Raw genomic sequence first — 57671 nt, 5'->3', positions numbered from 1 at the left:
GCGAGCCGTTTGTGCAGTGGGTGCTGGAAGACAAGTTCGTCAACGGCCGTCCGGCGTGGGAAAAAGTCGGCGTGCAGTTCACCGACGACGTTACGCCGTACGAAGAAATGAAGATCAAGCTGCTTAACGGTAGCCATTTGGCCCTGACTTACCTCGGTGCGCTGAAAGGCTACCGCTTCGTTCACGAAACCATGAACGATCCGCTGTTCGTCGATTACATCCGCACCTACATGGACCTGGACGTCACGCCGCAACTGGCGCCCGTGCCTGGCATCGATCTGACTGATTACAAACAGACGCTGATCGACCGCTTTTCCAATCAGGCCATCGCTGACCAACTGGAGCGTGTGTGCTCGGATGGCTCGTCGAAATTCCCGAAATTCACGGTGCCAACCATCAACCGCCTGATCGTCGACAACGGCAACATGGACCGCGCCTCTCTCGTGGTCGCGGCGTGGGCCTTGTACCTGCAAGGCAACAGAACCGGCGATTTCAAGGGTGAAAACGGCGTCGAGTACAAAGTCGTCGATCCACGTGCCGACTTCTGCAAAGCGCTGGTGGCCGATGACGTGCTGGTGACACAACGCCTGCTGGAAGTCGAGGAAATCTTCGGCGCAGCGATTCCGAAATCCGCTGAATTCGTGGCCTCGTTCGAGAAAAACCTGAACAGCCTCAAGCAGCTCGGCGTCAGCAAAACCCTGGAAAACCTGTTGGCGAAAACCCTCTGAGCGTCAGAGGTAAAGAGGTGAACATGTTTCTCGGCATCGATTGCGGCACCCAAGGCACCAAGGCCATCGTGCTTGATGCGGCCAGCGGCAAGGTTCTGGGCGAAGGCTCAGGCGCGCACCACATGATCAGCGGCGCCAACGGGCGTCGGGAACAGGACGTGCAGGAATGGCTGACCGCCTTCGAAGAGGCAACGGCTGCGGCACTGGCGCAAGCGGGGATCAGCGGTGCCGAGATTCAAGGCATCGGCGTGTCCGGTCAGCAGCACGGGCTGGTGATGATCGACGAACTGGGCCACGTGTTGCGCCCGGCCAAGCTCTGGTGCGATACCGAATCGGCGCCCGAGAACGATCGTCTGCTGGAGTATCTGGGGGGCGAATCCGGCTCACTGGAACGCCTGGGTATCGCCATCGCGCCGGGCTACACCGTTTCCAAGCTGCTCTGGACCAAAGAGCAGTTCCCGGAGCTGTTCGCCCGGATCGACAAGATCCTGCTGCCCCACGACTTCCTCAATTACTGGCTGACCGGGCGCTGCTGCAGCGAATTCGGCGATGCGTCCGGCACCGGCTATTTCAACGTGCGCACCCGGGAATGGGACGTCGACATCCTCAACCACATCGACCCGACGGGCCGGTTGGTCAAGGCGCTGCCGACCCTGCTCGACGCCCATGACCCCGTGGGCAAGATCCTGCCCGCCATCGCTGAACGTCTGGGCGTCAACCCTGAAGCCATCGTTTCCAGCGGTGGCGGTGACAACATGATGGGCGCCATCGGCACCGGCAACATCACGCCGGGTTCGATCACGATGAGCCTCGGTTCGTCGGGCACCGTGTACGCCTTCGCCGAGGCGGGCAACGTCAGCGCACAGCCTTCGGTCGCAACGTTCTGCTCGTCTTCCGGCGGCTGGCTGCCGTTGATCTGCACCATGAACCTGACCAACGCCACCAGCGCCATTCGCGAGCTGTTCGCGTTGGACATCGGTGCGTTCAACGCCGCCATCGCCTCGTCGCCTATCGGTGCCCAAGGCGTGCTGATGCTGCCGTTCCTCAACGGCGAACGCGTTCCCGCCCTGCCCCACGCCACCGGCAGCATCCTCGGTCTTGACAGCACCAACCTGACCCAGGCCAACCTGTGCCGCGCCGTGGTCGAGGGCACCACCTTCGGCCTGCGTTACGGGCTGGACCTGTTGCGTGAGAGCGGGATCAAAAGCGCCAACATCCGGCTGATCGGCGGCGGCGCGAAAAGCGCGGTCTGGCGGCAGATCGTCGCCGATATCATGGACACCCCGGTCGTCTGCACCACCGGGACCGAAGCGGCCGCCCTGGGCGCGGCGATTCAGGCGGCCTGGTGCCATTCACATGCCAGTGGCGGCAGCGAGTCATTGCAGGCGCTGTGCGAACGTTGCGTCAGCCTCGACGCCAGCAGCGAAACGAAACCGCTGCCTGAACATGTGGCCGCGTACCATACGGTTTATCAGCACTACCGCAATCAATTGCAGGGCATCTGACGACTGCCCTTAACGGAGCACCTATGTATCTGGTCTGTGGCGAAGCACTGTTCGACTTTTTCAGTCAGCCGGACAGCGCCCAACTCAACAAAATCGGCTACCAGGCCATCGCCGGCGGCTCGCCGTTCAACGTCGCTGTCGGCTTGCGTCGATTGGGCGTGGACGCCGGTTTCTTCGCCGGCATTTCCACCGACTATCTGGGCAAACGCCTGGCGGCGGTACTGGAAGAAGAAGGCGTGCGGGATGATTTTCTGATTCATTTCGACGCCCCGACCACCCTGTCGATGGTCGCAGTGGGCGCCGATGGCTCGCCGCAATACAGCTTCCGGGGTGAAGGCTGCGCGGACCGCTTGCTGACGACCGCTCAACTCCCGGTGCTGGACACCAGCGTTCGCGGCCTGCACGTGGGATCGTTCTCGTTGGTCGTCCAGCCCGTAGCCGATGCGCTGCTGGCATTGGTGCGACGCGAAAGCGGCCAGCGCCTGATCACCTTCGACCCCAACGTGCGCTTGAACCCGGCACCGAGCATCGAGCTGTGGCGCAGCCAAGTGGCGAAATTTGCCGAACACGCGCACATCATCAAAGTCAGCGACGAAGACCTGCACCTGCTCTACCCCGACACTGACGCGGAAACCGTGGCCAAGGGCTGGCTGCAACACAACTGCCAACTGGTGATCATGACCCGTGGCCGTCAAGGCGCCACCGTCTTCACCCGCGAACTCGGCCACTGGTCCGTCCCGGCACGCGACGTCAAAACCGCTGACACCGTTGGCGCCGGTGACACCTTCCAGGCCGCGCTCATTACGTTTCTGACCGAACGCCACCTCGACACCCCGGCGAGCCTGCCAGGATTGAGCCGCGAGACACTGACCGACATGCTGAATTTCGCCGTGGCTGCGGCGGCGGTGACGTGCACGCGGGTGGGGCCGGATTTGCCGTATCGGGATCAGGTGGTTTGACGAACCATCCTTTTCTAATAACCGAAAAAAACCGGCGTAATGCCGGTTTTTACGTCTTGAACTCACGCCCGCCAAAATACCGGGTCCGAAACGTCCAGCAGGTCCGCAAAGGTCTTAGGCATGCCGCCGTTGCGCAACAACGCTTTGAATGTGGCGTAGACATCTGTTCTCGCGCCATCCTTACGTAACGTTGTTTCGTCGTTCAGCCATGCATAAACGATTCGACGTGAGGCGTCGTTCCTGAATTGAAAGAACAGTCGGTAGCGATGAGGAAGCCCTGATTTGACCCTGCGCCAATGACGGCAGTCTTTTCCCAAGGTATTCCCTAGTACGTACCCCGGCGCAGCCGGGTTCTCGGGAACACGCTCTCGAACGGAAGTGTCGACCTTCTCGAAAAATTTGTAGTGGGGATGATGGTGAAATCCGCTGGGGTCGCGGTCGACAAGCGACTCAACCTCTTCAATCAGGGATTTGAGGCGGTTCAGAAAAAGAGGATGGCCGAAGAGCCCCCAACCATTGATTACTGTCGTCCCTGCCTGCATGGATCACCCCTCCAACAGGTGACCGTTCTCGCGGTTGGCGTTCGCCTTCGCTCTCAGACGCTCCATTCGGGAGACCAAAGACGCTGGAATCGGCTTGATGTCATCGGGCCTGTCCGTCAGATCTGCTTGCACGAGTTGCAGGAAAGCTTTCTTGACGCGCTGAGCTTCACGCTCGGCAGCGATGGACACTATCTGTGCATTGAATCGAGACATGACTCACTCCTTGAGTAGAGGCGGTTGACTGAACATAGGCAGGACTATACCGCAACCCTTCGCATTCGATGGACTACGCGATTCAACTTATCGGAGACGGGAGATGTAGGAAGACACCACTGAATTCACCGCGAATTGGCTGAGGTTCAACCAAAAAAAGGGGCAGCCGGTGATCACCGCTGCCCCTTCCTCATTCATCCCCCACTCCGCCAACACCCAAGACTCAGGCCATTTCCGCCTTCGCCATGGCGATCTTGGCCTTGACCTCTTGCTCAGCGGTTTGCAGCTCGGTTTTCTGTTTCTGCAGGTCAGCCACTTTCTTGTCCACGGCCGCTTGCTGCTCCGGCGTCATGGCGTCGTACTGTTCCTTGCTCACGCCGGTCAGCTGCTGACGCACCTTCTCGGCATCGGTCTGGTTCATGTACGCCAGGAAATCGGCCTTCGCCGAAGAACTGCTACGGGTGCTGGTGTCGCTGTTATCGACCGCCGCCATTTCGGTATCGACGGTTTTGCTCACGCTGTCTGTCGACGCGATCTGTTTGTCACCGGCGGCCGCGAAAGCAGCTGCCGCAGCCGCTTTGTCTTCATCCGACACCTTGGACGTGGCGTTGGCCAGGGAGGCTTTGAGGTTCACCATCATTTTGGCGAAAGACTCGTTGTAGCCCTGATCCGCGCTGCTTTGGGTGGAGCTGTCGGTACTGCCCGCGAGTGCGGCAACCGGCGCGGAAGCGCTGGCCGTCGCGGCGGTGTACGCATCCTTGTCTGTCGTGTCGTAGTGCGTGTGAGCCACGGCCTTCGACACGAAGTGCTGGATCGTACTGTTATCAATGATCATCTTTCACCTCCTTATCAGGTTATCGATGCACCTCCGATAGCAGCAAAAGCAGTGCCACATGCTGGTACATACGCTGAAAGGCCCGCCCCACGCGGGGTGCAAGGCATAGAGGGTTTCGAAGGAAGCGGCAATGTCGGCGTTGCCTTGCCGGGAACGGCAGGCCTTCGCCGCTCTGGCCGCTCAGCGCGGTGGCTGTTGATCCTGCAAACGCAGGCCCCAGTCACGCAGCGAAGCCACCACGGGCCCGACTTCACGTCCCTTGGCGGTCAGCAGGTATTCGAGCCGCGGCGGATGCTGCTCGTAAAGACGACGCTCGATCAGACCGTTGGCTTCCAGGGCCTTGAGCCGGGTGGACAGCGTGCTTGGGGCGCACCCCTTGAGCGAGTCCTGCAAATCCTGAAAGCGTCGCGAGGGGTTACGCAGCAGGTCGCGCAGAATGAGGATCACCCAGCGCTCGCCGATCACCTCAAGCGCGGTGATCACCGGGCAGAAGGCGTAGTCGGGAAGGGCTGGGCGAGTATCGGGATCGGATTCGGACATGGGCGCGAGTCTAGCAAGGGCGTATTGGGCTGGAAAGCCTGGGTTGACTGTGTGCCATCGTCGTATCTGCATGGCTTGCCAACGGTGGCGATATTACAGAGCCAGCGCCGGCAAGCCGGACTGCTGCAGGTGACTCACCCAATCCAATCAGCCCCGGTGAGCGGCCGCAGAGGTCATGAACCGATGGGTCAGAGCAGCTCACTCAAATCCAGTTTCTCCTGTGGCACTGGCATCGAGAAGTAATACCCCTGTGCCTGCCCTGCCCCCATTTCACGCAGCAATTGCAACGTATCGGCGTCTTCTACACCCTCGGCGACCACCGTCAGCCCCAGCGATTCGGCCATGCGCACGATGGCGCGGACGATGGCGCGGCTGCGGGAGCTGGTGGTCAGTTCGAGGGTGAAGGATTTGTCGATCTTCAGGCCGCTGAAATGGTACTGGTGCACGTAACTGAGCGACGAGAACCCGGCGCCGAAGTCGTCGAGCACCGTAGAGACGCCGTTGTCCGCCAAGTGCTTCATGGCCTGACGCGCCAGTTCCGGTTCGGCCACCAGCGCACCTTCGGTCAATTCCAGACAGATGCGCGACGGCGCCACGCCATGTTGCGCGAGCAGTCCCAGGACTTCGCCAGCGAATTCCGGTCGGCTGATGCTGTAGCTCGAACAGTTGACGTGCACGGTCGGCCAATGGGCATGACTGGGCTGGGCCAACATCGCCACCACCTGTTGCAGCATGTAATAGTCCAGCCGTCCAATCAGACGCAGGCCTTCCAGCGCGGGCAGGAACAGCCCCGGCGCGATCACTCGGCCATCGGCCTGACGCCAGCGGATGAGCGCTTCCAGTGCCAGAATTTTGCCCGTGGCAACGTCGATGATCGGCTGAAAATACGGCAGCAATTCGTCAGTGCGCTTGAGGGCGTTACGCAACGCACCCTCTTGCTCCATCTGGTCGGACACCTCGCGCCGCACTTCCTGGTTGAACACGGCGTAACTGTCGCGCCCGGCGTTCTTGACCCGGTACATCGCCGTGTCGGCATCTCGCAACAGGTCGGCGGGCTCTTTGTGGAATTGCAGATCAGCGCCGACCACCCCAATGCTGCACGACGAAAACACGGCATGTCCGTCGATGTAGAACGGCACATCGAACGCCAGGAGGATGCGCTCGGCAATGGCGACCGTGACATCAGGGGGCGCTGCATACGCCAGTACCGCGAACTCGTCGCCACCCAGCCGCGCCAGCAGGTCGCTGTCACGCATGCAACTGCGCAAGCGATCAGCCGCCTGAATCAGCAGGAGGTCGCCCGAATGATGCCCAAGGCTGTCGTTGACCATCTTGAAGCGGTCGAGGTCGATGAACATGACGGCCAGGTCCTGACCATGGGCGCAAAACGCCTGCCAGGCGCCCTGCAAGCGCTGTTGCAAGTGGCTGCGATTGGGCAACCCGGTCAGGGAATCGTGGGCGTTTTCGTGCTGTAACTTGGCGTTGGCGTAGTCCAGCTCTCGGGTGCGGTCCTGCACTCGGGCTTCCAGCCGTACGTTGGCCGTATGAATGGCTTCGGCGGCGCTGCGACGGGACAGCGCCGTGTCGATGTGCCGCGAGACGAACGTCAGCAAATCCTGATCACGCAGCGAATAACTGACATGGGGCGAATAACTCTGCACCGCCAGCACACCGCGCACGGTGTCGCCGTCAAACAGCGGAATGCCCAGCCAGGAACAGGATCGATTGATCTCGTTCTGAATCGTGATTTCGCCATTGCCCTCCAGACGTCGCGCCTCGGCACTGTCGATCAGGCAAGGGCGACGCTGGCGAATCACGTACTCAGTGAAACCGCGCTCGCCGCGACGGGGGTCCGGGCGGCGGGTCAGGCGTTCGTCGACGTAGTACGGAAAGGTCACCTCGTCCGTGGCGTCGTCGTACAGCGCAATGTAGAAGTTCAGGGCAAACAGCAGTTCGCCGACAATCCCGTGCAGGCTCTTGAACAGGTCGGTCATGTCCCCCGGCTGGCTGGACAGTTCGGTGATCTGGAACAGCGCGCTCTGCAAATGCTCGGCCCGCTCGCGGTCGGCTACTTCGTTACGCAGGGCGTCGTTGAGCCGCGACAGCTCCAGCGTGCGGCGCACCACGGTTTCTTCCAGGTGCGCGCGGTGCAGGATGCGGTCCAGCGCCATCGCCACGTGACGCGCGACCACCAGAAACAGCTCCTGATCCTCGACGCTGTAAACCCGTGACACGTCGTAAACCTGCATCGCCAGCATGCCGAACACGTCGTCGGAAGCGTTCTTCAGCGGCGCCCCCATCCAGAATTCGGGCCGATGCCCCACGCAATAGAACCGTTCCTGAGACTGGGCGCGTTCGATTCCGGCCGCGTCGACGAACAACGGCTGCTCGGTGGTCAGCACATAACCGGTCATGGACAGCCGTTCCGGATCGAGAAACTCTTGGGTCTCGGCTTCCAGCGCGTCGACATCGGTGATGTCGATGTAATAGGGATAGGTGATCTTGCCGCTGTGCCCTTCGTACAGCGCCAGGTAGAAGTTCTCGGCGTCGATCAGAGTCGACAGTTGCCGGTGCACGCCTTGCAGAAACGCCGGGCGGTCACGGGTCGAACTGGCCAGATAGGTGATTTCGTACAGCACCCGTTGAGTGGCTTGGGCGCGGGTCAGGGCATCGGTCTGTAACCGCAGTCCCAGTTTGCTTGCCAACACCAGTAAAAACGGATTGCTCGACTCGCGTTCGGGGGTCAGCAACCAGCCCAACGGGCTTTCGCCATGCCCGGTCACCCAGCGGTGTAATCCATGATCGCGACAGAAAGCGTCGAAGCCTTCTCGGGGAATGAGTGACGGCCACTCGGTCGCGGCATCGCCCTGCCCCAACAAATGCATGTGCCGGTTGGCACGGTAGGCGGCCCAGCTCAATCCGGGGGTCGCGCTGGTCGCAGCTTTCAGCACTGCTTCGAGAGAATTTTCGTCGATCATCGATGTCGCATTTTCCGAACCATCATCTGCCTGACACGCTGTTTCCTCGGTCGCCGGCGAGCGCTGAACAGGATTCGTGACGTGGGAATTCATAGGCGCTCCATTGCCAGCGTGGGACTGAGCTATCTTCATGGGGTCTGACTGAGGGATGCAAGCGCCATATTCGTTCCAGCTGCCTATAAACGACGAAAAAAACGCGATTTCACGACATTTCACGTGACAGTTGCCTGAGTCTCAGTTCTATATCGGCAGCTAACCGTTGAAATGAAAGATTTTCCGCGCACGCTGGTCAGATCGACCCACATTAAATGATGCTGTCTCGATCCCGGACCTTCCCTTGTTGTTACCTGTCTCTGATTACTGCGTCTCCAACCTACCTCGTCCTCAGGAGTTGATTGAAAAATGATCAAGACTTACAGCTATGCCGCAAAATCAGCCTCGGAAAAACTGGCCCCGCTGCACATCGAGCGACGTGAGCCGGGGGCTGATGACGTGCAGATCGACATCCTGTTCTGCGGGGTCTGCCACTCCGACCTGCACACGGCCCGCAACGAATGGCACAACACGCTCTACCCGTCGGTGCCGGGCCATGAAATCGTCGGCAAGGTCACGGCGGTGGGCGCCAACGTGAAGAACTTCAAGGTCGGTGACCTCGCCGGCGTCGGCTGCATGGTCGACAGCTGTCAGCATTGCGCGTCCTGCGCGGAAGGTGAAGAGCAATATTGTGAAAGCGGTTTCACCGGCACTTACAACGGCCCGGTGTTCGGCGGTGAAAACACCTTCGGTGGCTACTCCGACAAGATCGTGGTAAAAGAGAAATTCGTCCTGAAAATCTCCCACAGCGACAACCTCGCCGCCGTCGCACCGCTGCTGTGCGCGGGTATCACCACCTACTCGCCGCTGCACCACTGGAAAGTCGGCCCGGGTAAAAAAGTCGGTGTGGTGGGTCTGGGCGGCCTGGGCCACATGGCCGTGAAGATCGCCCATGCCATGGGCGCTCACGTGGTGCTGTTCACCACCTCGCCAAACAAGCGCGAAGACGGCAAGCGACTGGGTGCCGACGAAGTCGTGGTGTCGAAGAACGCCGATGAAATGGCCAAGCAAGCCAATTCCCTGGACTTCATCCTCAACACCGTAGCGGCACCTCACGATCTGGACGCCTTCCTCAACCTGCTCAAGCGCGACGGCACCATGACCCTCGTGGGCGCACCTGACAGCCCGCACCCGTCGCCGTCGGTGTTCAACCTGATCTTCAAACGTCGTAGCCTCGCCGGCTCGCTGATCGGCGGCATTCAGGAAACCCAGGAAATGCTGGATTTCTGCGCCAGGCACGGCATTGTCTCCGACATCGAGATGATTCACATGAAGGACATCAACGAAGCCTACGAGCGCATGGTCAAGGGTGACGTGAAGTACCGTTTCGTGATCGACATGGCCACGCTGAAAGAAGAAGCGTCGGCGGCCTGACGCGTTTCGACCACCGGGCTGTCACGGGAACCTGCCTCGTCGGCCCGGGGCTTTCGTAACATTCTGTGTTTCGACCTCCGTAAATTATCCGCAACCAACCCCATTGCCTCAGGTCATTAACTCTGGGGTGATGCTGCTCCCCCCCTTGACAACGCTTTCTCCGCAAGACGTCGATGCCGAACGCAACGAGTACGTCGGGGGATTGGCGAGAAATCTTCAACAGTGCATGCAGTTATTCGAATGAATGCTTGGTTCGCTCATTGTTTATCGTGGGTGACTTGACGCTTTCACTGCCGCAGATGCCCGTTCGCTGCTCACCGTCAGCGCCGGGCCTGACTCAATGCTGACGAGGAACCTGTCCATGACCGATCAGCCTGATCACAAAGAACCTGTGTCCGACCTCACGGCCTTCACCGTGCCGTCGCGACGAAATTTCCTGAAATCCATTGGCGTGTCCGGCCTCGCGGCAGCCACGGCTCCGATGTGGACCCAAGCCCTCGAAGCCCAGGCCGCGGTGGCCGACGACGTCGATCCGCCCGCCAAAGACGAACGGCGTATGACCCTCAAGGTCAACGGCCAGACCCACACGCTCAACCTCCCGGCCAACGCCGCACTGCTGGATGTGCTGCGTGATCGCCTGCAACTGACCGGCACCAAGAAAGGCTGCGACCACGGCCAGTGCGGTGCGTGCACCGTTCACGTCAACGGCACGGCCATCAATTCGTGCCTGTCGCTGGCGGCCATGCACGAAGGCGACGAGATCACCACCGTCGAAGGTCTGGCGAAGGACGGCAAACTGCACCCGGTGCAAGAAGCGTTCTGGGAACACGACGCTTACCAGTGCGGCTACTGCACCAGCGGCCAGATCATGAGCGCCGTGGCGGTGTTGCAAGACAAAAACATTGGCAGCGACGACCACAGCGTACGCGAAGCCATGAGCGGCAATATCTGCCGATGCGGCGCCTACAAGAACATCCTGGCCGCCATTCAAAGTGCGCGGATCAAATTGCAGGAGGTGACCTGATGAGAGCCCTCGATTATGTGCGCGCCAGCAGCGTTGAGCAGGCCGTGACGACCCACTCGAAAAGCCAGACCGCCTTCTTTCTCGCGGGCGGCACCACCCTGCTGGACCTGGTGAAACTGGACGTGATGCCCGCCGACCAGGTCATCGACGTCAATCACCTGTCCCTCAAGCAGGTCGAGGTGCAGAAAGACGGCAGCGTGCGCGTCGGCGCGTTGGTGACCAACACCACCCTGGCCCACCACCCTTACATCGTCGAGCACTACCCGGTGCTGTCCCAGGCGTTGCTGTCCGGCGCCACCACGCAGTTGCGCAACAAGGCCACCACCGCAGGCAACGTCATGCAGCGGGTGCGCTGCAATTACTTCCGCGACGGCCATTCGGCCTGCAATAAACGCGAGCCCGGTTCAGGCTGTGCCGCCATCGATGGTCATAACCGTAGCGTGCATGCAGTGCTGGGCACCAGCGATCAATGCATCGCGACCCACCCGTCGGACATGTGCGTGGCGATGGCGGCGATTGGCGCGAAGGTCGAGGTGCAAGGGGCGAAGGGTTCACGCAGCGTCGATTTCCTAGACTTCCATCTGTTGCCCGGCTCGACTCCGTGGAAAGAACACGCCTTGCAGGATGACGAGTTGATCACCCACGTGGTGCTGGACGCGTCGCTGGCCAACAGCAAGTCCGGTTACCTGAAATTGCGTGACCGCGCCTCGTACCAGTTCGCCCTCGCTTCGAGCGCGGTGATTCTGGTGATGGACGGCAACACCGTGCGTGAAGCGCGCATCGCGATGGGCGGCGTCGGCACCAAGCCGTGGCGTGCCCTGGAAGCGGAGCGCGCCTTGAAAGGCGCGACGTTGACCCCGCAAAACATGGAAAAAGCCGCCGCCCTTGCGTTGCAGGGCGCCAAACCATACCGCCACAACGCCTACAAGATTGCCCTCGGGCAGCAGGCGATCATGCGCAACCTCAGCACGCTGACGGCCTGATCGGGAGGATCGAGACATGACGGATTCAAACATGATCGGCGCGGCGCCCCGGCGCATCGACGGCCGACGCAAGGTCACCGGCACCGCGATGTATGCCTCTGACCATCACCTGAAAAACATGGCCTACGGCTATGGCGTATTCAGTACCATTGCCAGTGGCAAGGTGACCGGGCTAGACCTGGACGCCGCGCGCAAATCCCCCGGCGTGCTGGACATCTTTCACCACGGCAATTTTCCTGAGCTGTACCACAACTCGACATTGCCGATGTCGTTCGCACAGATCCTCAAGGCCGCCAAGTCCGACGAAAGCCGTCTGCCGTTCGAAGACGACACGGTTTACTACGCCGGGCAGTTCGTCGCGCTGGTGGTGGCCGACACCTTCGAACACGCACGAGCCGCGGCCTATAAGGTCAAGGTCAGCTACAGCAAGACCGATGCGGTGGCCAACCTCGAACAGGGCATGAAGGCGGGCAAGCTGCAGGACGGCAGCCCCGGCCACAGTCGTGGCGACGCGGGTGCGGCATTCGACAGCGCCGCCCACAGCATTGATGCGACCTACACCACTCCCGTCGAAACCCACAACCCGATGGAAATGCACGCGACCGTCGCCAGTTGGGAAGACGGTCGGTTGATCGTCTACGAGGCGAGTCAGGGCGTCGTTGCACATCGCAATTCGCTGGCGAAAATTTTCGGTCTGATCCCGGAAAAGGTCGAAGTCCGGGCGCCGTTCATTGGCTCGGGCTTCGGCAGCAAGCTGTGGATCTGGCCCCACTCCGTCGCCGCCAGTGGCGCGGCGAAAGTGCTCAATCGCCCGGTGCAATTTGTCGTGCCTCGCGAACAGATGTTCACCACCACGGGGCACCGGCCGGAAACCCGTCAACGCTTGCGCCTCGCCACGGATGACAAGGGCAAGCTGGTGTCGGTGCGTCACGAATCGATCAACACCACGTCGTTTACCGACCCGTACAAGGAAAACTGCGGGACCTCGACCAAAAGCCTCTACAGCTGCGCCAACGTGCTGACCAGCCACAAGATCATTGAGGTCAATCGCGGCACGCCGACGTCGATGCGTGCACCGGGGGCCGCGCCGGGTCTGTTCGCGCTGGAGTCGGCGATGGACGAGATGGCCGATAAAGTCGGCATGGACCCGCTGGCCTTCCGCAAGCTGAATGTCTCCGAGCGCGACGAAAGCCAGAACTTGCCGTGGTCGAGCAACCATTTGCAGGCGTGCATTGATCAGGCCGGCGAGCGCTTTGGCTGGAGCAAGCGCGATCCGAAGCCGGGCTCGATGAAAGACGGTCACGAGATCATCGGCTACGGCATGGCGGCTTGTAACTGGGACGCCTACCGCACGCCTGCGGAGGCGCAAGTGTCGTTGCGCGCCGACGGCACGGCCTATGCGATCTGCGGCGTGCAGGACATCGGCACCGGCACCTACACCATCGTCGCCCAAGTGGTGAGCAGCATCACGGGCATCCCGCTGGACAAGATCGAGGTCGAACTGGGCAACTCGTCGTTTCCACCCGCGCCGGTGTCCGGTGGCTCCTGGGCGACGGCCAGCGTGCTCCCCGCGATTGCTGAAGCGACGCGTCAGGCGGTCGAGCAATTGAAGGCGCTCTCCACGGCGCCCAAAGGCGTGTTTGCCGGGGCCAAGGCCGATCAGGTCAGCTTCGAGCAGGGTCAGTTGAAGAGCGGTGACAAGACCTTCGCGATTGCTGACGTGCTCAAGGCACAGAAACAATCCAGCGCCTTTGGCGAGGCCAAGACCGGCATGAATGACACCAGCAAGCATTCGTTTCGGTCATTCGGGGTGCATTTCGTCGAGGTGCGTTGGGACCCGGGCATTTCCCGGCTGCGGGTGGCGCGGGTGGTCAGCGCTATCGACGTCGGCAAGGTGATCAACCACAAGACTGCGCTCAATCAGGTCGAAGGGGCAATTGTGATGGGCGTCGGCATGGCGCTGTTCGAAGGCACGGACTTCGATGAGCGCAACGGCATGCCGGTGAACAACAACTACGCCGAGTACGTGGTGCCGGTGCATGCGGACCAGCCGGAGATCGACGTGATTCTGCTCGACTACCCGGACTATGAACTGAACGAGTTCGGGGCGCGGGGGATTGGCGAGATCGGCATCACGGGCCTGGCCGCTGCGGTGGCGAATGCCGTGGCCCATGCCACCGGCAAGCGGATTCGTGATTTGCCGATCACACTGGACAAGCTGATGGAGTTACCACCGACGCTGAGTGCGTAAAGCAAGGTTGTGCCATCCGCAATAACCTGGGATGCCACTGTTCCTGTGGGAGCGAATTCATTCGCGAAAAATCGTACATTCGGCACACATGCGTCGGATGTATGAATGCCCCGCGAAAGAACTCGCCCCCACAGGGTTCGGCGGTGTCACAAAGCGCCTTGGGCCAGCCTGCGAACAGAATCAAAAGCAACGGGTGTCACCCCAATTCCGGCTGTATCCGGTCGCGGCCCGTCATCTTCGCGGCATACACCCCGGAATCCGCCCTCAACAGCAGCGCGTCGGCGCCCTCGCCTTCGCGCCAGCTGGCAATGCCGAAACTCGCGGTGACCCGTCCCACGCCGTCGACTGGCTGAGTGCGCAGGGCGGACCACAGCTCCACCGCCAATCCGTAGGCCTGATCGCTATCGGTGTCGGGGCACAGGACCATGAACTCTTCCCCACCGAGCCGGCAAAAGACGTCACTGCGCCGCAGCCGATGACACAGCCGCTCGCAGATGGCTTGCAGCACATGGTCGCCGACAGCATGGCCCAGTTGATCGTTGATGGCCTTGAAGTGGTCGATGTCCAGCATGACCACGGAGAACAGGCCACCGTACTGTTCGACACGGAACACCTCGGCCTGTAGACGCTCCTGAAAATAACGCCGGTTGTAGACGCCCGTCAGCGCATCCGTCACGGACATGGTGCGCAGTTCTTCCTCTACCCGTTTGCGCTCGGTGATGTCCAGGCACACGGCCAGGTAGCCGATCCATTGATCGTGCTCGTCGAGGACCGGGCTGACCTGCATGTTGACCTGCAAATGGCTGCCGTCATGGCGCACCAGCGTCCAGTCATTGGCCTGATGGGCGTGCTCTTGCACCGCTTCGATCAGCATGACTTCCACGGTGTCGACCACCCGGTCATAGCGCTGGCTCAATTCATTGACATGTGCCGCCAGCTCGGAAGGCAGGTGCAGCTCACACAAGGTCCGGACGCCGCAGATGTCCGAGCTGTCGTAACCGAGCATTTTTTCGGCGCCGATGTTGAAGGTGGTGATCAGGCCGTTCATGTCCGTGGCAATGATTGCCACCTGGGTGGCCGCGTCCAGCACATTGCGCAACTGACTGTGGGCGGTGCGCAGTTGCTGTTCGCGCTGGCGCAGCCGCGTCGTGCTTTGCTCCACCATCCGCAAGGCGCGCTGACGCTGGCTGATCAACACGTACAGCAACGCACTCAGCATGAAACTGAGCAGCGCGCCGAGGATCACCAGGCTGTCGTTGGACGAAGGGTTGGCACCGATGAAGACGGAGGTCGGTCGCACTTTCAACTGATAGATGCGGCCCGCAAAATTCAGGGTTTTGGTGATGGAGAGGTCGCTGGCCGCTGCGTTGGCGGCTGACTGATACAGCACGTCGGATTCCGGCGCTCCCGTGATGTCTTCGAGCCTGAGGTTCAGGTTGTCTTCGGCACTCAACGGCAAGCCTTCGGTCATCATTTTATGAAGGCTGATGACCGCTACCAAAAATCCCTGCAATGCCCCCAGTGAAGAGGTTTCGGGGTGCGGGCGGGACTGAACGGGGGCCACCAGCAAAATACCCTTGCTGTTTTCCGTTTCGAGACCTACCAGGTTCATGTGCGGTGAAGCGGCCATTTCGCCGGTCCAGATCGCCCGCTCAAGGGTCTCCTGCCGCACACGCTCGGAGTTCACGTCAAAACCCAATGGCAATTCGAGGGTGCTTCGGCTTTGAGAGAAACGCACCGGGTAATAAACCGGGCGCCTGTTCGCGACCGCCAAGCTGCTGCCCCCATCCAACTCTCGAATGGAATAGTTGCGCACCCCGGCATCCCGAGCGCTCTTCTCAAACGCCTCGCGATCACTGTCCAGGACTTTTGGCGCCCATGAATACGCTTGGGTGAAGGTCAACAGAGGGCGGGCGAAGCCGTTGTACTCCTGTTCGGAAACGTCATCGGAGTACACGAAGAACCGGCGCAGGCTGTCCAGTCGTCGCAGTTGCCCCTCTAAACGGTCCTGAATGCGGCTCACTCGCTCGGCGGCCAGCAAGTCGAAGCGTTGACGCAACTGACGCTGATACACCTCGACGTTGGCCAACGCCAAGAGCGCGGTCAGTACGGCACCGGCAGAGAAAACAAGCGCGGCAACCGCCCACGACGACGTGTCTTCATTGATGAAGCCAAGGATCTTCGCGCTGGACCGGTTAGACGACATAGGCTGAACTCATGGCGCCACGTGCTGCCGTGGCACGTGGCCAGAGTTAACTTATAGCTATTCGCCATTAGTTTGCCTAGTGCTGCGTGTCCGTCAGCATCTGCCGACCCCGGAGGCCCGCCGTTGCAGCGGGTGCCGGAGCCGGCGCGGTATCGATTCAGCGCGCGGTGATCTTCCAGGCGCGGTGGATCTTGCCGTTTCGCGTGAAGTCCGGATCGATGGTCTGCTGAGTGATTTCCTCGACCGCGTACCGTTCGGCGAGGTTTTCTTCCAGCTGGAACTTGCGGAAGTTGTTGGAGAAATACAGCACGCCGCCGCTGGCCAGACGCGCCATCGCCAGGTCGATCAGCTGCACCTGATCGCGCTGCACGTCGAACACCCCTTCCATGCGCTTGGAGTTGGAGAAAGTCGGCGGGTCGATGAAGATCAGGTCGTATTCGTCGCGACTCGCTTCCAGCCAGGCCATCACGTCGCCCTGTTCCAGACGGTTCTTGTCGGAAAAGCCGTTGAGCGACAGGTTGCGGCGCGCCCAGTCCAGATAGGTTTTTGACAGGTCGACGCTGGTGGTACTGCGCGCGCCGCCTTTGGCCGCGTGCACGCTGGCGGTCGCGGTGTAGCAGAACAGGTTCAAGAAACGCTTGCCCGCGGCTTCGCGCTGGATGCGCATGCGCATCGGGCGGTGATCGAGGAACAGACCGGTGTCGAGGTAGTCGGTCAGGTTGACCAGCAGCTTGACCCCGCCTTCGTTGACCTCGTTGAACTTGCCCTGGGCGCTCTGACGCTCGTACTGCCTGGTCCCGCTCTGACGCTCACGGCGTTTGACGATGACGCGGCTCTTGTCGATGTTCAATGCCTGGGGAATGGCCGCCAAGGCATCGAACATGCGGATCGACGCCTTTTCCGGGTCGATGGACTTCGGCGCGGCGTATTCCTGAACGTGCACCCAGTCGTGGTACAGGTCGATGGCCATCGCGTACTCGGGCATATCGGCGTCGTACACGCGGTAGCAGTCGATACCTTCGCGCTTGACCCACTTGCCCATGGCCTTGAGGTTCTTTTGCAGGCGATTGGCGAACATCTGCCCGCCTTCGCTGAGGCGTGGCTGCTCGATCACCGGCGCCGGGGCGGGCGCGGGCTTGATCGGGTTGCCGTTCTTGTTGAACTTGCGCTCCTGCGGCTCATCCGGGGTCTGGTCGTAGGCCGCCTGTTCGCGCTCGGCCTGACGCTGCTCGGGGGTGCGACGCTCGCCGGTGACGAACTGATCCGGCAACACCTTGATCAGCAGCAGCTTGCACGGCAAGGCGCCGTTCCAGAACGCGTATTGCTTGTGGCTGCGGATGCCCATGCGCTTGCCCAGGTCCGGCGCACCGGTGAACACGGCCGCTTCCCAGTTCAGACAGGCCTGACGCAGACGCTCGCCCAGATTCTGGTAGAGGTACAGCAGGCTCGCTTCGTCACCCAGACGTTCGCCATACGGTGGGTTGCAGATCACGAGGCCCTTCTGGTTCTGGTCCGGACGCGGCTCAAAGGTCGCGACTTCGCCTTGATAAATCTTGATCCAGTCCGACAGTCCGGCTCGCTCGACGTTGTTGCGACCCGGCTGGATCAGTCGTGGATCGGCTTCGTAGCCGCGAATCCACAGCGGCGGCTTGGCCAAACCGGCCTCGGCGCGGGCCTGGGCTTCGTCATGCAGCTTGCGCCACAACGCCGGGACATGGCCCAGCCACGCGGAAAACCCCCAACGCTCACGCTTGAGGTTCGGTGCAATATCGGCAGCGATCATTGCCGCTTCGACCAGGAAGGTGCCCACGCCGCACATGGGGTCGGCTAACGCGCCGCCGTCCGCCGCGATACGCGGCCAGCCGGAACGAATCAGAATGGCCGCCGCGAGGTTTTCCTTCAGCGGCGCCGCGCCCTGCTGCAAGCGATAGCCGCGCTGGTGCAGGCTGTGGCCGGACAGGTCCAGCGAAAGAATTGCTTCGCCACGGTCCAGCCGCAGGTGGACGCGCAGGTCAGGGTTGAGTTTGTCGATCGACGGACGCAGCCCATCCGGGGTGCGCAGGCGGTCGACGATGGCGTCCTTGACCTTCAACGCGCCGAAGTGGGTATTGTCGATGCCCGAACCATGCCCACTGAATTCCACGGCCAGGGTGCCGTCCGGTTCCAGATGGTCGGCCCATTCGATGTCATGCACGCCGTGGTACAGGTCTTCGGCATCTTTCATCGGGAAGCGTTTGAGGACCAGCAGCACGCGGTTGGCCAGACGCGACCACAGGCACAGCCGGTAGGCGGTTTCCATGTCGGCGCTGCCCCGAATCGTCGAGGTGTGTTCGCGGGTTTCCTGGAGGCCAAGTGCGGTGGCTTCCTCGGCGAGCAGGCCCTCAAGGCCTTTGGGACAGGTGAGGAAGAGTTCGTATTGGTCCGACATGAGATTTCCAGAGCCTTCGGCTATGTGGCGGGACAACGCATCGTCCGGCCCGATTCAACAGACGTCTTTCGTGGAGACGTCCGGGTGGCACACGGTTGTGCCGCTCCGCCGCGTCGAATGATTTCGAGTACGGCAGTTATGCCCGTCAGAACGTCCAACAGGCATGTTTGTTCTTAAAAAACCGCTATTCAGCCCGACGACGGCAGTAATAAAAAGTCACATCCCTGACCCTTCGTCGTTTTAAATCTGACGTCAAACGGCCATCAGCCGTCCATGAGAATGACTCGCAAATTTCATCAAGACCCTCGGATCAGGGGGCTTGGCAAAAAAAATCCACTCGAAACGATTCAGCGCTTATGGTCTTAATGCCTCAACGGTTACGTTCTTATGACAAAACGGTCATTCACAGCATCCGAACCATTGGTTAGAACTCACCTCAGGCCTTCGTCGCAACGACGAGGGCACCATCGCCCGCGACGCCGGCAGCGGGCATGCAAAGGCAGAAGATTCTGCCCGACCTCGACATGAGGTCTCCAGGGACATAACAGTCAACAAACGAGGGCAACACCCTATGAGAAGACTTAAGCGTGATCCGTTGGAAAGAGCTTTTTCGCGCGGATATCAATACGGCGTAACTGGTAAATCCCGTGAGCTTTGCCCATTTACTCTACCGTCGGTGCGCCAAGCCTGGATCAATGGCTGGCGGGAAGGACGCGGCGACAACTGGGACGGTATGACCGGCACTGCGGGTATACACAGACTCAACGAACTTCACGCGGTCGGCTGACACTCAAATTACCAAAGGTACACTTCGACTCATCAGAATTTCTTCGAAAGAATCGACAATCTGCGTCGTAAACACCTAACCATGCACGCCCCATCCGGGCGGCGGGCTCAGGCCCAAGAGGGGCTCCATTACGGAGCCCCTCTTTATTTGAAGTCGCATTTTGTACCGAATGCTTAGCGAGGCATCGCCGCGATGGCGTCCACCGATTCGCGAATCAGCGTCGGGCCTTTATAAATGAAACCTGAATAGACCTGCACCAGACTCGCCCCGGCTGCGATTTTCTCGGCAGCGTGCTTGCCTTCCGTGATGCCGCCTGCCGCGATGATCGGCAGTTTCCCACCGAGCTCGCCCGCCAGCACCTTGACGATGTGAGTGCTCTTCTCGCGCACCGGGGCGCCGGACAGCCCGCCCGCCTCGTCGCCATGTGGCAGCCCCTCGACACCCTGACGGCTCAGCGTGGTGTTGGTCGCGATCACCGCGTCCATGCCCGACTCCAGCAGCGCACTGGCCACCAGCACCGTTTCATCATCGCTCATGTCCGGCGCGATCTTGATCGCCAACGGCACACGCTTGCCGTGAATCTGGGTCAGTGCGTCCTGGCGAACGCGCAACGCTTCGAGGAGTTGCTTGAGGGAATCGCCGAATTGCAGGCTGCGCAGGCCCGGCGTGTTCGGCGAACTGACGTTGACGGTGATGTAACTGGCGTGGGCGTAAACCTTGTCCAGACAGATCAGGTAATCGTCCACAGCGCGCTCGACCGGCGTATCGAAGTTCTTGCCGATGTTGATGCCTAGAACGCCGGTGTATTTGGCGGCCTGCACGCGGCTGACGAGGTTGTCGACGCCCAGGTTGTTGAAGCCCATGCGGTTGATGATGGCTTCAGCGTGGGGCAGGCGGAAAATCCTTGGCTTCGGGTTGCCGGGCTGCGGACGCGGGGTCACGGTACCGATTTCGACGAAACCGAAACCCAGCTGGGCGAAGCCGTCGATGGCCGCACCGTTCTTGTCCAGACCGGCCGCCAGGCCTACCGGGTTAGGGAACTGCAAGCCCATGACCGTCACGGGCAACCGCGCGGGCGCCTTGTTGAACAGGCCATTGAGCCCCAGACGCCCTCCCGCGCCGATCAGGTCGATGGACAGATCGTGGGAAGCTTCCGGGGAGAGTTTGAACAGTAACTGGCGGGCCAGGTTATACATGGGTGGGCGCGGCTCGTTTGAGGCTGAAGTCAGCCGCGGATTATAAACGTCCACGGGGGGCCAGCGCGAGGCATGTCGCGAACTTTGCGCGGGGCGGCGTAAAAGCCTGCGCAATGATCACACCTGGAGCACGGCATCCTCATCTCTGCACCAAAAGCGGGACTAAAGTGTTCGCCACCCGCTGTGATTCTCGCGAGACATCAACCGCAGCGGCGATGGCCCGGCTTTTGCTAGCTCAATCTCACAGGTAGCCAACGGCGGTTGCCCACACACTCGACAAAGACGTCGCTCACCCCTTCGCACAACGCGGACAGGGTGGCGGCGTTTTTTCGTTTGGGCCCGAAAAAGTCGGTGAAGCGCCAGACACGCTTCTCCCGCAACCAACCCGCAACGGTGCAGACAACAGGCGCACCGAAGACGATTTCCGCAAATGAGGTGTGAGATGACGACAAGCTTCTGGAAAGCCGGCCACAAACCTACGCTGTTTGCAGCGTTTCTTTATTTCGACCTGAGCTTCATGGTCTGGTATCTGCTGGGGCCGTTGGCGGTGCAGATCGCCGCTGACCTGCACCTGACCACCCAACAGCGCGGACTCATGGTCGCCACGCCGATTCTCGCCGGGGCGATTCTGCGCTTCCTGATGGGCATGCTGGCGGATCAACTGTCGCCCAAGACCGCAGGCATCATCGGCCAGGTCATCGTCATCGTTGCCCTGCTCTGTGCCTGGCAACTGGGCATCCATAGCTATGAACAGGCGCTGCTCCTCGGCATTGCGCTGGGCATGGCGGGCGCGTCGTTCGCCGTCGCCCTGCCGCTGGCATCGCAGTGGTATCCGCCACAACACCAAGGCAAGGCGATGGGCATCGCCGGCGCTGGCAACTCCGGGACTGTTTTCGCGGCGCTGATCGCCCCGGTGTTGGCTGCGAGCTTCGGCTGGAGCAACGTGTTCGGCTTTGCGGCCATCCCGCTGGTGCTGACGCTGGTGGCCTTCTCCCTCATGGCCCGCAACGCGCCAGAGCGTCCACCGCGCAAGGCCATGGCGGACTACTTCAAGGCGCTGGGCGACCGCGACAGCTGGTGGTTCATGTTTTTCTACAGCGTCACTTTCGGCGGGTTCATTGGCCTGGCCAGCGCCCTGCCCGGCTACTTCAACGACCAGTACGGCCTGAGCCCGGTCACCGCCGGTTACTACACCGCCGCCTGCGTGTTTGGTGGCAGCCTGATGCGTCCGCTGGGTGGCGCGCTGGCGGACCGTTTCGGCGGCATCCGCACGTTGTCCGGCATGTACGCCGTGGCAGCCATCTGCATCGCTGCAGTGGGCTTCAACCTGCCAAGTTCGTGGGCAGCACTCGGGCTGTTCGTTGCCGCGATGCTGGGCCTGGGCGCAGGCAACGGCGCGGTCTTCCAACTGGTGCCGCAACGTTTCCGCAAAGAGATCGGCGTGATGACCGGCTTGATCGGTATGGCGGGTGGCATCGGTGGTTTTCTGTTGGCAGCGGGCCTGGGTGCGATCAAACAGAACACGGGGGATTACCAATTGGGCCTGTGGCTGTTCGCACTGTTGGGCGTGCTCGCCTGGTTCGGCCTGATGAATGTCAAACGCCGCTGGAGAACCACCTGGGGGTCGGCAGCTGTCACGGCGGCGCGCGTTTGACGGGCTAAAAGGAACGGACCATGAATCAGCCCGCGATGCCGCCACCCGCCGCGCCCACCGGCCTGCAACTGCGCTTTGCCGAATTCAGCGCTTGCGGCCCTCGTGCGGAGAATCAGGACGCCACGCGAATGGTGACCCCGGTTCCGTCACTGGCCGCCAGCAAGGGCTATCTCTTTGCAGTGGCCGATGGCGTCAGTCAGTGCACCGATGGCGGGCTGGCCTCGCGCTCCACGCTTCAGGCCCTGGCGCTGGATTACTACGCCACGCCGGAAACATGGGGCGTGGCGCAAGCCCTGGATCGCTTACTGTCGGCGCAGAATCGCTGGTTGCAAGCCAACGGGCTGCTGACCACTCTCAGCGCACTGGTCCTGCGCGGACGTCGTTTCACCCTCGCCCACATCGGCGATTGCCGGGTGTATCGATGGCTCGACGGCACGCTGCAACGGATCAGCGAGGACCACGTCTGGGAACAACCGGACATGCGGCATGTGCTGAAACGGGCGTTGGGGCTGGACCAGTACGTGGTCATGGATTATCTCGACGGCGAACTGCGGCAGGGAGAGCGGCTGCTGCTGATCAGCGACGGCGTGTGGGGGGTGTTGAGCGACAGCACTGTCCGCTCGATACTCAGCGAGCAGAATGACCTGGAGGCCGCAGTCAACGCGTTGGTCACGGCGGCGCATTTGACCGGCAGTCAGGACAACGCCACCGCGCTGTTGATTCAGGTGGACCAGTTGGGGCCTGACTCCCTGGGCGATGCGCTGATTCAGCTGCAACAATGGCCTTTGCCACCCAGTCTGCGTGCCGGGCAATCATTCGAGGGCTGGCGCGTCGAAGCGGCATTGGGTGACTCGCGTCAGTCGCTCTTGTATCGGCTGAGGGACGCGCACGATCACCCCTGGCTGTTGAAAACGTTACCCACCTCCCGCCACGACGAACACGGTGCCGCACAGGCGCTGTTGCTTGAGGAGTGGTTTCTACGGCGCGTCGCCGGGCGCTTCTTTCCCGACGTGCATCCGTTGCCCGAACGCCAGCACCTGTATTACGTGATGCGCGAATACTCAGGCCAGACGCTCGCTCACGCCTTTGCCCAACACGGCCCAATGGACTGGGCGCAGTGGCACACGCTCACCCGGGACTTGATAAGCGCCCTGGGCCTGCTGCATCGGCGCAATATCTTCCATCGCGACATCAAACCGGAAAACCTGCTGATCGATGAGAACGGGGAGCTGCGGGTGCTGGATTTCGGCCTCGCGTTCTGTCCCGGCCTGTCCATCGATGCCGCAGGCGATGTGCCCGGCACGCCGAGTTTCATTGCGCCGGAAGCTTTTAGCGGTGCGCCCCCGGCCCCGTCTCTGGACCTGTACGCCGCCAGCGTCGCGCTGTATTTCCTGCTGACCGGACATTACCCCCACGGCGAGATCGAAGCCTTTCAACGCCATCGTTTCGGACAGCCCGTCCCGGCAAGCCGTTATCGTCCTGACACCCCCGAGTGGCTCGAACGTCACCTGGATAAGGCCCTGCAAGCCGATCCAGCCAAACGTTTCGAAACCGCCGAACAGTGGCTGTTGGAACTTGAACGGGGAGAACTGAGCCTGCTGGACGCTCGCCCCAAACCCCTGCTGGAACGCGAGCCATTGAAAGTCTGGCGCGGGGTCGCGCTCGTCTCGCTGCTCCTGAACCTGCTGCTGTGGATCTGGGTGATCAAGCATTGAGGGCGATCCAATGTCGCTCAACGGACAGCAATCAACCCGATGCCAAGACGCCGTGGTGGCGTCGATCATCAGGGCCAGAAGATCATCTTCAGCCTGATGCTCGCCGACGTGCTGGCTCAGGAGTATGGGGGCTTGGCGTGTTTCGTGTTATCGGCCACTTCTGCCTTTGCAGGCGTGCCTCGAACACTGGAAGAAGCGGCGCGCAGTCTGGGCTGCACAGGGTGGGAAACGTTCTGCCGCCGACCTTACCGACGGCGCGTTGAGCCTTGGCAACGGGGCTTGCTATCACTTGGGGCCGGGTGATTGGCGAGTTTGGCATTGTGATGGTGTTCGCCTATTTCCCGCAGGGTATCCCGGTGAAGCTCTTTGTCAATTTGCAGAATGATGGCGTTGACGCGGTGTATGCATGGGTGCGGTTGTCATTGCTGGTGACACTGCCGTTTCCACTGTGGGGTCTTTCGAAGTTTGCCAACAATACCCGCTATTAAATTGCCACTAACCAGGCAGTTCATTGGCCTCAATACCGATACATGGGTGCGACAATTCGCCACATATCAAACCGTTCAGACCCCCAGAAAAGAAAAACCCGGCCGAGGCCGGGTTCTTCTGCAAAGCGGGGCTAATTACTTAGCTTGAGCTTCGACTTGTGCTTCTACGCGACGGTTAACAGCGCGGCCAGCCTCGGTTGCGTTGTCAGCAACTGGACGGGATTCGCCGTAGCCAACCGAGTTCACGCGGTTAGCGCCAACACCGTACTGGTTAACCAGAACTTGCTTAACGGCGTTTGCACGACGCTCGGACAGTTTCTGGTTGTAAGCGTCAGGACCGACGGAGTCAGTGTGACCTTCAACAGTGGTGGTGGTTTGTGGGTACTGCTTCATGAAGTCAGCCAGGTTTTTGATGTCACCGTAGCTGTTTGGCTTGACGACCGACTTGTCGAAGTCGAATTTCACGTCCAGCTCAACACGTACGACTTCAGCAACTGCCGGGCAACCGTTGGCGTCAACGGTAACGTTGGCCGGGGTGTCTGGGCACTTGTCGACGTTGTCGCACACGCCGTCGTTGTCGCTGTCGGAGCACACTTCAGCTACTGGAGCCGGTGCTGCTTCAACTTTCTTCGAGCCGCCGCCGAAGTTCACACCGATACCGACGCTTGGCGCCCACTCGGTGTCACCCTGGTCGATGTTGTACTGAGCTTCAACGCCAGCACGGGCGTAGAAGTTGTCAGTGAAGTACAGCTTGGCACCGCCGCCGATGTTGGCGAAGGTGGAACGGTTACGACCGCCGCTGCCGTTCTGACCGATGCTCTGATCGGAGAAACCAGCCGAGACGTATGGGCGCAGCATGTCGCCCGGGTTGTTGAAGTGGTACAGAGCGTCCAGAGCGGTATTCGCGCCCTTGATGTTCTTGCTATCGTCGCTGCGCACGTTGTGCACTTCGTCGTAGCCCAGACGCAATTCAACGTCGTCAGTCAGGAAGTAGCCAACCGAACCGCCGAACAGGTTGCCGTTATTTTTGAAATTACGAGCGCTGTCGAACTGTTCTTTCTTGGCGAAGCCTTCGATTTCGACTGCGCCTTGGCCTTGTGCCAGCGCGCCGAACGAAGTTGCGGCAACAATAGTACCAATGGCCAAGCCCAAGGTGTTTTTCAGTTTCATCCGTTAAATCCCCATCTGGTGATTGTAAAGCGGTCTCCCTTATCAGGAGACAACTCATCGGCAAGTCTATCAGAACTTGCCTGCTCGTTAGAGATATTTGCTCCGAGTTAAGTTTCGGTCACGCCTGCAAATTTCTCGCGTAATTTATCAAGTGCTCGTTTGTAGCGCATTTTCGTCGCACTCAGGCCCATGTGCATTATGTCTGCGATCTCCTGAAATTCCAGCTCTGCGACGAATCGCAGCACCAGGATTTCCCGGTCAATCGGGTTCACGTGCACCAGCCATCGATCGAGTCCGCCCTTTTCTTCTGGTTTTGGCGTCTTGTCTTCAGACGCTTCCTCGAGCGGGTCGAGACTCAAAGCGTCCATCAACCGACGCTTCCGACGCTCCTTTCTGTACTGCGTAATGCATTCGTTATACGTGATGCTGTAGAGCCAGGTTTTGAATTTCGATTTTCCCTCGAAATTTTTCAATCCATACAACACCTTAAGCATCACCTCCTGACAGACATCGTCAGCATCGCGATCGTTCCCCAAATATCGCGCACAGACGTTAAAAAGTGTCCGTTGGTAGCGCCGCATCAGCTCCTCGTAGGCCCGAGTCACGTGAAACAACTCGGCGTGCGAGCGCGCCACCAGCTCCTCATCGGAGAGCTCGCGGGGGTCGTATCGCTGGGAGAGCGGTTGGGGTTTATTCAAAACAGGCCGTGCCGACAGTCAGGTAAATGTCCACCGCGTCTCGGTTCTCCGGGAATTTGCGGCGGCATACATTAGCAGATTTGCCGGTTCAGCGGCTGCTCACCCGCTGTTCGAGTAGGATTCGGTTCGACAACGATACCAGTTCACCTTCCTCGGTCAGCAGCGTGGTTTTCACCGTGCCAATCTCTTCGATCTGCCCTTCGACCTCTCCAACACGCACTTGTTGCCCTACCTGATACAACTCTCTCACGTAAATTCCTGCCAGGATCTGGCTCGCGATTTCGCGGCTTCCCAGCCCCATGGCCAGCGCAACGGCCAGACCAACGGTAATCAATCCGATCACGATGACGTGGTTGAGCAGGTCGGTTTTCACCTCCAGCTGGCTGATCGCCACCGAAATGCTGATGATGATCACCAGCCATTGGGCGATACGCCCCAGCCCTGCCGCGTAATCCAGACCGACGCCTTCCGCTGCGCCCCGGACGATACCGTTGACCAACTGCGCCAGCAGAACACCCACCAGCAACACCAGCGCCGCGCCGAACACTTTCGGCAGATACAGCGCCAGCATGTCCAGTGTCGCCGAGACCCGCTCAAGGCCAAGGGATTCTGCCGCCGACACCAGAAAAATCAACAGCACGAACCAATACACAATCTTTCCGATCAGCGTCGAAATCGGGACTTGAATCCCTGCGCGACTGATCAGTTTAGTGAGGCCAGTGCCGCCCATCAGGCGATCCAGCCCCAGTTTTGCCAACAACTTGGACAGCAGGGTGTCGAGCAGCTTGGCGACCACGAAACCCAGCAGAACAACCACCAGAGCCCCGAACAGGTTCGGGATGAAGTTCGCGACTTTGGTCCACAACGCAGTCATTGCGGTGACCAGGCTCTGTGTCCAGAGATCCAATTCCATATTCAATCAGCCTTGTCTTGAGCACCGTCAAACGGGGTGCCGGCAATCGTCGCCTTGCGACGGGAAACAGGTGAAACGTGAGCCGAACCGTTGTTCACGGCAATCATCAGGGCTTGCGTGCAACGGCCGAGCAGGCCGAACAGGTCACCGGCACCGACCTGGCGGTTCGCCGTCTTCAAGACTCGCCCCAGCACCGCGTCATCGTCCCGGCTGGAGGACGAAGAATTGAGCATGTCTCTCAGTGATTCTTCAAACGGGTCGTGCATGGGCACCTCACGTGATGTCACTGGAAGACGCAGGCAGTTTTGCACGAGTCACACGACGAAACCGGATCAACGCCTTTTTTTGCCCTCTCATACCCAGCGCAGACGCTTGAACAACCACATTTGCCCCACCGCGACCACGACCATCAGACCGCATGCCAGCATAAAGCCGTGGGGGTTCTCCGACCCGGGAATACCCCCCACGTTGATCCCCAACAAACCGGTGAGAAAGCTCATCGGCAAAAAGATCCCGGTGACGATCCCGAAGCGGTACATGGTCCGGTTCATGCGCTCGTTAAGGCGTCTATCTTCGGCCTCCAGCACCAGCCCCACGCGCTCGCGGGTCAATTCGAGTTCTTCCAGATACCGGGTCAGGCTGTTGTTCAACTCGTTCCAGTAATCAGCATCGTCCTCGACAAACCAGGGCATCTTGCTGCGGGTCAACTGCGCGTATATTTCACGCTGCGGCGCCAGGAAACGACGCATGCCCGCAGCCCTTCGGCGGATGTGCACCATGTTGCCGTGTTCGGGCATGTACCGTTCGTCGGCGTCTATGCGTTCTTCCATGTCGTCGACCAATTCGGTCAACTCGCTCACCACCGCTTGCACCTTGTCAGTGAGTAACTGAGCCAAATACACCAGGAGTTCGGAAGCGGTCTTCGGCCCCTTCCCTTCTCTGAGCAAGTCGATCAATTCGTCGGTGGCGCGCAATGACCGAAGGCGCAGGGAAATGACCCGTTGCGCTTCGGCAGAGATGCGCACCGACACCATGTCTTCGGGCTCAGCCCCGGGGTTCAGGTTGACGCCCCTTAAAAACAGCAGCAATTCGTTGTCCGGCAGTGGCAGGAGTCGCGGCCGCGTGTTCTCTTCAAGCATGAGGTCGCAGACGAACGGCGTGAGGCCGCTGGCCGTGCGCAACCACGTCTGAGTCTGCGGATGGCTGCGATCCCAATGGAGCCACACGCTTTCGTGAGGCTCCAACTGCAGGCCATCCAGATCGGTCCGGGCGATTGAACGCGCACCGCCTTTCCCGTCCAGCACCAGGGCATGTACCAGCCCCCATTGCGCGTTGTCTTCGTCGAACATTCCAATCCTTGCGTGGGTGGACCGCATCAAAATTCGATCAGTCCGGCATTGTCAGCGGGCTTGGCGAGACGATGATGCCGTTGTTGTCGGCATACACGTATTCACCCGGGCGGAACGTCACACCGCCGAAGCTCACGACGACATTCAGATCACCGAGGCCGCGCTTGTCGGTCTTCAGCGGGTGGCTGGCCAATGCCTGCACACCGAGATCGGTCTGTGCCAGGACATCGACATCACGTACGCAGCCGTAGATGACCATGCCTTCCCAGCCGTTTTTCGCGGCCTTTTCTGCCAGCAGATCACCCAGCAAGGCGCGTCGCAGCGAACCACCGCCATCGACCACCAGCACCTTGCCTTTGCCATCCTGTTCGGCCTGCTCACGCACCAGCGAATTATCCTCGAAGCACTTGAGGGTCACGATTTGGCCCCCGAAAGAGTCGCGACCGCCAAAGTTGCTGAACATCGGCTCGACCACCTGAACCAGCTCAGGGTAGGCGTCGCACAAATCCGGTGTGATGTAGTGCATGAGAAGCTCCTGTCAGTGAAGGCATCGTTTCCAAGGGTGACCCGCCGAGGCAGATCCGGATGGCTCGCACGTCTGACTGCGCCCGCCATCACAATGCTTCCTTATATAGAACAAAAACCTGACCGACGAGTGCTGTGTACCGCATCGCCTCGGTCATCCACTCAACCGCGTGTAGCTTAGCCCCAGACGCCCGACATAGAAATGCCTGACGCCCCCTTCATCAAGAAGTTGCCGACATGTTCAGCGTTGATTCAGGCTGTACGGCATCGATTCGACGATTCAGCCACTCCACAACCCGGGGCCAGACCTGCGCCTGGGCAGCCTTGCTCACTAACATTTGCACATGGCCGAAGTCCTCGGTGAACCCCTGCTCGCGTCCCAGAAGGAGAAACGCCTTGTCTTCTGAACCGAACTGCTCGAACAATTCGCGGCAAGCCCACTCGGGGTCTTGATGATCGCCCACGGCGGCCACGCACAAGGTCGGCACATCGACATGACGAAGGCCAGACCACCAGTCGTCCTTTCTGTCGCCAAAGCGGCCGAAAAGACCGTGCCAGCGCAGGCTTTCAAGAATGATCCCCATGGGCTCGTCTTCAGGACCGCGCTTGAAGCGGGGACCGGACACATGCTCGAAGCGCTTGAGCAGCAAGCGTGCGCTCCAGATCAACGGTGGGACCTTGAGCGGCCAGTAATTGCGGGTGATCTGGCTGCCGAACAATGCGACCGACGCGGCATGACTGCTGTCCATGTAATGGCCGCCGAGGGCTGCGGCCAGCGTGGTGCCCCCGAGCGAGTGCCCGATCCAGTGTGGCACTTGACCGCTTTGTTCGGCGACGAAGGCGGCGATAGCAGGCAGATCGTAGCGAGCGTAGTCAGCCACGCGGTTGTGGCGATACGCCTCGTTGCGGGCCGACAAGCCATGGCCGCGCATTTCCGGAATCCATACGTCGAACCCGGCGCGAGCCAGATAAGCGCCCAAACCGATGCCTTTCGGGGAATACCAGAAGCGGCGGTTGGAAAAGCTGCCGTGCAGCAGGATGACCGGCACGCCGCGCACATCGGGCGTTGCCACCCGACCGAGGCGCGTCACGGCCAATTCGACCGTGAAATCCAGGCTGTTGCCGGGTTTGAGGCGGTACACGTCCTCGATCAGATCGCCACGTCGCTCGGCACTGATCAAGGCCACAGGAAAGAGAAGACTGCTGCTTTGCATATTGCGTTTGCTTGACTCGAAAAATGGCGCCGCATCAGGGATAGCATGCTGAGGCTGTCACGGCGCTGAAGTTCCGGGATGAATCCCGAATGAAAAAAATGTCATGAAAAAAGGGCGGTATCATCGAGACCGCCCTTCTTCATGTGGACCGGCCCGCCGAAACGGGCCCGCATCTTACCTCATTTTGGTGCTTCTTCTTCGGACAGGAAGAACCAGGTCTCCAGCACCGAATCCGGGTTCAGCGAAACGCTTTCGATGCCCTGCTCCATCAGCCAGCGTGCCAGATCCGGGTGATCGGACGGGCCCTGACCGCAGATGCCGATGTACTTGCCGGCCTTGTTACAGGCTTGAATGGCGTTGGACAGCAGCTTCTTGACCGCCGGGTTACGTTCGTCGAACAGGTGAGCGATGATCCCGGAGTCACGGTCCAGACCGAGCGTCAGCTGGGTCAGGTCGTTGGAGCCGATGGAGAAACCGTCGAAGAATTCAAGGAATTCGTCCGCCAGCAAGGCGTTGGACGGCAGCTCGCACATCATGATCACGCGCAGACCGTTCTGACCACGGGCCAGACCGTTCTCGGCCAGCAGATCGACCACCTGGCTCGCCTCACCCAAAGTGCGCACGAACGGCACCATGATTTCCACGTTGGTCAGGCCCATCTCGTTGCGCACGCGCTTGAGGGCGCGGCATTCCAGCTCGAAGCAGTCGCGGAAGTTTTCGCTGATGTAACGCGAAGCGCCACGGAAGCCCAGCATCGGGTTTTCTTCTTCAGGCTCGTACAGCTTGCCGCCGATCAGGTTGGCGTATTCGTTGGACTTGAAGTCCGACAGGCGCACGATGACCTTTTTCGGGTAGAAAGCCGCCGCCAGGGTGCTGATGCCCTCGACCAGCTTCTCGACATAGAAACCGACCGGATCGCTGTAACCGGCGATGCGCTTGTCGACGCTTTCCTTGATGTCGAGCGGCAGGTTCGGGTAGTTCAGCAGCGCCTTCGGGTGCACGCCGATCATGCGGTTGATGATGAATTCCAGACGCGCCAGGCCGATACCGGCGTTCGGCAGTTGGGCGAAATCAAACGCACGATCAGGGTTGCCGACGTTCATCATGATTTTGAACGGCAGTTCCGGCATGGCATCCACGGAGTTCTGCTTAATGTCGAAGCCCAGCTCGCCTTCGAAGATATAACCCGTGTCGCCCTCGGCGCAGGAAACGGTCACGCCCTGGCCGTCTTTCAGCAGTTCGGTGGCGTTGCCGCAACCGACGACCGCCGGGATGCCCAGCTCGCGGGCGATGATCGCCGCGTGACAGGTACGGCCGCCACGGTTGGTGACGATGGCACTGGCGCGTTTCATGACCGGTTCCCAGTCTGGGTCGGTCATGTCGGAGACCAGCACGTCGCCGGCCTGGACCTTGTCCATCTCGGACACGTCCTTGATGATCCGCACCTTGCCCGCGCCGATGCGCTGACCGATGGCACGGCCTTCAGCCAGAACGGTGCCCTTCTCTTTCAGGAGGTAGCGTTCCATGACGTTGGCCGAGGTGCGGCTCTTCACGGTTTCAGGACGGGCCTGAACGATGTAGAGCTTGCCGTCGTCACCGTCCTTGGCCCACTCGATGTCCATCGGGCACTGGTAGTGCTTCTCGATGATCATCGCCTGGCGCGCCAGGTTGCTCACTTCTTCATCGCTGAGGCAGAAGCGCGCGCGATCCGCCGCTTCAACGTCGATGACCTTGACCGATTTCCCGGCCTTGGCTTCTTCGCCGTAGATCATCTTGATGGCCTTGCTGCCCAGGTTGCGGCGCAGGATCGCAGGGCGACCGGCTTCGAGGGTGCCTTTGTGCACGTAGAACTCGTCCGGGTTGACCGCGCCTTGTACGACGGTTTCGCCCAGGCCGTAGGCGCCGGTGATGAATACGACGTCACGGAAACCGGACTCGGTGTCCAGGGTGAACATCACACCGGCGGTGCCGGTTTCGGAGCGCACCATGCGCTGAACGCCAGCGGACAGGGCCACCAGCTTGTGGTCGAAACCCTGGTGCACGCGGTAGGAAATGGCGCGATCGTTGAACAGCGACGCGAAGACTTCTTTCGCGGCACGGATCACGTTGTCGACGCCGCGAATGTTGAGGAAGGTTTCCTGCTGACCGGCGAAGGACGCGTCAGGCAGGTCTTCTGCGGTGGCGGAAGAACGCACGGCAACGGCGATGTCCGGATTGCCTGCCGACAGGGCAGCGAAGGCAGTGCGGATTTCAGCGTTGAGTTTCTCGGGGAATTCAGCCTCCATGATCCACTGACGAATCTGCGCACCGGTTTTCGCCAGTGCGTTGACGTCGTCGACGTCGAGGGCATCGAGTGCCGCGTGAATCTGATCGTTCAGACCACTCTGCTCAAGAAAATCACGATAGGCCTGAGCTGTAGTGGCGAAGCCACCGGGGACGGAAACGCCTGCGCCCGCCAGGTTGCTGATCATCTCGCCGAGGGATGCGTTCTTGCCCCCCACATGCTCAACATCATGCTTGCCGAGCTTATCGAGGGAAACTACGTACTCTACCAAGGTGATCTCTCCACTAACCGATTTGTTGTTGGGAAAAGCGTTGGCGCTGGAACCACAGGTGAAACGGATCCTGCGCGCTTGTGGTCTGGACCCTGAAAATAGTTAGAATGCGGCCAGTTAAGGCACGCAAGCCCGCCTATCATATCCAAGAATCGTCACCAGCTTAAGGCCCAAGGCGCAAATGAAACGATCCGCTTTCTTTATCTCCGACGGCACCGGCATCACTGCCGAAACCCTTGGCCAGAGCCTGCTAGCGCAATTTGAAAACATTACGTTCAACAAGTTCACGCGCCCCTACATCGACAGCGTCGAGAAAGCCCGGGCCATGGTCGCGCAAATCAACAAGGCCGCCGAGAAGGACGAGGTCCGTCCGATCATCTTCGACACCATCGTCAACCAGGACATTCGCGAGATCCTGGCGACGTCCGACGGGTTCATGATCGACATCTTCTCGACCTTCCTGGCCCCGCTGGAGCAGGAGCTTAGTTCACACTCTTCCTACTCGGTGGGCAAATCGCACTCCATTGGCCACAACTCCAACTACATGGAGCGGATCGAGGCGGTGAACTTCGCGCTGGACAACGATGACGGCGCTCGCACCCATTACTACGACAAGGCCGACATCATTCTGGTGGGGGTTTCGCGCTGCGGGAAGACGCCTACCTGTCTATACATGGCCATGCAATTTGGCATCCGCGCGGCCAACTACCCGCTGACCGAAGACGACATGGAGCGGCTGACCCTGCCCGCCGCGCTGAAACAGCACCGGGCCAAGCTGTTCGGCCTGACCATCGACCCGGACCGCCTCACCGCCATTCGCCACGAGCGCAAGCCGAACAGCCGTTATTCGAGCTTTGCCCAATGCGAGTTCGAGGTGCGGGAAGTCGAGAATCTGTTCCGCAAAGAGAACATTCCCAACATCAACTCCACGCACTTTTCGGTCGAGGAAATCTCGGCGAAAGTGCTGGTGGAGAAAGGGGTCGAACGGCGTTTCAAATAGGGGAAGCAGCGGCGAGCCTTGAGCTGCAAGCTGCAAGCCAGAGCAGATCGCGGTGTTCGCAACGACGCGGTCTGGCTTGTAGCTTGTAGCTTGTAGCTTAAAGCTCTCCCGGCACCCTTACGAAGCCTTCCATCAGCACCCGCGCGCTGCGGCTCATGATGGCTTTTTTGACCGACCACTCCCCGCCGACGACTTCAGCCTCAGCCCCCACTCGCAACGTGCCGGACGGGTGCCCGAACCGGACAGCACTGCGCTCGCCACCGCCCGCCGCCAGGTTCACCAGCGTTCCCGGGATCGCCGCCGCCGTGCCGATGGCCACGGCTGCCGTGCCCATCATCGCGTGGTGCAGCTTGCCCATGGACATCGCCCGGACCAGCAAATCGGTGTCGCTCACCGACACGCGCTTGCCGCTGGACGATACGTACTCGCTCGGTTTTGCGACAAAAGCGACCTTGGGGGTGTGCTGACGCTTGGCGGCGTCTTCGACGTTGGCGATCAAGCCCATGCGCACGGCACCGTAGGCCCGGATCGTTTCAAAGCGGGCGAGCGCCTGCGGATCGCTGTTGATGGCGTCCTGCAGCTCGGTGCCGGTGTAGCCGATGTCGCTGGCATTGACGAAAATCGTCGGGATGCCCGCGTTGATCAGGGTCGCCTTGAAGGTGCCAACACCCGGCACTTCCAGGTCGTCCACCAGATTGCCAGTGGGGAACATCGCCCCCCCCGCGCCCTCCTCCTCTGCCGCCGGGTCCATGAACTCCAACTGCACTTCTGCGGCGGGAAAGGTCACGCCATCCAATTCGAAGTCGCCGGTTTCCTGCACCGCGCCATCGGTGATCGGCACGTGGGCAATGATGGTCTTGCCGATGTTGGCTTGCCAGATGCGCACCACCGCCACGCCGTTTTGCGGCACCCGACTGGCATCAATCAAACCATTGCTAATCGCAAACGGACCGACCGCCGCTGACAGGTTGCCGCAGTTGCCGCTCCAGTCCACGAACGGCGTATCGATGGACACCTGGCCGAAGAGGTAATCGACGTCGTGATCGGCCTTGATGCTTTTCGACAGGATCACGGTTTTGCTGGTGCTCGACGTCGCGCCGCCCATGCCGTCGATCTGCTTGGCGTAAGGATCGGGGCTGCCGATGACGCGCAGCAGCAGGGAATCGCGGGCCGGGCCTGGCACCTGCGCCGCTTCGGGCAGGTCTTGCAAGCGGAAAAACACGCCTTTGCTGGTGCCGCCGCGCATGTAGGTCGCGGGGATTTTGATTTGTGCGGTATGAGCCATGAAATCGCTTTCCTTTATAGAAGCCCCGGCGCGACCCACAGGTCGCGCCCAGAGGTCGTCACGCCACTGCGGACGATTCAAGGAAGTCCTGGGCAAAGCGCTGCAACACGCCGCCTGCCTCGTAGATCGACGCTTCTTCGCCGGTATCGAGTCGGCAGGTGACCGGCACTTCCACGCGTTCGCCATTCTTGCGCTGGATTACCAGCGTCAGCGTGGCCCGCGGCGTACGCTCGCCGATCACGTCGAAGGTTTCAGTGCCGTCGATGCCCAGCGTGGTGCGGTCGGTGCCGGGTTTGAATTCCAACGGCAACACGCCCATGCCCACCAGGTTGGTACGGTGAATGCGCTCGAAGCCTTCGGCGACGATGGCCTCGACACCCGCCAGACGCACGCCTTTCGCCGCCCAATCGCGGGACGAACCCTGACCGTAGTCGGCCCCCGCGATAATGATCAGCGGCTGCTTGCGGTCCATGTAGGTCTCGATCGCCTCCCACATGCGGGTCACCTGGCCTTCCGGCTCGATCCGTGCCAGCGAACCCTGCTTGACCTTGCCGTTTTCCTGGACCATTTCGTTGAACAGTTTCGGGTTGGCGAACGTCGCCCGCTGGGCCGTCAAGTGGTCACCCCGGTGCGTGGCGTAGGAATTGAAGTCTTCTTCCGGCAGGCCCATGCGCGCCAGATACTCACCCGCCGCGCTGTCGAGCATGATCGCGTTGGACGGCGACAGGTGATCGGTGGTGATGTTGTCCGGCAACACGGCCAGCGGACGCATGCCCTTGAGCGTGCGCTCCCCGGCCAGCGCCCCTTCCCAGTACGGTGGACGACGAATGTAGGTGCTCGCCGGGCGCCAGTTGTACAGCGGATCGACTTTGGGGCCGGTGTCTTCATGGATCGCGAACATCGGGATGTAGACCTGACGGAACTGTTCCGGCTTGACCGACGCCTTGACCACCGCGTCGATTTCCTCGTCGCTCGGCCAGATGTCTTTCAGGCGGATGTCTTCACCGTTGGGGCCCACGCCCAGCACATCTTTCTCGATGTCGAAGCGGATGGTGCCCGCAATGGCGTAGGCCACGACCAGCGGCGGCGAGGCGAGAAAGGCCTGTTTGGCGTAGGGATGGATGCGTCCGTCGAAGTTGCGGTTGCCCGACAGCACCGCAGTGGCGTACAGGTCGCGGTCAATGATTTCCTGCTGAATCACCGGGTCCAGCGCGCCGGACATGCCGTTGCAGGTGGTGCAAGCGAAGGCCACAACGCCGAAACCCAGTTGTTCGAGTTCGGAGGTCAGACCCGCTTCGTCGAGGTACAGCGCTACGGTTTTGGAACCGGGGGCCAGCGAGGATTTCACCCACGGCTTGCGGGTCAGGCCGAGCGTGTTGGCATTGCGCGCCAGTAGCCCCGCCGCGATGACGTTGCGCGGGTTGCTGGTGTTGGTACAACTGGTGATGGCCGCAATGATCACTGCGCCGTCCGGCATCAGGCCGGGGGTTTCTTCCCAGGCGCTGGCGATGCCCTTGGCCGCCAGATCGGACGTCGCGACCCGCGCATGGGGATTCGATGGGCCAGCCATGTTGCGCACGACGCTCGACAGATCGAAGCTCAGCACGCGCTCGTATTCGGCGGTAGCAAGGCTGTCGCCCCACAGGCCGGTGTGCCTGGCGAAGGTTTCGACCAGCTTGACTTGCTGATCGTCGCGGCCCGTGAGCGTGAGGTAATCGATGGTCTGCTGATCGATGGCGAACATCGCCGCCGTCGCGCCGTATTCCGGGGCCATGTTGGAAATGGTCGCCCGGTCGCCCAGAGTCAGGGCACGGGCGCCTTCGCCGTAGAATTCCAGGTACGCGCCGACGACTTTCTGTTTGCGCAGGTATTCGGTCAGTGCCAGCACCACGTCGGTGGCGGTGATGCCGGGTTGCGGCCGGCCGGTCAGCTCGACGCCGATGATGTCCGGCAGGCGCATCCACGAGGCGCGGCCCAGCATCACGTTTTCAGCTTCCAGCCCGCCCACACCGATGGCAATCACACCCAGCGCGTCGACGTGCGGGGTGTGGCTGTCGGTGCCCACCAGGGTGTCCGGGAACGCCACGCCATTCAGCGTCTGGATCACCGGCGACATCCGCTCCAGGTTGATCTGGTGCATGATGCCGTTGCCCGGCGGGATCACTTCAACATTCTTGAACGCCTGCTTGGTCCAGTTGATGAAGTGAAAGCGGTCTTCGTTACGACGGTCTTCGATGGCGCGGTTCTTGTTGAACGCATCCGGGTCATACCCGCCGCATTCGACGGCCAGCGAGTGGTCGACGATCAACTGCACCGGCACCACCGGGTTGACTTGCGCCGGGTCGCCGCCCATGTCGGCGATGGCGTCGCGCAGACCAGCGAGGTCGACCAGCGCGGTCTGGCCGAGAATGTCGTGGCACACCACACGGGCCGGGAACCAGGGGAAGTCGAGGTCGCGCTTGCGTTCGATCAGTTGCGTCAGCGAGGCCTTGAGGGTCGCTGGGTTGCAGCGGCGCACCAGGTTTTCCGCCAAAACACGAGAGGTGTACGGCAGCGTGGCGTAGGCCCCCGGCTTGATCCCATCGACTGCCTCACGGGCGTCGAAGTAATCCAGCGAAGTGCCGGGCAGCGATTTGCGGAATTCAGTGTTCATCGTCGGGACTCGGTCACGGTTTGTTTCAAGAGGCAGGCCCGCCGACTCCGGACACCCACCGCCCTTGTAGGAGTGAGCTTGCTCGCGATGGCATTTTCCCAGGCGACGGAGATGTCACCTGATGATCGCCATCGCGAGCAAGCTCACTCCTACAGAGCCCGCGGTGTATCCAGATCGGGTACAGTCCTCCCACCACTCAGCGTTGTTCGATTGGCACGAACTTGCGCTGTTCGACGCCGACGTATTCGGCGCTCGGACGGATGATGCGGTTGTTGCCACGCTGTTCGAACACGTGAGAGGCCCAGCCCGTCAGGCGCGAACAGACGAAAATCGGCGTGAACAGCTTGGTCGGAATGCCCATGAAGTGGTACGCCGAGGCATGGTAAAAGTCGGCATTCGGGAAGAGCTTCTTCTGTTCCCACATGGTTTTGTCGATGGCTTCGGAAACCGGAAACAGCACGGTGTCTCCCACTTCATCAGCGAGTTTTTTCGACCAGCCCTTGATCACCTCGTTGCGCGGGTCGTTGTCCTTATAGATCGCGTGGCCGAAGCCCATGATCTTGTCCTTGCGCGCCAGCATGCCCAGCGTGCCTTGAACCGCGTCTTCGGCAGACGAAAACTTCTCGATCATGTCCATCGCCGCCTCGTTGGCGCCGCCGTGCAACGGGCCGCGCAGGGTGCCGATGGCGGCGGTGATGCAGGAGAACAGGTCCGACAGAGTCGATGCGCAGACCCGGGCGGTGAAGGTCGAGGCGTTGAATTCGTGCTCTGCGTAGAGGATCAGCGACACGTCCATGACCTTGCGATGCAATTCGCTTGGGGTCTTGTCCAGCAGCAGCTTGAGGAAATGGCCGCCAATGGAAGGCTCGTCGGTCACGCAGTCGATGCGTTTGCCTTCGTGGCTGAAGCGGTACCAGTAGCACATGATCGCCGGAAATGCGGCGAGTAAGCGGTCAGTTGAATCGACCTGGTGTTCAAAGCTGGTTTCCGGTTCCAGGTTGCCGAGCATCGAGCAACCGGTGCGCATCACGTCCATCGGGTGGGCGTCGGCAGGGATGCGCTCCAGCACTTCTTTCAGCGCCTGGGGCAGATCGCGCAGCCCCTTGAGTTTGCTCAGGTAGCCGTCGAGCTGGCTCTGGGTCGGCAGCTCGCCGTACAGCAGCAGGTAGGCGACTTCTTCGAAACGGGCGTCGGCCGCCAGTTCCCGTACGTCATACCCACGGTAGGTCAGGCCGGCACCGGCCTGGCCCACGGTGGACAGGGCAGTCTGTCCGGCCACCTGGCCACGAAGGCCAGCGCCGCTCAATACTTTTCCTTCAGCCATTGCTCTCTCCAAATCTTGTCGTTTTAAGGGAATCGGCAATTCCGTTTTGATGACCACGTTCCCTTGTAGGAGTGAGCTTGCTCGCGATGGGGTCCCGGCAGGTTACATGGATGCCAACTGCACAACCGCCATCGCGAGCAAGCTCACTCCTACAGAAATGCGGACATGCATTCAGCCCTTCTTCTGCGCAAACAGCGCGTCCAGTTTCTGTTCGAAAGCGTGGTAATCGATGCGTTCATACAACTCCATGCGGGTCTGCATGGTGTCGACCACGTTCTTCTGCGTGCCGTCGCGGCGGATCGCGGTGTAGACGTTTTCCGCCGCCTTGTTCATGGCGCGGAACGCCGACAGCGGGTACAGCACCAGCGCCACTTCCGCGGAAGCCAGCTCGTCGGTGGTGAACAGCGGCGTAGCGCCGAATTCGGTAATGTTCGCCAGGATCGGCGCTTTCACGCGGGAGGCGAAGAGCTTGTACATGTCCAGTTCGGTGATGGCTTCCGGGAACACCATGTCAGCGCCCGCCTCGATGCACGCGGCGGCGCGATCCAGTGCCGATTCCAGGCCTTCGACGGCCAGCGCATCGGTGCGCGCCATGATCACGAAACTGTCGTCGGTGCGCGCATCGACGGCGGCCTTGATGCGATCGACCATCTCCTGCTGCGAAACGATTTCCTTGCCCGGACGATGGCCGCAGCGCTTGGCGCCCACCTGATCCTCAATGTGCATAGCCGCCGCACCGAACTTGATCATCGACTTCACGGTACGCGCCACGTTGAACGCCGAGGCGCCGAAACCGGTGTCCACGTCAACCAGCAGCGGCAGGTCACAGACGTCGGTGATGCGGCGCACGTCCGTCAACACATCATCCAGCCCGGTGATGCCCAGGTCCGGCACGCCCAGCGAGCCAGCGGCCACGCCGCCACCGGACAAGTAAATCGCCTTGAAACCGGCACGTTGCGCGAGCAGCGCGTGGTTGGCGTTGATCGTGCCCACCACCTGCAATGGATGCTCGTTCGCCACGGCATCGCGGAAACGTTGGCCGGGAGTCGTTCTTGAAGTCATTGTTCACCTCGGGCAGTAGTCGATTGATGAGCGTGTTCTTGATAACGCTGTTCGATGTTGCGTTTCGATGCGCCGATGTGACGGCGCATCAACAGTTCGGCCAGTTCGCCATCACGGTCGGCGATGGCGTCCAGAATGCGGTGGTGTTCGGTGAAGGCATGGCGGGGGCGATTGGGCGTGGTCGAGAACTGAATGCGGTACATGCGCACCAGTTGATACAGCTCGCCGCAGAGCATCTGGGTCAGCGTGCTGTTGCGCGCCCCCTGAATGATCCGGTAATGGAAGTCGAAGTCGCCTTCCTGCTGGTAGTAGCCGACGCCCGCCTGAAACGCCGGATCGCGCTCGTGGGTCTCCAGCACCCGGCGCAACTCATCGACTTCCTCGGCGGTCATGCGCTCAGCCGCCAGCCGGCAGGCCATGCCTTCCAGTGATTCCCGGATTTCGTAGAGCTCGACCAGCTCGGCATGGCTCAAGGACACGACGCGCGCGCCGACATGAGGCACCCGCACCAACAGACGCTGACCTTCCAGGCGATGGATCGCTTCGCGCAGCGGGCCACGGCTGATGCCGTACGTCCGGGCGAGTTCCGGCTCTGAAATCTTGCTGCCGGGGGCGATGTCTCCTTTGACGATCGCGGCCTGAATCCGGCGAAACACGTTTTCGGACAGCGTCTCCGAATCCACGGGACTGGCAATGTTCACTTCAGCGGCATCCAGCATTGTCGACACCTTTCATCTCAATGACGCCAAAGCTATCGAAACAACCCCTATTCGTCAAAGACATTTTCAGGACTGTCGACAATCCTCTCATAACTGACGGGCATGAGGATCGCTCCTACGATCATTGTCCGCGCGCCCTTCGCTGGCGCCATAAAACCTTCATGCTAGAATGCCGACCGCATCTGCCCGTCGTCTCGGGCTACACGGACGTCCCTGCTGGCCGCGGCCCGCAATCCACTCACACCCCGAGCCGACGTCAAATCGCTCCTGTTTTCCCTCACCGCGCCAGGACCTATGAGCCGCCACCCTCTCCTCTTTCTTTTATGCCTGTACCTGCCGGGGCTGTTCCTGAGCGATCTGTGCATGGCGGCCGGCAAGACCGTCTATGGCCTGAACGAGTATGCCGAACTGGCGGGGATCGACCTGCAAGTGGCGGCGAAACTGGACACCGGTGCGAAAACCGCCTCCCTCAGCGCCCGCGACATCAAGCGTTTCAAGCGCGACGGCGAATCCTGGGTGCGCTTTTACCTGGCCATCGACGACGCCCACGAACACCCCATAGAACGGCCGCTCGCACGGCTCAGCAAGATCAAGCGCCGGGCGGGTGACGTCGACCCTGACGACGAAAAGAAATACACCTCACGCCCCGTCATCAGCCTCGACGTGTGCATGGGTAACGCATCGCGAACCATAGAAGTGAACTTGACCGACCGAAGTGCATTCCAATACCCGCTTCTGATTGGCTCCGAAGCCCTCAAGCACTTCGATGCGCTGGTCGATCCAAGCCTTAAATATGCAGCGGGCAAACCCGCCTGCATCACCGATGCTCAAACCGCAGAGTAATGACATGCGCTCTCTTACCCTCCATCTGAAAATCCTGATCGCGACCCTGGTCACCCTGGGCATCGCCATCACGGCTTATCAGATATTGGTGCTCGGCATCCCGGTGACCGAAGACGAAACCGACGACCTGTGGAACATCGACGCCAAGGTCGAATTCGTCGCCAACCCGAAAGACTCGGTCAAGGTGCAGATGTACGTGCCGCCGCTGTCGCGGGACTACATCAGCCTCAACGAAAGCTTCATCTCCAACAATTACGGCGTGAACGTCAACCGCGCCGACGGCAACCGCAAGGTCACCTGGTCCGCCCGCCGCGCCACCGGCAATCAGACGCTGTATTACCGGCTGGTGCTGACCAAGCGCTACAGCGGTGAGAAAGCCAAGGTCAAAGGCCCGATCTTCCGTGACAGCATTGCCGTGGAAGGCCCGGAAAAGATCGCCGCCGACGCCCTGCTCGCCCCCATTCGCCAACACTCGGCCGACGTCGAAACCTTCGTCAGCGAGGCCATTCGGCGTGTCAACAATCTGAGCGACGACAACGTCAAGCTGCTGCTGGCCGGTGACACGTCAGTCCAGAACAAGGCCCGCATCACCGAAATCCTGCTGTCGGTCGCCCACGTCCCGGTGGAAAAGGTCCACACCATTCGCCTGGTGGCCGATCAGCCGCAGATGCCGGAACTCTGGCTGCGCAGCTTCAACGGCAAGGACTGGCTGTATTTCAACCCGGAAACCGGTGAAGCCGGGCTGCCCCAGGACCGCCTGTTGTGGTGGGTGGGGGATGACAACCTGATTACTGTCGAGGGCGGCAAAAAGGCCACCGTGAATTTCAGCCTGAACAACAGCGAGATGAATGCCATCCGCCTGGCCAAGCTGACCGACGAGAACACCGACGCCGACTTCCTCGAATACTCGCTCTACGGCCTGCCGCTGCAAACCCAGCAGACGTTCATGATCATGGTGATGATCCCGATTGGCGTGCTGGTGATCCTGATCCTGCGCAACCTGATTGGCCTGCAGACACTCGGCACATTTACGCCGGTGTTGATCGCACTGGCGTTTCGCGAGACGCAGCTGGGATTCGGCATCGTGCTGTTCACGATCATCACGGCACTGGGCCTTTCACTGCGCTCCTACCTTGAACACCTGAAACTGCAAATGCTGCCCCGGTTGTCCGTGGTGCTGACGTTCGTCGTGGTGCTGATCGCCGCGATCAGCCTGCTGAGCCACAAGCTTGGCCTGGAACGCGGCCTGTCGGTTGCACTGTTCCCGATGGTGATCCTGACCATGACCATCGAACGGCTATCGATCACCTGGGAAGAACGCGGCGGCGGCCACGCCATGAAAGTCGCCATCGGCACGCTCTTCGCTGCGTCGCTGGCCCACATCATCATGAGCGTGCCGGAGTTCATCTACTTCGTGTTCACCTTTCCGGCGATCCTGCTGATTCTGGTGGGCTTCATGCTGGCGATGGGTCGTTATCGCGGCTATCGCCTCACCGAGCTGATCCGCTTCAAGGCCTTCATCAAGGAAGATGCCGAACGGGAAAACGCCAAATGATCGGCTGGTGGAAAACCTGGAAGGCCCTCGAAGCCAAAGGGATCATGGGCATCAACCGGCGTAACGCCGATTACGTGCTCAAGTACAACAAGCGCAGCCTGTACCCCATCGTCGATGACAAGATCATCACCAAGGAACGGGCTATCGCGGCCGGCATTCATGTGCCGGAAATGTACGGGATCATTTCCACCGAAAAGGAAATCAGCCGCCTCGACGACATCATCGGCGGCCGCGACGACTTCGTGATCAAACCTGCACAGGGGGCCGGGGGTGACGGCATTCTGGTGATTGCCGACCGTTTCGAGGGGCGTTTCCGGACCATTTCGGGGCGCATCATCAGTCGCGATGAAATCGAGCACCAGATTTCCAGCATCCTCACCGGCCTGTATTCCCTGGGTGGTCATCGCGACCGGGCGCTGATCGAATACCGGGTCACGCCGGACCCGATTTTCAAAAGCATCAGCTATGAAGGCGTGCCGGACATCCGCGTCATTGTGCTGATGGGCTATCCGGTGATGGCCATGCTGCGCCTGCCGACACGGCAATCCGGCGGCAAGGCCAACCTGCACCAGGGCGCCATTGGCGTCGGCGTCGACCTCGCCACCGGCATGACCCTGCACGGCACCTGGCTGAACAACATCATCAGCAAGCACCCTGACACCGCCAACGCCGTGGACGGGGTGCAACTGCCAAACTGGGACGGCTTCATGCACCTGGCGGCGGAATGCTACGAGCTGTGCGGGTTGGGCTACATCGGTGTGGACATGGTGCTGGACCAGGATCGCGGCCCGTTGATCCTCGAACTCAACGCCCGCCCCGGCCTGAACATCCAGATCGCCAACGACTGCGGGCTGACCCATCGCACCCAGGCCGTGGAGCAACGACTGGAAGTGCTGGCGGCGGAAGGCCGACATGACAGCCCGGAGGAACGCGTCAAGTTCGTGCAGGAGCTGTTCGGGCACGTCTGACGGCAACCGATGACATTCTGCCGAATGTGATTTCCTGCGGAAGCGAATTCATTCGCGATGGTGTTCCAGACGACACACTGCATCGCCTGATCGACTTTCGCGGATAAATTCGCCCCTAAAGGTTGATCGCCGCCATGACAACGGCGCGCACTCATCCAATTCCGACACCCCCCTAGGAGCCAGATCACCGGAGGACTACAATCGCCGTCCGCGTGCCACGACTGTTTTCTGTTCTCATGCCAATCTGTTCCGTACACCCGCTTGCCTATCACGTTAACCCGACCGGGTATTTTTCCCTCGTTCGCCATGCCCCCGGCGCCGTACTGCTCGACAGCGGGCGCCCCGAAGCGGATCGCGGCCGGTTCGACATCCTGAGTGCCTGGCCCGTCGAAACCCTTTCGCCAGAAATGGACGAAAGCGGAAAGGCTTTTCTTCACCGCTTGCGCGACAGACTCGCCGCGCTTGGCGAGGCACAGTTGCCGGAAAACAGTCCATTGCCATTCGCGGGCGGACTGATCGGTTATCTGGCCTACGATTTTGGTCGTTTGCTGGAGCCTTTGCCGAGCCTGGCGGTCGATGACCTTTATTTACCGTCGGCGCGCTTGGGTCTCTACGGCTGGGCATTGATCAGCGATCACCAGCAACGCACCACCCAACTGGTGATCCATCCATCGTTGAACGAAGAAGAACGCCAGCGTCTGATCGACCTGTTCGAACAGCCATCGGTCAACGACCATGCCCTCTTTCGACTGACCCGCCCGTTCAGCGCCGACACCCGCGCAGACGAGTATCAGCAGGCCATCGCCAACATTCATGCGTACATCGAGGCTGGGGATTGCTATCAGGTGAACTTCGCCCAGCGTTTTCGCGCCCCGTACAGCGGCGATCCCTGGGCCGCCTATCAAGCGCTGCGCGCTGCTTGCCCCACGCCCTTCGCCGGTTATCTGAGCCTGCCCGGCGGTCACGCCGTGCTGAGCCTGTCCCCTGAGCGCTTCGTCAAGGTCAGCCGGCGTCAGGTTGAAACCCGGCCCATCAAAGGCACGAGGCCTCGGGGCAAGGACGCGGCCCAAGATAAGGCCTACGCCGAAGAATTACTGGCCAGCCCGAAGGACCGTGCTGAAAACCTGATGATCGTTGACCTGCTGCGCAACGATCTGGGCCGCACCTGCCGCATTGGTTCAGTGCGGGTTCCCGAGTTGTTCAGCCTCGAAAGTTACCCGAACGTGCACCACTTGGTGAGCGCGGTCACTGGCGAGCTGGCGGACGACCGGGACGCGCTGGACCTGATCGGCGGCAGTTTCCCTGGAGGTTCGATTACCGGTGCACCGAAGATTCGCTCGATGCAGATCATTGATGAGCTGGAGCCGACCCGTCGGGCGCTGTATTGCGGGTCACTGCTGTACCTCGACGTTCGCGGTGAGATGGACAGCTCCATCGCCATCCGCAGCCTGCTGGCGCAAGATGGCCAGATCGCCTGCTGGGGCGGCGGCGGCATCGTGGCCGACTCGGATTGGGAGGCCGAATATCAGGAATCCATGACCAAGGTGCGGGTCCTGCTCCAGACCCTGGAAACACTGTGACTCAGCGCCGCCGAAGCCACGCTGACGTCTATCACAGCGTACGACCCAATGTGCAGAGGGCGGCGCAGACACAGGTTTCAGGCCATTGCGCGGTGCTTTTTGGTAACATTCGCGCCATCAAGAGCGCCCTAGCGCCACTCCCTGATCAGGAAACCGCCCGATGAGCCATCCGTTCGACGTCGCCGATATCGCCGCGACCTACGCCAACAAGTCCGCCCAGGACATTCTCAAATTCGCCTTCCAGCATTTCGGTGACGAGCTGTGGATTTCCTTCAGCGGCGCGGAAGACGTGGTGCTGGTGGACATGGCGTGGAAGATCAACAAGAACGTCAAAGTATTCAGCCTCGACACCGGTCGCCTGCACCCAGAGACCTACCGTTTCATCGATCAGGTACGCGAGCAGTACAACATCGCCATCGACATCGTGTCGCCGGACCGGGAAAAACTGGAGCCATTCGTCAAGGAAAAGGGCCTGTTCAGCTTCTATAAAGACGGCCATGGCGAATGCTGCGGCGTGCGCAAGATCGAGCCGCTGCGCCGCAAACTGACCGACGTCAAGGCCTGGGCCACCGGCCAGCGCCGCGACCAGAGCCCGAGCACGCGCAACAGCGTGGCGGTGGTGGAAATCGACAGTGCCTTCTCCACCGCCGAACGCCCGCTCTACAAATTCAACCCGCTGGCACAGATGAGCAGCGCGGACATCTGGAACTACATCCGCATGCTCGAACTGCCGTACAACAGCCTGCATGAGCGCGGCTTCATCAGCATCGGCTGCGAACCGTGCACCCGCCCTGTCCTGCCGAATCAGCACGAACGCGAAGGTCGTTGGTGGTGGGAAGAAGCGACGCAGAAAGAATGCGGGTTGCATTCCGGGAATCTGATTATCAAAGCCTGACGCAATACCTGTAGGAGTGAGCTTGCTCGCGATAGCGGCCGTCCAGCCACCATTGCAGCGTCAGATCCGACGGTATCGCGAGCAAGCTCACTCCTACAGGGTTGGAAACGCCCAATCAATGCTCGGGAAGCACGACCCCTTCAAACAGCTCTTCCAGCTCCTGTTTGTTGTGGCACTGGATCGCCTTGGCCATGACGTCGCGGGTCAGGTGCGGGGCGAATTTTTCGATGAAGTCGCACATGAAGCCGCGCAGGAACGTGCCGCGACGGAAGCCGATTTTGGTGATGCTGGCTTCGAACAATTCGCTGGCGTCGAGCACGACCAGGTCGCTGTCCAGTTTTGGGTCGACGGCCATTTTGGCGACGATCCCGACACCCAGGCCCAAGCGAACGTAGGTTTTGATCACGTCGGCGTCGGCGGCAGTGAACACCACTTTCGGCGTCAGGCCGCGATGGCTGAAGGCTTCGTCGAGCTTGGAACGACCAGTGAAACCGAACACGTAGGTCACGATCGGGTATTCGGCGAGGATTTCCAGGGTCAGCTTCGGCAGTTTGGTCAGCGGGTGGCCTTGCGGCACGACCACGCAGCGGTTCCACGTGTAGCACGGCATCATCACCAGATCGCCGAACAGCTCAAGCGCTTCGGTAGCAATGGCGAAATCAACGGTGCCGTCAGCGGCCATCTCGGCGATCTGCATCGGCGAACCCTGGTGCATGTGCAGCGCGACATCCGGGTATTGCTTGATGAAATTGCTGATCACCGGCGGCAAGGCGTATCGCGCCTGGGTGTGGGTGGTGGCGATGGACAGCGTGCCTTTCTTCTCGTTGGAGAACTCCTGAGCGATCTGCTTGATGCTCTCGACCTTGCGCAGAATCTCGCCTGCGGTGGTGATGATCCGTTCCCCGGCCGGGGTCACGCGAGTCAGGTGCTTGCCGCTGCGGGCAAAGACCTCGACCCCCAATTCATCTTCCAGCAACCGGATCTGCTTACTGATGCCCGGTTGCGATGTGTACAGGCTCTGCGCCGTCGCCGAGACGTTGAGGTCGTGGTGCGCCACTTCCCAGATGTAGCGCAATTGTTGAAGCTTCATATGTATCCCTCAAAGCCGGAAGACGCCACGGGCATCAGCGACGGTATATAACTGGATTAATGGTCCCAAAGGCAAAACTAGAACTTTTTATCACTTTTATTCGGTAATGGCACGCTGCTTTTTCATCGGCGCGACGAATTTCACGCCGCGCTCATCTCCCCGAGCGGTTTTGCAGCATGGGCACCATGTACACCGGCACTTCGGACAGTTGCAGCACCCGCGCCGCCGTGCGCCCGATCGGCGTGTCCCCCTCCGCCCCGTGACTATGGCTGCCCACCACCAGCAGATCGACCTCCAGGCGCTGGGCCTGCTCCAGAATGACGTTCGACGGATCGCCTTGCACCACCCGCACACTGTGAATCAACGCCAGGTCCTGATTGTCTTCCCCCAGTTCGTCACGAAAACCGGCCAGCACCCGTAGCTCGATGCCCTCGATCACAGAGTTGACGCCTTCGCTGTGCAATTCCCGGAGCACGTCCTCAGCGAGGTAGCTTTGCAGAACGGACTCGGCGAACAGCCCCATGGGCTCAACGACGTGAATCACGTGCAACTCCGCCTCAAACGTTCGCGCCAGGGACAAGGCATGTTGCAGGACGTAGGGCGCGTAAAGACCGAGATCCGTGGCATACAGCATCGAGCGAATCATGTGACCTCCAGGCGACCATGACAGGTGGAGACATGATTCAGCGTAGCAGCGCATGAGAAATTCGACCGGTTCTATACAGCTTTCCGGTCTAAAGGTTCACGGTTTTAGCTCATTGCTGATGCCGTGAGGCACGTGGCCAGTGGCGACCACCTCCCTCGCCTTCTCGCAATGGCCCGGCTGGTCGTCGAAGAAGACATCGGCGGCGAAGGCTTCCAGAAAGGCCGCTTTTTCCAGCCCGCCGAGAAACAGTGATTCGTCTAGCCGGATGTCCCACTCGCGAAGGGTGCGGATGACCCGCTCATGGGCGGGGGCCGAACGGGCCGTGACCAGTGCCGTGCGAATCGGGCAGGACTCTTCGGGAAATTCCCGCTGCAACAGATTCAAGGCGGCCAGAAAGGGCTTGAAGGGACCGCCAGGCAGCGGCAAACGCGCCGCCTCGCGCTCGCTGGCCTGAAACGCTTGCAGCCCGCCCGACTGATAAATGCGCTCGGACTCGTCGGAAAACAGCACGGCATCGCCGTCGAACGCGATGCGCAGTTCGGCGCTGGCGGCACGTCGGGCACCGCCGGACAGGATGGTTGCAGCGGCAAATCCCGCGTCGAGTGCGCTGCGCACGTCTTCGGCGTGGGTCGAAAGAAACAGGTGGCTGCCAAAGGCGGCCAGATAGGGAAACGGGCTGCGGCCGCCGACAAACGCGGCCCGCGAGATGTCCAGCCCGTAATGCTGAATGGAGTTGAAGACGCGCAAGCCGGTGTCTGCACTGTTGCGCGACACCAGCACCACCTCGACCCGGGATTGCGTCAGGCGGGTATTGAGGCTCAGGAGTTTTTCGACGAGCCGGAAGGCATCGCCAGGCTCCAGCACTTCGTCTTCGTGATCGATCTGGTACTTGCGATACGCGGCGACCCCGTCGGTCATGTAGATCGCATGGCTTTCCCGAAGGTCGAACAGCGCCCGCGAAGAAATCGCCAGGACCAGCTTGTTGCCCGCGTTTTTCAGCGTCAGGTCGGTGGTCATCGTGTTCCCCAAGCGTGATCAGAAGTTACCCAGTGTTTCGCCTGATCGAGCTAAGGCAAAACAGCCTCTCGGTTGGCGCGGTCGATGAAACCCAGCGCGTGATACAGCGCCCGAGTCTTCGGCATGTCGCACCCTGCCGCCAACGCCGCAGCCAGCGGGTTGGCGTAGATCGCGTCCAGCTCCAGCGGGCGTTTTTCGATGAAATCGTGGTACATGCTCGGGCGATAATCCGGCATCCCGCCTGTCACGTTGAACAACTGCTGCGCGTAACCTTCCGGCAACACATGACCACAGGCCCGAGCCCCCTCGACCACCTCGTCCATCAGCCCTTGAATCAGCACGCGGCTGTCGGGATCGGCCATCAATGGCGTGGTGCTCGCGTTGAGCAAGACCGACAAACCGTTGTACGGCACGTTCCAGACCAGTTTCTGCCAGCGCGCCTTGTGCAGATTGTCCATGGGCACCGACTCTATCCCGGCAGCGTGAAACAGCGCTGCGCCTTCTTCGACGATCGCGAGGCTGGCTTCAGCGTCGGGCGCCGGACCGCTGTGATAGCCGATGTTGACGGCGCCGAACGCCTGATGGGCGATCTGGCCCGGTGCCGTGCGATGAACGCAGATGAAACACAGCCCGCCTAGCAGGTGCAGGCTGTCCGGGAGCGCGGCCCGTAAGTCTTCTTCAACCCCAAGGCCGTTTTGCAGCATCAGCACCTTGGCGCCAGGTGCCGCCGCCTCAATGATCGCCGAAGCCACGCCATGGGTGCCGGTGCTCTTTGCGCCCACCAGCAGCCAGTCGCAAGGCGGCATGTCGGCGGCCGAGGAATAGGCTTGAACGTTGTCCAGCGTCAGGTGGCCGTGCACTTGGCTGTCTATACGCAGGCCGTTTGCTGACACGGCGCTGAATTCGCTGCGCAGTAAAAAATGCACGTCTAAGCCGGCGCGGGCCAGCATCACGCCGTAGAAACCGCCGATGGCGCCGGTGCCGATGATCCCGATGCGGGGCTTTTGTGTGATTTCGCTCATGCTTTCCTCGTCGATGGCTGCATGTTCATGACTGACCCTGTCCGTGACTCACTCAGGGCAGATCGTCCGGCGCCTGCGCCAGCGCCTGTTCGAGACCGGCAACGATGTCGTCGAGGGACAACGTGCCACGCAACGTCCCGTAGAACTCGCCGTCACGGATGACGAACAGCGTCGGCAGATGAAAAACGCCGTAACGCTGCACGGCCCCACCGTTTTCTTCCGCGTCGATCCAGCACAGCCGGTCGATGGGCAGTGACAGTTCAGGTAAGTGATGCCGCGCCCAGCGGCAGCTGGAGCAGCCGATGCTGGTGAAGATCAATAAAGAGACGCCGGGCAATGCCAGCAGTTGCTGATCGACGTCAAAATCCGTCAGTTGCAGTTGATCCACGCCGATGTCCCCCAGGTCTGCCGCACACTATATCCGCACCCGCGTGCCCCTTTCCAAACTTCCGGCCCACAATCCCGGAACCGTGGGACAAAAGCCTCGTTTACCCATTGTCGAAGTACGGGTTAACGCGCTAAGGTTCCGCTCCCCCTGCCCTCAATACTGCCGGGCCCGCCGCACTTGGCGCCTGGCACCGTGACCCTGATGAGTAACACGATGGCTGATTTACCGATTGACGACCTCAACGTTGCCTCCAACGAGACACTGATCACTCCGGATCAGCTCAAGCGCGAAATTCCCCTCACCCCTGCTGCGCAGGCGACCGTGAGCAAGGGCCGCGAAGTTATCCGCAACATTCTCGATGGCAAGGACCACCGCCTGTTCATCGTGATCGGGCCGTGCTCGATCCATGACATCAAGGCGGCTCACGAATACGCCGAGCGCCTGAAGGCCCTGTCGGCCGAGCTGTCCGACACCCTGTATCTGGTGATGCGCGTGTATTTCGAAAAACCGCGCACCACCGTCGGCTGGAAAGGCCTGATCAACGACCCGTACCTGGACGACTCCTTCAAGATTCAGGACGGTCTGCACATCGGTCGTCAGCTGTTGCTGGACCTGGCTGAGAAAGGCCTCCCGACCGCAACCGAAGCGTTGGACCCGATCTCCCCGCAATACCTGCAGGACCTGATCAGCTGGTCGGCCATCGGCGCACGCACCACCGAATCCCAGACGCACCGCGAAATGGCCTCGGGCCTGTCCTCGGCAGTCGGTTTCAAGAACGGCACCGACGGTGGCCTGACCGTGGCGATCAATGCGCTGCAATCGGTCTCCAGCCCGCACCGTTTCCTGGGCATCAATCAGGAAGGTGGCGTGTCCATCGTCACCACCAAAGGCAACGCCTACGGCCACGTGGTGCTGCGCGGCGGCAACGGCAAGCCGAACTATGACTCGGTCAGCGTCGCGCTATGTGAACAAGCGCTGAACAAGGCGAAGATCAAGCCGAACATCATGGTCGATGCCAGCCACGCCAACTCCAACAAAGACCCGGCGCTGCAACCGCTGGTCATGGAAAACGTCGCCAACCAGATTCTGGAAGGCAACGAATCGATCATCGGCCTGATGGTGGAAAGCCACTTGAAATGGGGCGCGCAGTCGATTCCAAAAGACCTCGCGGACCTGGAATACGGCGTGTCGATCACCGACGCGTGTATCGACTGGGAAACCACCGAGAAGACCCTGCGCAGCATGCATGCCAAGCTCAAGGACGTGTTGCCGAACCGTAAGCGCGGCTGATCCGAAGGCCGAAAACGACAACGCCGAGCATTTGCTCGGCGTTTTCTATTGCAGCTGTGTTTTTTAGACCGGTCAGATCTTCGCGGCCTGACGCTGATTGCGTTCCATGTAGCGCTCGACATAAGAGCACGATGGAATGACGGTGTAACCGTTGCTCTCGGCATAATCGAGCGCGACTTCGGTCAACGCCGCAGCGATACCCCGCCCCCGCAATGCGTTCGGCACGAACGTACGATAAATGTCCAGGGTCTGTTTCCCCAGATCCATGTACGTCAGATAAGCGCGGTGACCGTCGATGTTGATTTCGAACTGGTGACCGGTCTTGTCATGGTGTATGGACAACGCCTCGCTCATCACTACTCCTCGCGGGTCTTAAAATTTGACCCCTACCTTACCCATGTTTGTCCGGCGAAGGAACACCTCTACCCTCTACGCCACCCCGTGCCTGATTTGGACACCGAGAAGGCTTTGGCTTCTCAAACAAATGAGCACCCCCAGATAGTAGGCTCGATTGCTGAATTCGCTCAAGGAAATGGGGAGAATATGCACTGCCGCACATCTGACACCACTCGGGTTGAACCTGACGCCGCCGACGAATGTCCATTGAGACGCGAACGGTGCGCCTGAGTCACTTAAAGCACGTCAGAACAAGCACTCTTGCCAATCATCGTCTATACAAAAAAGGCTGAGAGGCGCGGGATTCCGAACGGGCGTCATGTTGTTCCAGGGTAACCCGTCTTGTTTGACGCGCATGAACGTACGCCGATTCGAGGGTTTTAACCGGTCTCACCCACGACCGTAATCGTCTGACGGTGAAGGATTTTTTGCGTATAAAAAGCGTGAGGAGTTGCACGGAACACGTTCAAACCAAAGAATTTTATGCGGTTCTTGCGCATAGTCCGTTTACTTACTACAAACAATGGGTAGTATGTACGCCGGTCATTTTCTCATTTTCGAGAGATGACTAATTTTGATAGAAGTCCTTTAAGGGGAACACGATGAACAACGTTCTGAAATTCTCTGCTCTGGCCCTGGCCGCAGTTCTGGCTACCGGTTGCAGCAGCGCATCCAAAGAAACTGAAGCTCGTCTGACTGCAACTGAAGACGCAGCCGCTCGCTCCCAAGCCCGTGCTGACGAAGCCTACCGCAAGGCTGATGAAGCTCTGGCTGCTGCTCAAAAAGCTCAGCAAACTGCTGACGAAGCCAACGAGCGCGCTCTGCGCATGCTCGACAAGGCAAGCCGCAAGTAATAATCCCTCGGGATTATTGATAAGCCGGTCCGGTTTCGGATCGGCTTTTTTGTTGCCTGACGTCCCTAGAGGTGCCCTCACCGGCGATGTTTCAGGCAATAAAAAACCCGTTCACCCTGCCTTGCGAGGCCCGGTGAACGGGTATCAGAGACCGCTCCGGCTTACTGCATGGTCACCGGCGCAGGGCTCACCGCAGGGGCTGCTACGCCCGGCACCGCGATCTCGACCGGCATGCCATCTTCGGCCGCCACCACGTCACGCACCGAATCCCACTGAATCCGCAGGTTGTTGGCCAGGTCTTCGCGCTTGAGCAAGGCATTGATCACGGCCGTGTGCTTGTCGACCACCGACGGATTACCGCTCTCATCCAGCGGCGTGTGCGCTTCCAGATAGACCTTGCCTCCGCTGATACCGAACTTGTAGGGCTCGTTCATGATGCGCACGGTGGTCCCGACCGGCACCATGTCCGCCATTTCCAGCACGTTGTTGTTGTACATGCGGAAGCAGCCGTGGCTGGTGCGCATGCCGATGCCGAACTTCTTGTTCGACCCGTGGATCAGGTAACCCGGCAAGCCCAGACCGAACTTGAACGGCCCCAGCGGATTGTCCGGGCCGGCCGGCACGACGTTGGGCAGGATGTCGCCGTCGGCGGCGTGTTCGGCCTTGACCGACGCCGGTGGGGTCCAGGTCGGGTTCGGGGTTTTGGCGGTGACTTTGGTGGTCGACACCGGCGAGCCCCAGCCCTCGCGGCCAATGCCCAGCGGGAAGGTGTACACGACGTTCCGGCCTTTCGGGTAGTAGTACAAACGGTACTCGGCCAGGTTGATGACGATGCCTTCACGCGGACCGGGCGGCAGGATGAAGCGGGTCGGCAGGATCACCTGCGTGCCCGCGCCCGGCAGCCACGCATCGACGCCAGGGTTGGCGGCGATCATTTCCAGATAGCCCAGATCGTATTTCGTGCCGAGATCGGCAAAGGTGTCTTCGTACTTGGCGGTGACGGTTTGCACCTGGCCGATGATGTCTTCACCGGGCGGCGGCAGCGGAAACTCCAGAGCGGAGACAGGGCCGGCCGCACACAGTGCAGCAAGCGACAGACAGCGGGCGAAAGCTGGAATGCGCGACAACATCCGGGAAGTCCTTGGATAAACGGGAGGCTTGAATGGCCGCGATTGTACACCCACCCCACGGCCTTCGGGAGTAGGCGCGACGGTGTGCAACATGAAGCGAAATTTAGAGTGTCTGGTCCAGCTCGGGCCAGATCGGGTGCCAGCCCCGGCGTTGGGCGTCGATGATCGCCCGGCACAGGGGGCATAGACGTTCGTCCAGGTAGATGCCTTGCTGGACGTCGGACCAGCGCGGCTGCGCCGGGAGCAAAGTGCCGCAGAGGGTACGGTCGGCGGAACCGGCCAGCTCCAGTTGCCGGGCGACCAGGTGCACACGCACTTCCTGGCACGCGAACAGGTCGAGTTGCTCATCGGGTTCGATCAGTTGATAGGCAAACAGGGACCAGGCAGGGCGGCGCATCGGGGGGCTCCGAATCGGGGGCGCCACATTAGCCGAAAGGCCTCGTCCGGAAAAGGGCTGGAGGCCTTTAATTTTCAGGGTTGGGGTGTTTTTTTCAGGTTGGCTTGAGCCCACTACAAAAGCGGCTTCAACTCTGCCCAGACGTTCTCCAGCAACCGCGGTTGCGCATTTGCCGCCGGGTGCAGCCCATCGGCCTGGGTAAACTCCGGCACCCCACCCACCCCTTCGAGCATGAACGGCACCAGCGCCACCTTTTTCTCGGTCGCGAGATTGCCGTACACCGCCTTGAACGCCTCGGTGTAACGCGCCCCGTAATTCGGCGGAATCTGCATGCCCAGCAGCAGCACCTTCGCGCCCGCCGCCCGGGAACTGTCGATCATTGACGAAAGATTCTGTTGCAATTGCGCCGGTGGCTGCCCGCGCAGGCCGTCGTTGCCGCCCAGTTCGAGGATCACCAGGTCAGGCTTATGCTGCGCAAGCAGCGCCGGCAGCCGCGCCTGGCCACCGGCGCTGGTGTCGCCGCTGACCGACGCGTTCACCACCTTATCTGTGTAGCCCTGCTCTGCCAGGCGCTTTTCCAGCAGGCTGACCCACCCGACACGGGTATCCAGGCCGAAAGCCGCGCTGATACTATCCCCCACGATCAGCACCGTGCCTGCCATGGCTCCTTGAGACAACAGCAGCAACCCCAGGCCAGCACTTAAAAACCACGCACGCATCGGATTCTCCATGAGCGAAAGTATTCTCAGTGCTCGGAACCTCAGCAAAGTGGTCCCAAGCACCGAAGGTGACTTGACCATCCTGCACGAACTTTCTCTGGAACTGAACAAGGGCGACACCCTGGCCATCGTTGGCGCGTCCGGTTCCGGCAAATCCACCCTGCTCGGCCTGCTCGCCGGTCTCGACCTGCCCAGCGCAGGCGCCGTGACACTGTCCGGGCGCAACCTCAGCGAACTGGATGAAGACCAACGCGCCCGCGTCCGCGCCGAGCACGTCGGGTTCGTGTTTCAGTCCTTTCAACTGCTGGACAGCCTCAATGCCCTGGAAAACGTCATGCTGCCGATGGAGCTGGAAGGCCGCAAAGACGCTCGCGAACGCGCACGGCACCTGCTGGAGCGGGTCGGTCTCGGGCAGCGCCTGACCCACACGCCGAAACAGCTGTCCGGCGGCGAGCAACAACGCGTGGCCATCGCCCGAGCTTTTGCCGCCGACCCGGACGTGCTGTTTGCCGACGAACCCACCGGCAACCTCGACAGCCACACTGGCGAGCGCATCAGCGACCTTTTGTTCGAACTGAACCAGGAACGCAATACCACGCTGGTGCTGGTGACCCACGATGAACGCCTGGCCCATCGTTGCCGGCGCCTGATCCGTCTTGAAGGTGGCCGACTGGTCACCCCCATGGAGCCTTGATGGCACGTTTGCCGTTTGCCCGTTTGCTGAGCCTCGCGGCCCGCCAACTGATGCGCGACGCCCGCGCCGGGGAGTTGCGGGTGCTGTTTTTCGCCCTGGTGATCGCGGTCGCCGCCAGCACCGCCATTGGTTATTTCGGTTCGCGACTGAACAGCGCGATGCTGTTACGGGCCACCGAATTCCTCGGCGCGGACCTGATTCTCAGCGGCTCGACCCCCGCCAAACCCGAACAGATCGAAGCGGGCACTGCCCTCAAGCTGGATCACTCGCAGATCGTGATCTTCTCCAGCGTGGTCGCCACCGACAACGGCATCCAGTTGGCGAGCGTCAAGGCGGTGGACGCGGCCTACCCATTGCGCGGCGAGCTGAAAAGCGCCGAAGCGCCCTATCAGCCTGAAGTCAGCGGCGGCGAGCCGCAGCCAGGGGAAGCCTGGGCTGAATCACGGATCTTGGCGGCGCTGAATCTCAAGGTCGGCGACAGCATCGACGTCGGCTCCACGACACTGAAACTCACCCGCGTGCTGACCTACGAACCGGACCGCGCCGGGAATTTTTATAGCCTGACGCCTCGGGTGCTGATCAACATGGCCGACCTCGAAGCCACCAAAGTCGTGCAGCCGGGCAGCCGGGTCAATTTCCGTGACCTGTGGCGCGGCACGCCCGAGAATCTGGCGGCGTACCGCAAGGCCATCGAGCCTGACCTGGCACCGAACCAGAAAATCGACGACGCCCGGGACGGCAATCAACAGATCGGCGGCGCGCTGGGCAAAGCCGAGCGTTACCTGAACATGGCGAGCCTGGTCGCCGTGCTGCTGGCCGGGGTCGCGGTGGCGCTGTCGGCGGCGCGCTTTGCGGTTCGGCGCTTCGACGCCAGTGCCTTGCTGCGCTGCCTGGGTCTTTCGCGCAATGAAGCGCTGGTGCTGTTCAGCCTGCAATTGGCGATGCTGGGGATCGTGGCCAGCGTGACGGGTGCCCTCCTTGGCTGGTTCGCCCAACTCGGCCTGTTCTACCTGCTGGAGAACCTGCTGCCCGCGCAGGTTCCGCCCGGTGGCTGGCTGCCCGCGTTGGCGGGGATCAGCACCGGGTTGATCGCGTTGGCCGGTTTCGCCCTGCCGCCGTTGGCGGCGCTGGGCCGCGTGCCACCATTGCGGGTGTTGCGCCGCGACATGCTGCCGATCCCCGCCAGCACCTGGCTGGTCTACGGCGCCGCGCTGCTGGCGC

The 57671-nt window shown here is 60.8% G+C and carries 51 protein-coding genes (2 of these 51 running past the window's edge); 21 read left to right on the top strand and 30 right to left on the bottom strand.

What is annotated here, in order from left to right:
* The 3 genes in view from ACWKWE_RS01615 to ACWKWE_RS01605 are tightly spaced (at most 23 nt apart) and all read left to right on the top strand, a layout consistent with a single transcriptional unit that may run on beyond the window.
* Positions 1–728 carry the 3' end of a mannitol dehydrogenase family protein gene (locus tag ACWKWE_RS01615; RefSeq protein WP_483849405.1) on the top strand. 790 nt of this gene lie to the left of the window's left edge, so only the last 728 of its 1518 coding nucleotides appear in the window; its start codon lies beyond the left edge, outside the window; its stop codon occupies positions 726–728.
* 23 nt (positions 729–751) lie between these two features.
* Positions 752–2233: a xylulokinase gene (gene xylB, locus ACWKWE_RS01610; protein WP_483849404.1), complete on the top strand. Its 1482-nt coding sequence runs from the start codon at positions 752–754 to the stop codon at positions 2231–2233.
* Positions 2234–2256: 23 nt separating this feature from the next.
* Positions 2257–3192, top strand: a complete 936-nt coding sequence (locus ACWKWE_RS01605) for a carbohydrate kinase family protein (RefSeq protein ID WP_483849403.1) — start codon at positions 2257–2259, stop codon at positions 3190–3192.
* Positions 3193–3254: 62 nt separating this feature from the next.
* Here the strand turns inward: ACWKWE_RS01605 and ACWKWE_RS01600 are convergent, their stop codons facing one another.
* From ACWKWE_RS01600 to ACWKWE_RS01580, 5 genes are all read right to left on the bottom strand, one after another.
* Entirely contained in the window at positions 3255–3734 is a 480-nt protein-coding gene (locus ACWKWE_RS01600) for a type II toxin-antitoxin system YhaV family toxin (protein WP_483849402.1), read from the bottom strand.
* Between the two features lie 3 nt (positions 3735–3737).
* On the bottom strand, positions 3738–3947 hold the full coding sequence (locus tag ACWKWE_RS01595; protein WP_483849401.1) for an AbrB/MazE/SpoVT family DNA-binding domain-containing protein: 210 nt from the start codon (positions 3945–3947) through the stop codon (positions 3738–3740).
* Between the two features lie 223 nt (positions 3948–4170).
* Complete coding sequence (locus ACWKWE_RS01590; protein ID WP_483849400.1) at positions 4171–4782, bottom strand: hypothetical protein; 612 nt, start codon at positions 4780–4782, stop codon at positions 4171–4173.
* A gap of 180 nt (positions 4783–4962) precedes the next feature.
* The gene (locus tag ACWKWE_RS01585; RefSeq protein ID WP_483849399.1) at positions 4963–5322 is read right to left on the bottom strand and encodes a winged helix-turn-helix transcriptional regulator; all 360 of its coding nucleotides are present in this window, start codon (positions 5320–5322) and stop codon (positions 4963–4965) included.
* A 188-nt stretch (positions 5323–5510) separates the two neighbouring features.
* A complete protein-coding gene (locus tag ACWKWE_RS01580; protein ID WP_166595501.1) occupies positions 5511–8393 on the bottom strand; it encodes a sensor domain-containing phosphodiesterase in 2883 nt (960 codons plus the stop codon).
* A 309-nt stretch (positions 8394–8702) separates the two neighbouring features.
* Between ACWKWE_RS01580 and ACWKWE_RS01575 the strand changes: the two genes are divergently transcribed.
* The 4 genes from ACWKWE_RS01575 (at position 8703) to ACWKWE_RS01560 (ending at position 14025) form a co-directional block, all read left to right on the top strand.
* Positions 8703–9767, top strand: a complete 1065-nt coding sequence (locus ACWKWE_RS01575) for an NAD(P)-dependent alcohol dehydrogenase (RefSeq protein ID WP_483849398.1) — start codon at positions 8703–8705, stop codon at positions 9765–9767.
* Between the two features lie 361 nt (positions 9768–10128).
* Positions 10129–10791 carry a (2Fe-2S)-binding protein gene (locus tag ACWKWE_RS01570; RefSeq protein ID WP_483849397.1) on the top strand — a complete coding sequence of 221 codons (663 nt, stop codon included), beginning with the start codon at positions 10129–10131 and terminating at the stop codon, positions 10789–10791.
* Positions 10791–11774 carry an FAD binding domain-containing protein gene (locus tag ACWKWE_RS01565; protein ID WP_483849396.1) on the top strand — a complete coding sequence of 328 codons (984 nt, stop codon included), beginning with the start codon at positions 10791–10793 and terminating at the stop codon, positions 11772–11774. Before ACWKWE_RS01570 ends, ACWKWE_RS01565 begins: the two co-directional genes overlap by 1 nt.
* Positions 11775–11790: 16 nt before the next feature.
* Positions 11791–14025: a xanthine dehydrogenase family protein molybdopterin-binding subunit gene (locus ACWKWE_RS01560; protein ID WP_483849395.1), complete on the top strand. Its 2235-nt coding sequence runs from the start codon at positions 11791–11793 to the stop codon at positions 14023–14025.
* Positions 14026–14221: 196 nt separating this feature from the next.
* On the opposite strand, the gene ACWKWE_RS01555 is transcribed toward ACWKWE_RS01560, so the two are convergent.
* Positions 14222–16231 (bottom strand): sensor domain-containing diguanylate cyclase, encoded by a 2010-nt coding sequence (locus ACWKWE_RS01555; RefSeq protein WP_483849394.1) that lies wholly within the window; start codon positions 16229–16231, stop codon positions 14222–14224.
* Positions 16232–16388: 157 nt separating this feature from the next.
* Positions 16389–18659: a bifunctional 23S rRNA (guanine(2069)-N(7))-methyltransferase RlmK/23S rRNA (guanine(2445)-N(2))-methyltransferase RlmL gene (rlmKL, locus tag ACWKWE_RS01550; RefSeq protein ID WP_483849393.1), complete on the bottom strand. Its 2271-nt coding sequence runs from the start codon at positions 18657–18659 to the stop codon at positions 16389–16391.
* A 571-nt stretch (positions 18660–19230) separates the two neighbouring features.
* Between rlmKL and rmf the strand changes: the two genes are divergently transcribed.
* Positions 19231–19446 carry a ribosome modulation factor gene (rmf, locus tag ACWKWE_RS01545; protein WP_010223328.1) on the top strand — a complete coding sequence of 72 codons (216 nt, stop codon included), beginning with the start codon at positions 19231–19233 and terminating at the stop codon, positions 19444–19446.
* A 173-nt stretch (positions 19447–19619) separates the two neighbouring features.
* Here rmf and ACWKWE_RS01540 read toward each other — a convergent pair whose 3' ends face one another.
* Complete coding sequence (locus ACWKWE_RS01540; protein ID WP_166595494.1) at positions 19620–20642, bottom strand: quinone-dependent dihydroorotate dehydrogenase; 1023 nt, start codon at positions 20640–20642, stop codon at positions 19620–19622.
* Positions 20643–21084: 442 nt separating this feature from the next.
* Here ACWKWE_RS01540 and ACWKWE_RS01535 point away from each other — a divergent pair, with 442 nt between their 5' ends.
* The 3 genes from ACWKWE_RS01535 (at position 21085) to ACWKWE_RS01525 (ending at position 24499) form a co-directional block, all read left to right on the top strand.
* A complete protein-coding gene (locus ACWKWE_RS01535) occupies positions 21085–22296 on the top strand; it encodes a nitrate/nitrite transporter (protein ID WP_483849392.1) in 1212 nt (403 codons plus the stop codon).
* A gap of 20 nt (positions 22297–22316) precedes the next feature.
* Positions 22317–24011: a bifunctional protein-serine/threonine kinase/phosphatase gene (locus ACWKWE_RS01530; protein ID WP_483849391.1), complete on the top strand. Its 1695-nt coding sequence runs from the start codon at positions 22317–22319 to the stop codon at positions 24009–24011.
* Between the two features lie 266 nt (positions 24012–24277).
* Positions 24278–24499: a hypothetical protein gene (locus ACWKWE_RS01525; RefSeq protein ID WP_483849390.1), complete on the top strand. Its 222-nt coding sequence runs from the start codon at positions 24278–24280 to the stop codon at positions 24497–24499.
* A 135-nt stretch (positions 24500–24634) separates the two neighbouring features.
* Here ACWKWE_RS01525 and ACWKWE_RS01520 read toward each other — a convergent pair whose 3' ends face one another.
* The 8 genes from ACWKWE_RS01520 to ppsA all read right to left on the bottom strand — a co-directional run bounded on the left by ACWKWE_RS01520 (position 24635) and on the right by ppsA (position 32923).
* The gene (locus ACWKWE_RS01520; RefSeq protein WP_483849389.1) at positions 24635–25669 is read right to left on the bottom strand and encodes an OmpA family protein; all 1035 of its coding nucleotides are present in this window, start codon (positions 25667–25669) and stop codon (positions 24635–24637) included.
* Positions 25670–25776: 107 nt separating this feature from the next.
* Positions 25777–26367 (bottom strand): RNA polymerase sigma factor SigX, encoded by a 591-nt coding sequence (gene sigX, locus ACWKWE_RS01515; RefSeq protein ID WP_166595490.1) that lies wholly within the window; start codon positions 26365–26367, stop codon positions 25777–25779.
* A gap of 88 nt (positions 26368–26455) precedes the next feature.
* Positions 26456–27280, bottom strand: coding sequence for a mechanosensitive ion channel family protein (locus ACWKWE_RS01510; protein WP_341964261.1), 825 nt, complete (start codon positions 27278–27280; stop codon positions 26456–26458).
* Positions 27281–27282: 2 nt separating this feature from the next.
* Positions 27283–27546: a CrfX protein gene (locus tag ACWKWE_RS01505; RefSeq protein WP_166595488.1), complete on the bottom strand. Its 264-nt coding sequence runs from the start codon at positions 27544–27546 to the stop codon at positions 27283–27285.
* An 87-nt stretch (positions 27547–27633) separates the two neighbouring features.
* Positions 27634–28629, bottom strand: coding sequence for a zinc transporter ZntB (locus ACWKWE_RS01500; protein ID WP_483849388.1), 996 nt, complete (start codon positions 28627–28629; stop codon positions 27634–27636).
* A gap of 37 nt (positions 28630–28666) precedes the next feature.
* Positions 28667–29155 carry a ribonuclease E activity regulator RraA gene (gene rraA / locus ACWKWE_RS01495; protein WP_341964259.1) on the bottom strand — a complete coding sequence of 163 codons (489 nt, stop codon included), beginning with the start codon at positions 29153–29155 and terminating at the stop codon, positions 28667–28669.
* A 220-nt stretch (positions 29156–29375) separates the two neighbouring features.
* Positions 29376–30368: an alpha/beta fold hydrolase gene (locus ACWKWE_RS01490; RefSeq protein WP_483849387.1), complete on the bottom strand. Its 993-nt coding sequence runs from the start codon at positions 30366–30368 to the stop codon at positions 29376–29378.
* A 179-nt stretch (positions 30369–30547) separates the two neighbouring features.
* Entirely contained in the window at positions 30548–32923 is a 2376-nt protein-coding gene (gene ppsA / locus ACWKWE_RS01485; RefSeq protein ID WP_483849386.1) for a phosphoenolpyruvate synthase, read from the bottom strand.
* Between the two features lie 181 nt (positions 32924–33104).
* Between ppsA and ppsR the strand changes: the two genes are divergently transcribed.
* On the top strand, positions 33105–33923 hold the full coding sequence (gene ppsR, locus ACWKWE_RS01480; protein ID WP_341964256.1) for a posphoenolpyruvate synthetase regulatory kinase/phosphorylase PpsR: 819 nt from the start codon (positions 33105–33107) through the stop codon (positions 33921–33923).
* 97 nt (positions 33924–34020) lie between these two features.
* Here the strand turns inward: ppsR and prpF are convergent, their stop codons facing one another.
* The 5 genes from prpF to ACWKWE_RS01455 form a co-directional block, all read right to left on the bottom strand.
* On the bottom strand, positions 34021–35208 hold the full coding sequence (gene prpF, locus ACWKWE_RS01475) for a 2-methylaconitate cis-trans isomerase PrpF (RefSeq protein WP_483849385.1): 1188 nt from the start codon (positions 35206–35208) through the stop codon (positions 34021–34023).
* 58 nt (positions 35209–35266) lie between these two features.
* Complete coding sequence (acnD, locus tag ACWKWE_RS01470) at positions 35267–37861, bottom strand: Fe/S-dependent 2-methylisocitrate dehydratase AcnD (RefSeq protein WP_483849384.1); 2595 nt, start codon at positions 37859–37861, stop codon at positions 35267–35269.
* 196 nt (positions 37862–38057) lie between these two features.
* Positions 38058–39185, bottom strand: a complete 1128-nt coding sequence (gene prpC, locus ACWKWE_RS01465; protein ID WP_483849383.1) for a bifunctional 2-methylcitrate synthase/citrate synthase — start codon at positions 39183–39185, stop codon at positions 38058–38060.
* 171 nt (positions 39186–39356) lie between these two features.
* Entirely contained in the window at positions 39357–40247 is an 891-nt protein-coding gene (prpB, locus tag ACWKWE_RS01460) for a methylisocitrate lyase (protein ID WP_483849382.1), read from the bottom strand.
* Positions 40244–40966 carry a GntR family transcriptional regulator gene (locus ACWKWE_RS01455; RefSeq protein WP_483849381.1) on the bottom strand — a complete coding sequence of 241 codons (723 nt, stop codon included), beginning with the start codon at positions 40964–40966 and terminating at the stop codon, positions 40244–40246. Before ACWKWE_RS01455 ends, prpB begins: the two co-directional genes overlap by 4 nt.
* A 294-nt stretch (positions 40967–41260) precedes the next feature.
* On the opposite strand from ACWKWE_RS01455, the gene rloA reads away from it, so the two are divergent.
* From rloA to ACWKWE_RS01430, 5 genes are all read left to right on the top strand, one after another.
* Positions 41261–41809, top strand: a complete 549-nt coding sequence (rloA, locus tag ACWKWE_RS01450; protein ID WP_166595477.1) for a retropepsin-like aspartic peptidase RloA — start codon at positions 41261–41263, stop codon at positions 41807–41809.
* Positions 41810–41813: 4 nt separating this feature from the next.
* On the top strand, positions 41814–43364 hold the full coding sequence (gene rloB, locus ACWKWE_RS01445) for an osmotic stress tolerance membrane protein RloB (protein ID WP_341964250.1): 1551 nt from the start codon (positions 41814–41816) through the stop codon (positions 43362–43364).
* Complete coding sequence (locus ACWKWE_RS01440) at positions 43364–44332, top strand: alpha-L-glutamate ligase-like protein (RefSeq protein WP_483849965.1); 969 nt, start codon at positions 43364–43366, stop codon at positions 44330–44332. The genes rloB and ACWKWE_RS01440 overlap by 1 nt, the downstream gene beginning before the upstream one ends.
* 236 nt (positions 44333–44568) lie before the next feature.
* Positions 44569–45912 carry an aminodeoxychorismate synthase component I gene (pabB, locus tag ACWKWE_RS01435; protein ID WP_483849380.1) on the top strand — a complete coding sequence of 448 codons (1344 nt, stop codon included), beginning with the start codon at positions 44569–44571 and terminating at the stop codon, positions 45910–45912.
* A 160-nt stretch (positions 45913–46072) separates the two neighbouring features.
* Positions 46073–46807, top strand: coding sequence for a phosphoadenylyl-sulfate reductase (locus ACWKWE_RS01430; protein ID WP_483849379.1), 735 nt, complete (start codon positions 46073–46075; stop codon positions 46805–46807).
* Positions 46808–46922: 115 nt separating this feature from the next.
* On the opposite strand, the gene cysB is transcribed toward ACWKWE_RS01430, so the two are convergent.
* The 5 genes from cysB to ACWKWE_RS01405 all read right to left on the bottom strand — a co-directional run bounded on the left by cysB (position 46923) and on the right by ACWKWE_RS01405 (position 50970).
* Positions 46923–47897, bottom strand: coding sequence for an HTH-type transcriptional regulator CysB (cysB, locus tag ACWKWE_RS01425; protein WP_081566102.1), 975 nt, complete (start codon positions 47895–47897; stop codon positions 46923–46925).
* A 151-nt stretch (positions 47898–48048) separates the two neighbouring features.
* On the bottom strand, positions 48049–48543 hold the full coding sequence (locus ACWKWE_RS01420; RefSeq protein WP_166595473.1) for a universal stress protein: 495 nt from the start codon (positions 48541–48543) through the stop codon (positions 48049–48051).
* A gap of 96 nt (positions 48544–48639) precedes the next feature.
* A complete protein-coding gene (locus tag ACWKWE_RS01415) occupies positions 48640–49560 on the bottom strand; it encodes a 5'-nucleotidase (protein ID WP_341964247.1) in 921 nt (306 codons plus the stop codon).
* Positions 49561–49610: 50 nt separating this feature from the next.
* A complete protein-coding gene (locus ACWKWE_RS01410; protein WP_483849378.1) occupies positions 49611–50582 on the bottom strand; it encodes a putative 2-dehydropantoate 2-reductase in 972 nt (323 codons plus the stop codon).
* Positions 50583–50634: 52 nt separating this feature from the next.
* Complete coding sequence (locus tag ACWKWE_RS01405) at positions 50635–50970, bottom strand: thioredoxin family protein (RefSeq protein ID WP_178115722.1); 336 nt, start codon at positions 50968–50970, stop codon at positions 50635–50637.
* A gap of 213 nt (positions 50971–51183) precedes the next feature.
* On the opposite strand from ACWKWE_RS01405, the gene ACWKWE_RS01400 reads away from it, so the two are divergent.
* Positions 51184–52260 carry a 3-deoxy-7-phosphoheptulonate synthase gene (locus tag ACWKWE_RS01400; protein ID WP_166595470.1) on the top strand — a complete coding sequence of 359 codons (1077 nt, stop codon included), beginning with the start codon at positions 51184–51186 and terminating at the stop codon, positions 52258–52260.
* Between the two features lie 72 nt (positions 52261–52332).
* On the opposite strand, the gene ACWKWE_RS01395 is transcribed toward ACWKWE_RS01400, so the two are convergent.
* Positions 52333–52614: a GNAT family N-acetyltransferase gene (locus tag ACWKWE_RS01395; protein ID WP_166595469.1), complete on the bottom strand. Its 282-nt coding sequence runs from the start codon at positions 52612–52614 to the stop codon at positions 52333–52335.
* A 644-nt stretch (positions 52615–53258) separates the two neighbouring features.
* Between ACWKWE_RS01395 and oprI the strand changes: the two genes are divergently transcribed.
* A complete protein-coding gene (gene oprI, locus ACWKWE_RS01390; RefSeq protein ID WP_003199355.1) occupies positions 53259–53510 on the top strand; it encodes an outer membrane lipoprotei OprI in 252 nt (83 codons plus the stop codon).
* Between the two features lie 161 nt (positions 53511–53671).
* Here oprI and ACWKWE_RS01385 read toward each other — a convergent pair whose 3' ends face one another.
* From ACWKWE_RS01385 to ACWKWE_RS01375, 3 genes are all read right to left on the bottom strand, one after another.
* On the bottom strand, positions 53672–54640 hold the full coding sequence (locus ACWKWE_RS01385) for a L,D-transpeptidase family protein (protein WP_166595468.1): 969 nt from the start codon (positions 54638–54640) through the stop codon (positions 53672–53674).
* Positions 54641–54743: 103 nt separating this feature from the next.
* Positions 54744–55037: a hypothetical protein gene (locus tag ACWKWE_RS01380; RefSeq protein ID WP_483849377.1), complete on the bottom strand. Its 294-nt coding sequence runs from the start codon at positions 55035–55037 to the stop codon at positions 54744–54746.
* 113 nt (positions 55038–55150) lie between these two features.
* Entirely contained in the window at positions 55151–55756 is a 606-nt protein-coding gene (locus ACWKWE_RS01375; RefSeq protein ID WP_166595466.1) for an arylesterase, read from the bottom strand.
* Positions 55757–55766: 10 nt separating this feature from the next.
* Here ACWKWE_RS01375 and ACWKWE_RS01370 point away from each other — a divergent pair, with 10 nt between their 5' ends.
* Both ACWKWE_RS01370 and ACWKWE_RS01365 read left to right on the top strand, forming a co-directional pair.
* Positions 55767–56450 (top strand): ABC transporter ATP-binding protein, encoded by a 684-nt coding sequence (locus ACWKWE_RS01370; protein ID WP_166595465.1) that lies wholly within the window; start codon positions 55767–55769, stop codon positions 56448–56450.
* On the top strand, positions 56450–57671 hold the 5' portion of the coding sequence (locus ACWKWE_RS01365) for an ABC transporter permease (protein WP_483849376.1). Its footprint extends 1289 nt past the window's final position; the window shows 1222 of its 2511 coding nt (coding positions 1–1222); its start codon is at positions 56450–56452; its stop codon lies beyond the right edge, outside the window. Before ACWKWE_RS01370 ends, ACWKWE_RS01365 begins: the two co-directional genes overlap by 1 nt.

The organism is Pseudomonas salicis, from assembly GCF_057128705.1.
Note: the sequence above shows the minus strand (reverse complement) of the source record. Positions and strands in the feature narration are given on the sequence as shown.

What these genes read in the sequence shown, in the direction of transcription:
- xylB (WP_483849404.1), top strand. Translation starts at nt 752, where the DNA reads ATGTTTCTCGGCATCGATTGCGGCACCCAAGGCACCAAGGCCATCGTG.
- ACWKWE_RS01605 (WP_483849403.1), top strand. Translation starts at nt 2,257, where the DNA reads ATGTATCTGGTCTGTGGCGAAGCACTGTTCGACTTTTTCAGTCAGCCG.
- ACWKWE_RS01600 (WP_483849402.1), bottom strand. Translation starts at nt 3,734, where the DNA reads ATGCAGGCAGGGACGACAGTAATCAATGGTTGGGGGCTCTTCGGCCAT.
- ACWKWE_RS01595 (WP_483849401.1), bottom strand. Translation starts at nt 3,947, where the DNA reads ATGTCTCGATTCAATGCACAGATAGTGTCCATCGCTGCCGAGCGTGAA.
- ACWKWE_RS01590 (WP_483849400.1), bottom strand. Translation starts at nt 4,782, where the DNA reads ATGATCATTGATAACAGTACGATCCAGCACTTCGTGTCGAAGGCCGTG.
- ACWKWE_RS01585 (WP_483849399.1), bottom strand. Translation starts at nt 5,322, where the DNA reads ATGTCCGAATCCGATCCCGATACTCGCCCAGCCCTTCCCGACTACGCC.
- ACWKWE_RS01580 (WP_166595501.1), bottom strand. Translation starts at nt 8,393, where the DNA reads ATGAATTCCCACGTCACGAATCCTGTTCAGCGCTCGCCGGCGACCGAG.
- ACWKWE_RS01575 (WP_483849398.1), top strand. Translation starts at nt 8,703, where the DNA reads ATGATCAAGACTTACAGCTATGCCGCAAAATCAGCCTCGGAAAAACTG.
- ACWKWE_RS01570 (WP_483849397.1), top strand. Translation starts at nt 10,129, where the DNA reads ATGACCGATCAGCCTGATCACAAAGAACCTGTGTCCGACCTCACGGCC.
- ACWKWE_RS01565 (WP_483849396.1), top strand. Translation starts at nt 10,791, where the DNA reads ATGAGAGCCCTCGATTATGTGCGCGCCAGCAGCGTTGAGCAGGCCGTG.
- ACWKWE_RS01560 (WP_483849395.1), top strand. Translation starts at nt 11,791, where the DNA reads ATGACGGATTCAAACATGATCGGCGCGGCGCCCCGGCGCATCGACGGC.
- ACWKWE_RS01555 (WP_483849394.1), bottom strand. Translation starts at nt 16,231, where the DNA reads ATGTCGTCTAACCGGTCCAGCGCGAAGATCCTTGGCTTCATCAATGAA.
- rlmKL (WP_483849393.1), bottom strand. Translation starts at nt 18,659, where the DNA reads ATGTCGGACCAATACGAACTCTTCCTCACCTGTCCCAAAGGCCTTGAG.
- rmf (WP_010223328.1), top strand. Translation starts at nt 19,231, where the DNA reads ATGAGAAGACTTAAGCGTGATCCGTTGGAAAGAGCTTTTTCGCGCGGA.
- ACWKWE_RS01540 (WP_166595494.1), bottom strand. Translation starts at nt 20,642, where the DNA reads ATGTATAACCTGGCCCGCCAGTTACTGTTCAAACTCTCCCCGGAAGCT.
- ACWKWE_RS01535 (WP_483849392.1), top strand. Translation starts at nt 21,085, where the DNA reads ATGACGACAAGCTTCTGGAAAGCCGGCCACAAACCTACGCTGTTTGCA.
- ACWKWE_RS01530 (WP_483849391.1), top strand. Translation starts at nt 22,317, where the DNA reads ATGAATCAGCCCGCGATGCCGCCACCCGCCGCGCCCACCGGCCTGCAA.
- ACWKWE_RS01520 (WP_483849389.1), bottom strand. Translation starts at nt 25,669, where the DNA reads ATGAAACTGAAAAACACCTTGGGCTTGGCCATTGGTACTATTGTTGCC.
- ACWKWE_RS01510 (WP_341964261.1), bottom strand. Translation starts at nt 27,280, where the DNA reads ATGGAATTGGATCTCTGGACACAGAGCCTGGTCACCGCAATGACTGCG.
- ACWKWE_RS01505 (WP_166595488.1), bottom strand. Translation starts at nt 27,546, where the DNA reads ATGCACGACCCGTTTGAAGAATCACTGAGAGACATGCTCAATTCTTCG.
- ACWKWE_RS01500 (WP_483849388.1), bottom strand. Translation starts at nt 28,629, where the DNA reads ATGTTCGACGAAGACAACGCGCAATGGGGGCTGGTACATGCCCTGGTG.
- rraA (WP_341964259.1), bottom strand. Translation starts at nt 29,155, where the DNA reads ATGCACTACATCACACCGGATTTGTGCGACGCCTACCCTGAGCTGGTT.
- ACWKWE_RS01490 (WP_483849387.1), bottom strand. Translation starts at nt 30,368, where the DNA reads ATGCAAAGCAGCAGTCTTCTCTTTCCTGTGGCCTTGATCAGTGCCGAG.
- ppsR (WP_341964256.1), top strand. Translation starts at nt 33,105, where the DNA reads ATGAAACGATCCGCTTTCTTTATCTCCGACGGCACCGGCATCACTGCC.
- prpF (WP_483849385.1), bottom strand. Translation starts at nt 35,208, where the DNA reads ATGGCTCATACCGCACAAATCAAAATCCCCGCGACCTACATGCGCGGC.
- acnD (WP_483849384.1), bottom strand. Translation starts at nt 37,861, where the DNA reads ATGAACACTGAATTCCGCAAATCGCTGCCCGGCACTTCGCTGGATTAC.
- prpC (WP_483849383.1), bottom strand. Translation starts at nt 39,185, where the DNA reads ATGGCTGAAGGAAAAGTATTGAGCGGCGCTGGCCTTCGTGGCCAGGTG.
- prpB (WP_483849382.1), bottom strand. Translation starts at nt 40,247, where the DNA reads ATGACTTCAAGAACGACTCCCGGCCAACGTTTCCGCGATGCCGTGGCG.
- ACWKWE_RS01455 (WP_483849381.1), bottom strand. Translation starts at nt 40,966, where the DNA reads ATGCTGGATGCCGCTGAAGTGAACATTGCCAGTCCCGTGGATTCGGAG.
- rloA (WP_166595477.1), top strand. Translation starts at nt 41,261, where the DNA reads ATGAGCCGCCACCCTCTCCTCTTTCTTTTATGCCTGTACCTGCCGGGG.
- rloB (WP_341964250.1), top strand. Translation starts at nt 41,814, where the DNA reads ATGCGCTCTCTTACCCTCCATCTGAAAATCCTGATCGCGACCCTGGTC.
- pabB (WP_483849380.1), top strand. Translation starts at nt 44,569, where the DNA reads ATGCCAATCTGTTCCGTACACCCGCTTGCCTATCACGTTAACCCGACC.
- ACWKWE_RS01430 (WP_483849379.1), top strand. Translation starts at nt 46,073, where the DNA reads ATGAGCCATCCGTTCGACGTCGCCGATATCGCCGCGACCTACGCCAAC.
- cysB (WP_081566102.1), bottom strand. Translation starts at nt 47,897, where the DNA reads ATGAAGCTTCAACAATTGCGCTACATCTGGGAAGTGGCGCACCACGAC.
- ACWKWE_RS01420 (WP_166595473.1), bottom strand. Translation starts at nt 48,543, where the DNA reads ATGATTCGCTCGATGCTGTATGCCACGGATCTCGGTCTTTACGCGCCC.
- ACWKWE_RS01415 (WP_341964247.1), bottom strand. Translation starts at nt 49,560, where the DNA reads ATGACCACCGACCTGACGCTGAAAAACGCGGGCAACAAGCTGGTCCTG.
- ACWKWE_RS01410 (WP_483849378.1), bottom strand. Translation starts at nt 50,582, where the DNA reads ATGAGCGAAATCACACAAAAGCCCCGCATCGGGATCATCGGCACCGGC.
- ACWKWE_RS01400 (WP_166595470.1), top strand. Translation starts at nt 51,184, where the DNA reads ATGGCTGATTTACCGATTGACGACCTCAACGTTGCCTCCAACGAGACA.
- ACWKWE_RS01395 (WP_166595469.1), bottom strand. Translation starts at nt 52,614, where the DNA reads ATGAGCGAGGCGTTGTCCATACACCATGACAAGACCGGTCACCAGTTC.
- oprI (WP_003199355.1), top strand. Translation starts at nt 53,259, where the DNA reads ATGAACAACGTTCTGAAATTCTCTGCTCTGGCCCTGGCCGCAGTTCTG.
- ACWKWE_RS01385 (WP_166595468.1), bottom strand. Translation starts at nt 54,640, where the DNA reads ATGTTGTCGCGCATTCCAGCTTTCGCCCGCTGTCTGTCGCTTGCTGCA.
- ACWKWE_RS01380 (WP_483849377.1), bottom strand. Translation starts at nt 55,037, where the DNA reads ATGCGCCGCCCTGCCTGGTCCCTGTTTGCCTATCAACTGATCGAACCC.
- ACWKWE_RS01375 (WP_166595466.1), bottom strand. Translation starts at nt 55,756, where the DNA reads ATGCGTGCGTGGTTTTTAAGTGCTGGCCTGGGGTTGCTGCTGTTGTCT.
- ACWKWE_RS01370 (WP_166595465.1), top strand. Translation starts at nt 55,767, where the DNA reads ATGAGCGAAAGTATTCTCAGTGCTCGGAACCTCAGCAAAGTGGTCCCA.